This is a genomic window from Mucilaginibacter sp. (genome assembly GCF_036568825.1).
In the GTDB taxonomy this organism is placed as follows: Bacteria; Bacteroidota; Bacteroidia; order Sphingobacteriales; family Sphingobacteriaceae; genus Mucilaginibacter.
The window spans coordinates 1-57671 of sequence record NZ_DATCRU010000059.1; the positions used below are offsets into that span (position 1 = coordinate 1).

Here is a 57671-nt window from a genome sequence, read left to right on the forward strand (position 1 = left end):
GAGTTACGTGAGTAACGTTTATTCGGGCATTTTACAGGCCAGCATCAAGGATTTGGATCAGATCCTGGTGGTCGTTCATGCGAACAAAACACAGATGCCGGATGCCAGGCGACTGGAACTCGTCAACAAGGCTGCCGATCACATGGATACCAATTACAACGATTTGCAGGAGTTCACCACCCAAAACCAGATGCTCAGTATCCAGCGGGCTGAGGATGAAAACGAAGTGCTCACTTTAAAACAATATTATGGGATCAATTAAGCATAAAGCAGAAAGGTTAAGGCGGAAAGCTTTCCTCTGCATGGCGTTTTGCTTTGGTCTTTGTGCTTTCAGCTTTCACCGTGCAAAAGCGCAAACCTTCGCCGAATGGTTCGAGCAGGGCAAGACACAGATCAAATACCTGGTATTGCAGATCGAAGCGCTTAACGCTTTCCAGAATTCGGTCAGGCAGGGTTATAATGAGTTGCATAACGATTGGTGGGCGATCAAAGACTGGAAGAATGGCGAATACGCCTTGCATACCGGCTACTATAACTCCCTTAACCTGGTCAACCCGGTCGTAGCGCAATACGCGGACAAAAGTGGCATACAGACAGAGCAGCAAAGCATCATCAGCCAGTTTGTGGCCTTATCCGGCCTGGATGGATTGACCCCGGATGAACAAATTTATATCGGCACGGTGCAGCGGACAGTACTGTCCGATTGCTCCAAAACGATGACCGACCTGCAAAATGCGCTGACGGCCGGGAAACTGGCGATGAGCGATGATGAGCGGATAAAACGCATAGCGAAAGATGATGACGAAATCAAAGACCAATATGAGTTTACCTGCCATTTCTGCAATCAGGTCAGACTGTTAGCCGCGCAGCGAAATGCTGAGCAAAACGAATTCTTAAACTTAAATCCTTTGTATGAAAATCATTAAACTAAAAGCAAAAAGGCGAAAGCTGAAAGGTTTAGTAATCGCTTGTCTTGGTTCTTGTTTCTTGATTCTTGGTTCTGCGCAGCGAAGCAAAGCCCAATCCACCGCGCAGGACATCCAACAATTGGTTTACGATATTGAAAAGCTGACACAGTTCAAGGCGATTTTGTCAGATATGGAAACCGGTTATACCATCCTGACACAGGGTTATAACGAGGTCAAAAATATTTCCGAAGGAAATTTTAACCTGCATTCGGCTTTTTTGAATAGCCTGGAGCAGATCAGCCCGGCGGTCCGGCAATACGGGCGCATTGCGGATATTATGACTTACCAGGCGGATATGGTTTCGGAAGCGAAATCGGCTTATAGCATGGCCGGCAACAGCGGGCATTTCAGCGCTTCGGAACTGATCTACCTGAACGATGTGTTCAGCCATCTGTTGAGCCAAAGCGTAGATAACCTGACAAATTTGGCAAACATCCTGACGGCGGGGACTTTACGGATGAGCGATGCCGAGCGCCTGCAGGCCATCGACCATCTCTATGACGATTCGCAAAGCAAACTGGTTTTCCTGCGACATTTCGATACGGAAGTACAACTGCTCAATATTCAGCGGCAAAAGGAACAGAATGATGTAGGTACCCTTCAAAGACTATTTCCATGAAAAAGAAATTATGGTGCGGCAGTTTTCTATTACTGCTAAGTGCATTTGCTACGCAGGCAAGCGCCCAGGACATTACGAGTAGCCTGCAAGGAATGCAGCCGGTGCTCAATAACGTCTATAACCAGATGATCCCCTTATGCAGCAACCTGATCGATGCGGCCCGTGGTATCGCCGGCTTTGCCGCCCTTTGGTATATCGCTGCGCGGGTATGGCGGCAGATCGCAAAGGCCGAACCGATCGATTTTTATCCTTTGCTGCGGCCATTTGCTTTGGGCATGTGCATCATGCTGTTCCCGATGGTCATTTCGCTGATGAACGGGATCATGCAGCCTATCGTGGCCACCACGCAGGGCATGGTCACCAACAGCAATAACAGTATCGCCTTACTGCTCAAGCAAAAGGAAGACGCGATTAAAAATTCATCGGCTTACCAGATGTATGTGGGTGATGACGGTAATGGCGACCGGTCGAAGTGGTATGCCTATACGCATCCGGATGACCCGAACGATCAGAACGAGGGCACTTTTTCGGCTTTGGGCAATGACGTGAAATTCTGGATGGACAAGGAGGCCTACAATTTTAAAAATAACATTAAAGAGTGGATGAGCGAGATTTTGCAGGTGCTGTACGCGGCCGCTATCCTCTGTATCAATACGATACGGACGTTTTACCTGATCGTGCTGGCAATATTGGGGCCCTTGGTTTTTGGCTTTGCGGTGTTCGACGGGTTGCAGCATACGCTCACGCAATGGATATCCCGTTATATCAATATCTTCCTGTGGCTGCCTATCGCCAATATTTTCGGCTCGATCATCGGGCAGGTGCAGCAGCAGATGATCAAGTTGGATATTAACCAGATTCAAAGCTCCGGCGACACCTTCTTTTCGCCGACGGATACCTGTTACCTCGTGTTTTTATGTATCGGTATTGTCGGCTATTTCTGCGTACCGAGCGTGGCTAACTATGTCATCCATGCGCATGGCGGCAACGGCTTGCTGAACCGCGTAACGCAGGTATCCGCTTCGGTGGTCAATACCACGGTCAGCACAGCCGCATCCGGCGGCGCCGCGTTGGGCGACCGGATGGAGCAGGCCCGAAGCAATATCCTGAATGCACCCGCAGATTTCAGGGAAGGCTATCGCAGCGGCGGCACTAATTATCAAAAAGACAAATTATCGGGAAAATAATCATGTTTCAACACTTCAAAAATATCGACACCGCTTTTAAGCACATTAAACTATTCAGTTACCTGTTCCTGGCGGGGTGCGTATTGCTTAGTGCCTTCATCGCCTGGAAAAGCTACCAGTTGGTTGACCGGGCGCAAAACCGGGTACACATCCTGTACAATGGTAAGGTGCTGCAAGCCGTCTCGTCCGACCGGAAGACCAACCTGCCGGTGGAACTGCGTGACCACATCAAGACTTTCCATGAGGACTTTTTTACGCTGGTGCCTGACGATAAGCAGATACAGGCGACCATCACCAAAGCGCTTTACTTGGCCGATGGCAGCGCCAAGACCGCTTATGATAACTTACGCGAGGCCGGTTATTTCAACAATCTGGTTTCCGGGAATATCAACCAGCAGGTGCAGGTAGATAGTATCCGGCTCGACCTGAACAGTTATCCTTATGGTTTTACCTGTTATGCGACCGAAAAACTGATCAGGAGCACTTCAACTATCACGCGCAGCCTGATCACGCAGGGCAAGGTCAGCGACCTGAAAACGGAAACGGACAATAACCCGCATGGCTTTCTCATCCAGGGATGGGAGATCCTGCAAAATCAGGATGAACAGGTTAAAAACAGTCAGCCATGATGTTATTTAAACGCAAAAAAACCGTGCGCAGACCGGATGCGGAATGGCTGGTCACCTGCCGTAACTGGATGGAGAAGCGGCAGCGAATGGTCGCCAACTACCTGTTTCGCAAAACGCAGTACTGGAACCGCGGTTCCAAGATCATTGCGCTGGCGCTTTTCATCCTGCTGTTCGGCGGCGGCTGTTTGCTGCTGCTCATCCATGCGATTATTCACTTTTAACTCAAAACGATATGACAACATCAGAAAAAAGAAAATTAACGATGCTGCTGGTCATGCCGCTCTTCGTGCTGCTGTTCTCGGCGCTGGGCTTTTACGCGCTCGGCGGTGGCCGCACGGTGGGAACGGAACAGTCGGCGGCTAACCAGGGCATTAATACAACGCTGCCGGGCGCGAAACTTGGGAAGAACGCGCCGCCGGACAAAATGGGTTTATATGACCAGGCGCAGCGGAATAGCGCGGCGGCCCGGTCGCATTCGGCGGCAGGCGCGTTTGCCGCATTGGGCTGGGACACGGCGTCGATGCACAAACAGGCTGGGACAAATCCCAACAGTGCTGCTGCCAGTGAAGCCAGGATCAAGGAAAAACTGGCCGAAATCAACCGGCAGATCAGCCAGCCGCAACCCGCGAAACCACCTGCTGATGCGGCACAGCCCGATCCACAGACCGCGGAACTGGTCAGGCTGGAAGCACTGATCAGGCAGAAACAGCAAACCGCCGGACCTGATCCGCAAATGCAGCAGCTCAATTCCATGCTAGATAAGATACAGCAGATCCAAAACCCCGGCCTGGTGCGTGAAAAACTGAAAAAAGACGAGGCTGCAAAAAAGCCGGACAGCGCTTTCAAAGCGATTCCCGCTCTTATTGACGGCAATCAAAAGATAGCGCCCGGTGGTGTGGTGCGGTTGAAACTGGCGGATAGCGTGACCATTGCAGGTATCCATTATGCAAAGGGACAGGCGCTCTCGGGGGCATGTAACGTGACCAACCAACGGCTTTTGCTGGACATCCGAACGGTGCGCCTGGGAACATCCATCATCCCCGTCAATTTCACCGTTTTCTCGCTGGACGGCTTAGCGGGCATACCGGCCCCGGAAGCGGAATTAAGCGAGGCAGCGGGCGGCGGCACGGCGGATGCGCTGGAGAGTATGCAGTTCCTGTCGGCGGACTATTCGCTCGGCACACAGGCGGCGACAGCGGGCATTTCGGCGGCAAAAGGGCTGCTTGGCAAGAAAGCACGGCGCATACGTGTGAAACTGCATGGCGGGCAGCCGATATTGCTCAGGGTCAACAAATCCTAAGTCATGCGGTTGGAAACAAGCTATGTCGGCGAGATCATCGCCATGCTGGAAGATGCACAAGATATGGGGATGAACCATGTGGTATTTCCGCTGGTGCCGTCCGTCGCGGAATTGAAGCCGCAGCATTTCGTGTTTTTTGACACGTTCGGCTACGCGATGCAATACCTGGGAGCCAAAGCACCCTATTATGAATCACCCGGCCCCGGGCAAAGCTACCAGGTACACTACCGGCACGTCGATGCACTGCTGGAAGAACTTAAAAGGTCAAATTCATTAACCATAAACACCGTTGAAATGAACAGGAACAATCTGCAAAACATCCAGGACGAGATGAAGAAATTAGGCTTTAGCCAAAAAGCCATCGAAGAAGTACAGCAAAAAATGGAACAGGGTAAACCGGATTTTACCCTGCACGAACAGATCAGGGGCAACAAAGGCCTGGTCGATGTGACTTCGCATTTCCGGCAATCCGGCCAGTCGGACAATTACTATCTCAATAAATTCGATGTGGCGCTCAATACCGGCAAGGCGCTGGAAGAAGGCCACCGTTATTTTGTGGTCAGTCCCCACCCGGAAGTGCCGGGCAAGAACCTGACGAAAGGTTTTGATAATGTGACCGAGGCCATCACCTTTTTCAAGGAACAAAAAGGCGACAGCAAACTGACTGCCGGTAAGGATGCCGCCCACTCAACCGAACTGGCGGCAATGAAAGCCGGTAAGGTTGATTACGTGGAAAAAGATTTCCAGAAGACTTTCCGCACACCTGCGCAAACGCAAACCTTTTTTGTGGATCGCGGCAAGGGTTTTACCGTAGAGCAGGCTGCTAACCTTATCCAGGGCCGCGCCGTATTCCGGGACGACTTGTTGAATTTAGGCGGCGATACCTATGCCGCTTGGATCAAGCTGGACTTCGACAGCCCGAAAGACCGCTACCAGAATTATACCACCAATCAGTATCATGTACCTTCTTACAATTTCGATATCAAGGAACAACTGGAACGGTATAACATTAAAGAAATGAGCGATGAGAAAAAAGCTGAAAAGCTCATCCGTAATATGGAAAACGGCAATAGGCCTTTGATTACTACCGAAAAGGACGGCCAGGAAATGAAGCTATACCTCGAAGCCGCGCCACGCTACCGCCAGCTCAATTTCTTCCGCGAGGACCGCAAGCCGGAGAACCGCGAACAGTTCCTCAAAGTGCCGAAGCTTGACCAAAATATCAAGCTCGAAAAAGGCAAAGGCCAGCAGAAGGAACAGGAACAAGGCATGGCCGTATAAACCAAAAGTTTATCTTTGCCGCCTTTTGAAACGAACTCATATTGTTAAACATTAAAAATTAAAGATCATGGACAAAATCAAAGAATTAAAAGCATTAGTAGAAACCGCGGAAAAGGAAGGAACAGCCTTTTATGAGAAAGGTAACAACGCAGCCGGTACCCGTTTCCGCAATGCCTTGCAGCAGATCAAAGTATTGGCGACCGATCTGCGTAAGGACGTGACGGAAAAAAAGAACGTAGCAAAATAAACTGAATTAACCGCTTAACTATTTTGGGAAAGCCCTGCCGCTGGTCGACAGGGCTTTATTGTTGTTTTCGACCAATTTGTTAGTGCTCACAATTTGTTGGTGCTCACAAATTGCTGTATATGCCGGAAAAGCTGCATGGAGGGACTTTGTCCGGAGCGTTGGAAGATTTCCTGTGCACCAAACAGGACGAAAGTCTCCTTTGCTCGGGAAACCGCAACATTGAGCATATTCGGCCCGGCATCAAAAAAGTAGCTTTTACCCTGATCATTAGCGCCATAGGTTGCCGAAAACAGCACGACCGGTCGTTCTGCTCCCTGCAAAGCATGAACCGTACCGATGGTCAGGCCGCTCATGTTGATCCCGGCTTTTCGAAGCGTGTTACGCAGCGTGAATTTCTGCCCGGTAAACGGCGTCACGATGGCCAGAATATCTTTGAGTGGAATGCCGTAATGCTTGATCAAAGTATCCTGATTGGCTGCGATCCATTGAGCGATGGCTTGGGCTTCTTCTTGATTTGCCCGACTGATACCGCTGGTACGGGAATCGCCTTTAACGGGTACAAATTGTAATGGCGGCAACAGTCCGCCTTTTGCCGGGCCTTTCATAGGTTCCAGTAAGCCATCATAAGCTAAATTATTACAATAGCTGATGATCTCGTCAAAACAGCGGCGGTGCTCTGTGAGCAGCATCCCGCGTGCCTGCTTCGGATACAGGTGATAATAAGAGGTTTTTTGTGCCAGCCGCATGATACTGCCCGAACTACACAAGAATCCTTTACCATATAAGTCTTCAATAGCGGCTTGGTCGTTCAAATTGTTGATCACTTCATAACGGTATAAGTTGGCCTGATCTATTTTTTTAGGCACGTTCCATACCGGCTCTATCTGCAAAATATCTCCCACTACCAAAGCCTTTTTGGCCAGGGCAAAGCTTGCCGCGCCGATCTCGGGTGACACCTGCCCGGCCTCATCGACAATGAGCAGATCTATAAAATCCAGTAGCGGCGGTGTTTCCCATGTATTTTGCCCCGGAGCGGCCTGGATAAATTTGGAATAACTAAAGAATCTTGGTGCCATGTAAAAAGTCGATACGAAGCATGGAGTAAGCATGGCAAAACGTTGCCACCGTTCTTTTGCAGCCCCCTCACCATTGCGGCTTAATCGGTCTTCTTGCAGTGCCGAACGGGTAGCAATCAACCAGCGCCCTTCCCAATAATGCACGGCGGTATAGAACATATCATACTTCAGGCCCATTTCCAGTTGTTCATAAAAGACTTCTTCGGCAGGATCATGATTGACATTTGCCTTTCGCTGCCATTCTTCCCAATTTTTTTGTGCCTTTTTAATCTGCTCGATTAAACCGAGCTTCTGGTCAAAGAATTGCTGGATAGATTTGATCTGGTAAAAATCTACCGCGTTATAAGCCATAGGGCAATCACGGAATAACTGTTTAGCGCGCGTAGCACGTTTTTCTTTTACGAAATTTAGAAAGGAAAATAGTTTCAGCCATATCGATTCCGCATCCAGGTAATTGCTGAAACTGATCTCTAACTCCTTAATCGCTTTCTCCAAGTAACTCAAGCTATAAGTACCTAATTCCGGTAATTGAGCTTTGAATTGCCGGTAATCCTGCCAGATAGTTATTCCGTCAACCAGTAATTGCCGGCTTGCTTTCAAAGTTTGTTGTAAGCTCCCGATGATTGTAGTGACCGTGCTGCCGATCTGTCCGCTGTGGGCAATGAAGTACGCTTCGGCTTGATTCAGATAGCTTTCATTTTCTTTTTCGGTATGTGCACCACTTAACCTGCCCTGTACCCGCCTGATTACCGGGATATGTGGTTGCACTTCGCGATTCCCTCCCGGCAGGTACAGGCCAAAGCCGTCTACACCAGGCAGCCAGCGTTCATAAAGCGCCCCCTTTTTCTGTTTAACGTTCGAAAAACTGTCGATGATATTCGTCACAGCTTGGTTATTGGCCGAACAGGCCAGTATTACCGGCGGATCACCACCCGCAATGGCCTTTTGAACTACTTCTGTAGCGACTACACTTTGTAAAAGCGTAGTTTTACCCGTCCCTGGCGGCCCGTTGATCGCCAGGGTATCGCCATGCCCAATCGTTGTATAATGGTATAAGCTGGTACGCTGAGACTTGGACAAGGGAAATTCATAAGCCATCTGGCCTAGATGCGCCCCTGCCGCTTTTTCAAATGCTGCGCCTGAAAGCAAGGATTTCAGTGGTGTTTCCTGGCGTTCCACAAGTGCGTTAAGGATTAACGGGATCTTTTTCTGCTGAATGATATAATCATATAAACTGATAATGCCATCGGCCGGTCCGGTCAAGGTATCATTGATCACGATAGTATACTCCATCGTCACCGCTAAGTTTTCCTGGGAATAGGTCTCCGGTTCCTGTCCCGTTATCGCTTTGAACATGGATAAGATATAATCCCGGTAATTTATCCATCCCGGCTGGCCGTTAAACGGACGGCTAAACGCTTCATCTACGCGGTCAACATCCGAAAAAACAAAGTTTACTTCCTGGTTAACCTGCGGTTCCAGGTAAGCCCGTGGTATATAAGGAAAAGTATCTTCATCCGGTTTGAGCTGCCCTTTCCTGGTTAGTACCGCCCGAAACCAGAAAGGATAAAAAATACCCTTTTCCCCTGTCAGCGTAGTGTATTCAGGCACAGGACTTACCCGGAAAGGAGCAACAAACACCGGCACTTCCTCCGCTTTTTCCCAGGCTGGATCATTGGTGCTAAGCCGGCCTTTATCCTCGTTTGTCCGTTTTTCAAAGGCATCTAGCAAGGCCAGAGTTTGTGCAACATCTACCATGCCGCTGGTCAGGTCAATCTTGGCTTTTTGCTGATTCAGTGTTTTTTCCACCTCAATCACGATGCGCGCCGCGTCGGCCAGCGTATTACGCCAGTAGCGAAGCATATTTAGTTGTGAATTTTTAGACATGGGGTAGCTAAGTTACGAATAAGCAGCAAGGGCTTGTTGAACTATAAAGATAAACAATAGCCAGCGGTTCCAGCCGCTCCGTTTCACTTCGCCGCTTCACCGCATTGGGGCAACATGCACCTCGCATCCTCGTTCTTGCGGTGCTTCGGCCCATATTGCCACTTTCCTGTTTTTTTAAGCTTTATACCCTTTTCCATTCTCTCTGCTGGCTTTTTCCGCAGCGAAGTTCTCATAAGCCGGGCACATCGGACAAGGCCGGAGCCCTTCGGGTTTGCTGCAAAAAAATCTTCCCTGCTCGCTGCGCTCGCGAGGTATTTTTTTCCGCAAAGCCTTGCCGCTGTTGCCCGGCTTATTAGGTGAGTTGCTTAGAAAAAGCCACCCGAGGCTACTGCCGAGGGTGACTGGATTAATAAGCAACACGGATATGAATACGCAGACAGGCAGAGCGCCACCGGGCAGACGGAACAGCACAGACCGCAGAACATCACAGGATTTAAAGTAAAAACAAGCATCAAAAATTTAAAAAATTAAGACAATGGAAACCAAAGTAAAAACCGGTAGCAGTATAGTAAACAAAGTAGGTAACAACATCAATTCAGGCAACGGGCAGAAAATCAATAACTTGCCTGTTAGCACCGCTTTTAATGACAAAAAGGACGAACCGAAAAAAGAGGAAACGAAGCCCGAACCAGTAAAGGAAGAAACTAAACCGCAGCCACCCGCCGAACCTGCAAACCCTGCGGATCAGCCTAAAAAGGAAGAACCTGCAGTACAGCAAGAGCCGAGCAAAAAGGAAATCAAAGAACAGTTTGCAGCGCAGCAAGCCCGTAAGTTGGAAGAGACCGAAAAGATTGTTGAGCAATTGGGCAAGAAGATAGCGCAGAAGAAAAAGCTGCAAAATACGATTGCCAATATTGACAGTTTTGCTATTGCACAGAGCGACGATAAAGACGATATGGCAAGTGACAGCAAGTTTCAGCGTTGCGAGTTGGTAATTTCGGATGATGACGGCAACGAGTTTGTCACTAAGAACCCGTTTATTATCGCTTATGTCGCCCACGAGGTTAGACAGCTTTGCGTGGATAAGTTAGCCGAAGTCGAAAGCACTATCGTAATTCCGTGAGTTATCAATGGCAACGGCCTGTGTACTATCCATACACAGGCCGTTTGGCTAATGGTCAAACCACTAATCACTATAACAATGTTAGAGTTATTTATCGAATTAACCAACCAAATCTTTTGGGTGGGCTATGCGCAGGAATTAGCCACTTCTAACCCTGCATTATTCCAGTTTGAGTTTAACGAATTTTTGGACACTTATAATAATTAGCATCATGGCACATAACATCAATTATAATGAGCAGACAGGAAAACACAGTTTTTTCTCTGTCAAGGAAAAAGCATGGCACGGCTTGGGGCAGATCATTTCGGATTACCCGACCAGTGCCGAAGCCCTGCAATATGCGGGGTTGGATTATCAGGTAAGCAAATGGGCGCTTTATGCCTACGACCCGTCTAATAGGACAAGCAACGAACCGCATGTACCTGACCATTTCGCCACTGTCCGCACCGATACCAATAGCGTATTGGGTGTAGTCGGTAGCGATTATGAAGTGGTGCAAAATGTAGATGTTTTCAGCTTCTTTGATAGCATCGTGGGCGGTAAGGACGGTATTTTTTACGAAACGGCCGGTGCATTAGGCAGAAATGGCGAACGCATTTTTATCACCGCCAAACTGCCGGACTATATCCGTGTCGGGCGAAACGATTGCATCGAGAAGTATTTGTTTTTAACGACTTCGCATGATGGCACGGAAAGCATTACCATTGCTTTTACGCCTATCCGTGTGGTGTGTCAGAACACGTTGAACGCAGCATTGCGTAACCATGTCAACAGCATTAAAATACGCCACACCGCCAGTGCGACCGACAAACTCAAACAGGCGCACAAAATGCTGGGTATCACCAATCAGCTATCGGTAGAACTGGAAGCGGTATTTAACCGATGGTCAAGGGTGCGAATTACTGACCCGCAGTTAAAGCAACTGATACAGTTAGCCATGACGCCAAACCGTGAAACCTATGAACTGGTAAAAACAGGCAAGCAGGAGGAATTGACCAGCCAGTTTAACAACATCGTTTCAAGCGTATTCGACTATGCGATGACCAATCCCACACAGCAGGAAAATACCACCAAAGGCACTTTGTTCGGCATGTACAATGCAGTGACCGGCTATTTTCAAAATGTGCGGAATTTCAGGGATGACCAAAGCAAATTCAAATCCATTATGCAGGGCACGGGTTTACAGAAAAATCAGGCTGCCTTTAATCTATGTACCGACTTTGCGAAGCACGGCAGTAGCATTTTAAACTAATCCATAGGGGCAGAAATGCCCCTTTATCCTTCCACCATTAAATTTAAAAAGGTCATGAAAACGATAGAGCAATTAACCAATGTAGATAAAGCCAAAGTGATGTTTGACTTATTTAGAAACGAGATACCCGAATTTTTAGAATATGTCAAGGATATAGCAGACAAGGTGCTAAAGGACAAAGACGAATTGATAGCCAACTGGAATAATCCGTTTTTAAGTTACCATCAATGGTTAAGCCTTTCTGAACAGGTCAGCGCAACAGTTAAGCGTTATGGTAAGAGCCTTTTAAAAAGCAATAATATGTTTACTGAACAACTTTTCGGCGGTTATTCAGCGATATTCACCAATCACTGTTTGGAGCAGTACGCTTTGCACAGGGCGAAGTCGCCACGTTTTTTACAAGCGATCACCATGTTTTATCTACCCGTAAAACATGCCATGTCACTTAATAGCCAATATTTAGTTTTAGAAATGCACGGCGGACCACAGCATGCCACAATTTGTACTGACACGGAAGGTAATACGCTTGTATTCGATAACCGCACGGATGCGGAAGCCGAAGCAGCAGATTGTCAGGACGGCTTAATAGTCGAAATATAGTCCCAAAGCCCGGGTCGCCCGCTGCCGCTTCGCGGCAGACGGGCGTTGCTGTCGCAATTAAAGCATTTTAAAAGATACGGCAATTTTAACAGTCAGGGTCGGCTAACGATGTTTTTTATCAATTCATTCCCGATCTCTTCAATGCGCTTTTCTATATCGCATTCCCAAACTACAATAACGTTCCAGCCAAGCGCTTTTAAAAGCGTTTGGTTTTTTATATCCCGCTCTATATTTTTTGATAACTTTTCAGACCAAAATTTTGAATTTGTATTTGGTATCCGGCCTTCTGGACATTTTTTGTGATAATGCCAAAAACATCCATGTACAAAAATAACCGTCTTGTATTTGGCTAATATAATATCGGGTTTACCTGGTAAATGCTTACTGTGCAGTCTAAATCTGAATCCGGAATTAAACAAAAATGAACGTAATAAAATTTCCGGCTTGGTATTTTTGCCCCGGATTCTCGACATTACATAGCTACGCTTTTCTTTACTCCAAATGTCCGCCAAGTTGATTATAAATCATTAGAGTTCTTCTTATTTCTTTAGCAACAAGTTCTGCTTTGGCTGTTGGTACGCCATTACTGATCAACTTAAACTTATGAGTTAGCGATACCTCCTTTGGCAATACATATTCATCAGGTACCGTCTGTAACCGTAGCGCTTCCCGAACTGTTAGCCTTCTGGCCTCGGTAGGGTGCAAATGAACTTCATTATTGCCGTATGCCACCGTTGGACTATATTTCAATCTATGAAGTCTTTTAAACGACTTCCTGTTTGTATCACCCTCTTCAATTATCGAAAAACGTGAAGACTTTGGATTGAAGTATTCATTTTGATTCGGTGAATTGTCACGAAGTCCTGAGAAGGCATTTTCTACGCATAAACGATATTGTTCAACAGGTACAGTTAACTCAAGATCTTTTCCGAATTTACTTTTTTGAGGCCACTTCAACATCTTCGGCTCTTTACATGCAGGCTCAGGCCATTTGAAAACAAATTTTTCCGTGCCGTTTGATTTAAGAAGAAAGTTATCTTTTTCCAGCTTATAGCCTGCATTAACCAGCCGTTCGATAATTTCTTTCTTAAACGCTACTAAAGCTATACGCGGACGGTCTTGCGCATAACCGTAGTTCAGTACATTGAGAATATCATGCCAAACTACATACCCGCAATTTTCCAATTCTTCAACAAAAGCATTAAAAGCTTTTCTATGCCTTTTAACTTTATATAAACCTTCAACATTCTCAAAAAAGAGAAATTGCGGAAGTACTTTTTTTACCAGTCCGAGATAGCTATGGATCAATCGCCCTTTTTCACCTTCAATACCTGCATTCTTACCGCCAACCGAATAATCTTGACAAGGCGGCCCACCTATTAATCCCGAAATACCGGCGTACTTTTTTGTTAAATTATTTTGTTCGCTTTCGTTTGATACATCAACTGGACGTTGTATTGTAATGTGTTTGACTAATTTTTGACTGACAAAAGCATTTTTTGAATACTTAAAATAGTTATCCATTCCGAAATTATAAGATTTTATGAAATTAGGTTCAATTTCAACGGCTTCAACTATTTGAAATCCTTGATTTATAAATCCGATATCTAAAAAACCGCCACCTGAAAAAAGGGACAATATCGAAAATGTCGAATTATTCAGTTGTTGCTTGCAGTCTGCCATTACTTATAGTTAATGTCGTATTATTTTGTGTTAACTTAATTCCCCTCTGCAGGTTTGCCAAACTTATTGTCCCAGCCTCGTTTAATTCTCCAACCTCTTGGTTATCAATAAAATGATATTGCCTATTCTCTAACTTTTCTTTAAATAGCCTTGAAAAGCCAACGGACTCGCCCAAAACTTTATTTGCCATATCCTTGTCGGTATACAGCAACTCCAACTCCAGCGTTGAACTACTATTGTTTTCGTCTACCGTTAATTGATACTCTTTAGATTTAGGATCAACTGAGAAAGAACTGTAATGCGCCAACGCAGATTTGTATCGCTCGTCAGCTTTGGTTAAAATATCTTCTATTTCAATAAAGTGCTTTTGGCCTTTAACCCTGTTCAATGTCGTATTGATAACCTGTTCCTCACTTGAAGCTCTAAACTTGATTGTTAATTTAGTTGGGATGTCGGTTGCTATCGCCTGATCGATCAAGTTCAGATCAATCCTAGCTTTATAATTAATTACCTGCTGGTAAAGCGAATCGTAAAACCGCCCCTTTAGCCTGGATACCCGTTTAAAACCAAATATTAATTTTCCTTCGGCTTCTACAAGGTTACCTGCATTAAAAACATTACCGTTTAACTCTAAAATCCCTTTAGAATTAACCAGATTATCTTTTTGTCCAAGCAAGTAGTCGCGCGAAGTTACTAAATATTTTAGTTTTTCATCTGTCATCCAATGATATTTTTTATATTCATCAAAATCATCGATTAGGAGTTGAGAGACTCCTGATGAGTTAAAATGACACAAGTCTAAAACCGCAAAATCCCCGTAGAAAGTATTTTTAGAAGTAATTTCTATTTCGGCTATGCCATAGCTTTGTGTTAATTCATCATAAAAATGATGAATTCTAATAGCCTTTTTACCACTTTTGTCAACTTCGACTTTAAATTTCTCTTCGTCTTTATCTGGGTAGGGTTTAAAGTTGACTTTCAAGAACTCAGCTATCTTAGCCCCCCGGTTACCTGAATCACGAATTAAAAGGTCGCATACTTGCCCCGTTAAAATGTAATATTCGTTCTCTTTAAGAAAAATATCACCCGGGTAAATTGGCAATCCTTTTTCATTAATATAACTATCAAACAATTCAAAAGAATTCAATTTCTCAAGATCAGGACCAAAATCCTTTAAGCCTTCATGATCTAAAAGCGATTGTTGGTCAAAAAACTTCGTAAGCGAAGAATAATAATCAATTGATTCTATTTGTCTCAAATCAATATGATGTTGGACAATTTGGTCAAACCAGGCTTTCAAAGAATCAAATGGTGATATCCCTTCATTTATAGATTTTTTTATGACATGCTTGACATTTTGTTGGTTTTTAAGAGCCATCGCTAAAGCACTGCCGGCACTGGCAACATAATCGTCATGAAAGGATTTGAAAACCGTCGCGTAAGCACTATCCGTCAGATATCCTGCAATAATTTGGATAAGATTTTCATTGCCTTTCAAAACTTCACGTACAAAATAACTTTTATATGTTTCCGGGTGGGTCGGATTGGCCTGAGTAGTGAATAGGAATGCTAAACTTTTAAGGCCATGAGTTTTATTATTAACCAGTAAATCCTGTTCTATAAACGCTTTTCCCGATTCTTCTTGCCCTTCTCCAAGCATCTTGTCAACAACGGCTATATAGTAATTGCTACCGGTCTGGGAAAGGCCATGCTTTATTTCTTCCGTAAATGAAGGCATATCCGCAGGTACGGGCTTAGATTTGTAAAAAGTCATTTCTAAACCTGGCACTTTAGCAAATTCCTCTAACAAAACATCATAGCGTGTATCACCAAGTTTGTAAATGCCATTTCTAAGAAAAGCTTCATTCACGTTCGTTTCCGTAGTGACTAGTGCAAGATTTTTAGATACAGCTTCTGTTAACAGGGCAGTTCCATCAACAGCTTTTAAATACTCTGCTATCTCATCAGGAACCAACGTTACCTTTAATTCATCAACGTGATTAAGTTTTTCAAAGCCAGTCCTGAATTCCTCGATTAATGCCACCGTCTCTTTTTTTTCCAAAGCGGTGAGCGTATTAATTAATCGGTTTCTTTGAAAATCAGAAAGTTGGCAGTATTTGGCCAATATAATGTCGCCGTTCGTCTCATAGTGTAAATCATTTTCAATGAGAACGACATACTTTGCTTTTAAGCCCGTAATAATCTGGAGAAAATCAGCCATTATCTTCGGAATCGTTATTGTTAACTCTTATTTCAAAAATATATCTGTGATTATATTGATTTCTATCAGGTAAAAGCTCAATATCACCGCCAAAAGACTTAAGGAAGTTCTTTACTATATACAGTCCCATGCCCCGTCCATTTTCTTTGCCCGATTCTAGGGAGTTAAACAAAGTATGTTCATAGCGGTCAAGCACCCCAGTGCCCGTATCATAAAAATGTATAACATCCTTATTTACCCCCTTTATAACAATTGAGTCTGATCCGCCTGTTTGATAGGTACTATCATAGGCTGCCCTGCGCTGCTTGTCTTGTATCCAATAAATTGAATTATCTATCAAATTATAAAAAACATGAGTTAGTGACCCTTTTGGAACAACCCACGTTTGATCAACATTATCATAATCAAGTTCGATTTTGTTCTTTTTTAAACGGAAATCGAACCGCTTTTTTAACTCGTCTAAATAAGACTCAACACTTACTTTTTCAAAATCATGACTGTTACCCTTATATAAAAACGTTTTTTCCAGGAATGAGTAAAATCGGTTAAGATCACTCATTTTGGCAAACAACGTGTCAAATTGTTTACGCAGCGGGTTTAGGTGCACCTTATTTAACTCATACTGTTTCATTTCAAATAGGTAGTCTTTCAGAGCCTTAAAATGGTCTTCGTTGTTTTCTTTTGAAATGTCATGTGAAAGCAAAGAGTGGAGCTCGTGCGTAATTACCTCTGTAACAAGACCATTTGCCATGAGCTTATAATTATTATAAGCCTCGACCTCGATCCTTTTTTGTTCGGCTTCAGCTACCTGGAGTAATTTATTGGCGCTTTGAAATGATCTTTGTGCATCGTCAATGTTTTGTTCAAAGTTTACACTTACGCTCTGTAGCTCAGTTAGGACTTTTTTAATTATTTCTTTTTTATCATCGGTATCCAGGTCAATATTTTCGCCGATCACTGACAATGCCTTTTGAATGGCGCGGATATTTTCGTTAGCTGCTTTTAAAACGTCCTCTGATTTTTTTACCTCATTTTTTATTTCGCCAGGATCATTTTTAGGGATTAATTGTTCGCCATCGAGTATGTCTTTGGAAATTTCCACAGCGCGTTTTGTAAACCTTGGCGAAAAGGCCTCAAATATGTATTCCAATACATCTTCTAACGCCTGAACGAAAGGATTATCTGTTAAATGCTCCCTTGAACTGGTCTCATAAATATACCTTTGGAAAAAGTCGTTTATCTTAATATATCCGATTACATTACCTAATTCAAACCTGTAAAATTGTTGTCCACTTGTACGCTTTTGTTGGAGCTTTAACCAGTCGTCATCTTTATTACCAATAGTACCCACACGGAACTTATTGCGGTATAATTTTATCCCGTTATTAGACTCCAGAAACGGTTTAATATCTCTGTTTATACTGGTGGATTTATCGATATAGTTATTCGCTATCGCAGAATTTACCGCGATCCGCATTAAAGTGGCATCTCTTTTAAAGGAATAAATTTTACCCTCTAACGGTGAGATCTTCAATACGTAGTTTAAGTAAGTTTCAGGCAGCTTCCATTTGGTTATAAGCTCACTAAGAGGGATTTCTTCTTTCAGTGAACTGTTAAATTTGTCCTTGTATTTATTTATCAGGTCGTTATAGCCTGAGTGTGTTAACCTGTAACTTTGATATAATATCTTACCTAATTCGGTTTGGTGTATCCGTTCGATAAACCAGGGCCGGATTTCCATCTTCATGGTAATGGCCAGGTCTATTGGCTTTCCCTCTTCGTTTCTAATTATTTCTGTATCAAATGAGTGTATTGATTCGGCGATCTTTAAAGTATCATAATTAAAATCCAGCAGAACCGGATCAGAGTTATAGTAAACTTCAACATCCAGCAAGGTTTTTTTTTGCTCAAAGGGGGAGTATAAAAAACTTAAGGCCGACTGCAAATCATCCTTAATGTAGTATGAACCGCCCTCAAGTTCAATTCTATTTTCAAACAGGTCTATTTGCGCGTTTTTCCTGTACTCAAAATATTTTTCAAAACTTATTGGGTGTGTTTCGGTACTAAAAAACCATAGCCGGGTGTACGAACTTCCGTCCTTTTTGGGAATTAAAATTTCGGGGGCGTCCTCGTTTTGACTGGTTATAAATTTATTCCAGTCAATTTTAACCACGTTGGTGGTTTCATCTTTCGAAGATTTCGTCTCTACAAATAGGATTTGGCTTAATCTTTGGGCGGACAAACGTCCAATTCCTTTATCTCCCAATATAATTTCATCATTTTCTGATTGGTTTATTTTTGCTTTTGCTTTAAAATCAGAACCAATTTCAAAAAAGCCATCCCTTAGCGTTTCCAGGGACATTCCCGAACCGTCGTCTTCCAGGATCATTAATGGCCCGTCACCAACAGCGGCAATTTCGCTGTCAAGTTGTAATGGCAATCTCGTTAAAAGATTATTCTTATCAAGATTTTTAAAGGAAGATAGAAAATGAATTTTAACTTTATTAGCTTTTGCATCATAGGAATTTTTTATTAATTCCGTAATAGCTATTTCGTCAGAAGTGATCAGCTCTGTCCCCAGATGTTTTATTATTCGAGGGTTGTATTTGAATTTCATCGCAAGGCTTAAGTGTTCTCAATGGTCCAAAACTGTCAATATGAACAGACGTACATTTTGTAGTCGAAAACTGTAGAATAAATGTATGGATTTAAAATGATTATATAAATTAAAAGTATTTTTTGCCCGATTTTTATTGTTTAATATGGTTAAAAACAAAGATATTATTTCCCGCCCAAAAGATCTCGAAATATCCATTTTTACTTTATGGTCATTATTTATTCTGATTGATCAGCATTTTAAAGCGCTAGGTAAATACCGGTTGTTGTTAGAGAGCGAATATGACTACGATGAATTTGAGGACGGATTGTATATAGATTCTATCAGAGAAGCTCTGTATTATCAGATACTGTTAAAAACATGCTCTTTTATCGAAGAGTGGGATGAGACGCTCGGCATTAAAACTGAAGGCGAATACAAAAAAGTAATACTAGAAGTAAAGAAAATTGTTAAACCTGCAAGGAAATTGCTCAATACTTTTAAGGATTTAAAACAATTTAGAAACCAGGCTATTGCTCATAACCATAGGGATGAAAAAGGTAACAATATATATTTTAGCAGAAAGTCATTTCATACGCCACAAAATTTGGCAGATCTGGCACTATTAATTTACGGGATTGAAAAGATGGTTAAAGTATTAGCGGGAGTATTGTATGACGAATTTCAAAGAGTGATAACCAAAACGTTCTCTACTGGATTTAAATACAGTTATAGCGGGCACAAATACCTAAGCAAAAAAGAGTTTATTGATCAAGTAAATTTTATCGATGATAAAATAAGGATTTCTCTTAAAGGAAAATATGATTTTGACGACGTATCTAGTGACTACGGAGAATTGCTCCGTACAGCCCCTTAATACATTAATTTTGTTACTCATTTGTAACTCAAAAACAGTTAATTAACTTATTATCAACAATAGTGCTTTGCTTTCTGTATCGATAAGTACATATTGCGGATGTATAAATAAACAAAGAAATAAAACGCAAATTTATTGATACAGTTTGGCGTATCGTTTATTTATCATTAAAAAAACGGTTCGATAAGCACAGGGAAGCGTCATGTAATTCTAGCCAACTTGCGTAGAGCCTACATGAAATGGTTCGATAAGCACAAAGTAAGCGGATCATGTGATTGCAGCCAATTTGCGTAAATCCTCTATAAAATGGTTCGAGAAGCACCCAGTTGCGTGCACAAAGGCCTTGGTGATATCGCCAGGGCTTTTTTATTTTATTGATTGATGGTAATATTCTTTTATATTTTCCTGATCAGTTTTTTAGCTACGCTGGTGCGCTCTACTTTCGGTTTTGGCGAATCCTTAGTCGCAGTACCTCTTTTTAGCCTCTTTATTCCAATTGACGCCGCCGTACCGTTATCTGTCCTGATTTCCATTTTAGTAGCGCTCGTGGTAGTGGTGCAGGATCATCGCCAGATTCATTTCAATAGCGCTAAGTGGCTTATTCTCTTTGCTTTGGTGGGTATTCCTATCGGCACCCTGATATTGATCTATGGCAATGAATTATGGGTCAAGATCGGCCTTGGTGCTATCATTATTTTGTATTCTTTATATGCTTTATTTGGTAAGAACAGTATAGTACTTGAAACGGACAACAAGTATTGGCTTTTTATATGCGGTTTTTTGTCAGGAATACTCGGCGGTGCGTACGGTATTAATGGGCCGCCCCTGGTGGTTTATGGTAATATGCGAAAATGGAACGCGAAAGATTTCCGTGCCACGCTCCAGGCTTATTTCCTGCCGGCAAGCTTCATTGGGGTGGTTGCATACGCAGTTAAAGGGTTGCTAACGATAGCCGTATTTAAATATTTTTTAGTGTCGCTGCCAGCCTCGCTGCCTGCCATTTATTTGGGCAGATATCTAAACCGGAAACTCAAAGATGGCACCTTCTTTTACTATGTTTACTGGGGCTTAATCCTAATTGGATTATTTTTAATGGTCAATTCCGTTTATAGGATTTATCGTTAAATAATTATTGCCTTTTTTGTAAACTTGTCTGTATGGAATACACGCAAAAAAAGAAAAAGCAATGGTCATCTCCCGAGGTCATTATTATTAGTGACTATGCAATAGAATCCAAAGTCAGCAATGCTTATAACGAAAAAACATTGATTAGCTCGGCGCCGTTTACAGCGGCACCTGGGTTTAATGAGTTGCGTTTTATCAAAAACCCAACAGGAATAGTCACTCCCCTCAACGCATCAGCTTTTGGGTCTTAACTGTTTGATTTGCGGTTCAGGAATGGGTTGTCAGGTATTTAACAAAACCCAATGCAATAATAATGGCAAGTATCCCCTCTCCCAGCACTGTAGCCGGTGCGCCTATGTGTTCCGAAATAGCACCCACTATTACACTGCCCAACGGCATCATACCAAAAATGGCCATCAGCAATATGCCGATTGCGCGGCCACGCATTTCCGGTGCTGACTCTGATTGAACCACAATATTACAAACCGTAAACTGCGCTATAGAACCAAACCCGGTAAGCGCCGCAAAGAACATGGCAAGCGGAAAGCTTTTAAGCTCGGAAAAAAAGATCATCCCAATGCCCATCATAACCGTGCTGTAGAATAATATCCGCCGCATGTGTGTGCCCGGCTTGCGCGACGCCAGGAAAATAGTACCTGCTACCGCCCCTACGCTTATAAAGCTGTTGATATAACCAAAAGTTTTCGCGTCGCCTTTGAAAATAACTTTGGCAAATACCGGCAGCACCGTATTGTAAGGCAAAACCAGCAAACTAATGATAGCCAGCATCAAAATGATCAGGCCGACAGACGGGGTTTTCCATATATAGGAGAAGCCATCAACAAAGTCCCTGGTGACTTTCTTCTTGGTCTCTCTGGGATGATAAGCAGGGCGATCCATTAACATGAGAGAGATCATCACCCCGACAAAACTTGCAGCGTTGATAAAGAAACAGGTGGCTGCTCCCCAGGCGGCCAGGATAATACCTGATAACGCGGGAGCAAGCAATTGGGCAAGACTGGCGGTTGCGGTGGAAAGCGATAAAGCGTTAGACAGATTAGCAGGATCGGCTATGATTTCATTAAACAGCGATTGCCGGGCAGGAATGTCAAAGGCATTGATTATACCCAGCACAACACTTAAGAACAGTATGGCCCAGATAGCGGTATGCCCTGTTAATACCAACACTGCCAATAAAACCGCCTGTACGATGGAAGTAGCCTGCGTAATCTGGATCACTTTAAAGCGGTCGTACCGGTCGGCAGCGACACCGCCCCAGAACGAGAATAAAAACGATGGAAATTGCTCGGCGAAAATGGTCACCCCGATCCAAAAGGGGGAATGCGTAATGGTATACATTACCCAGATCACAGCCGTACGCTGCATCCAGGTACCGAACTGCGAAACCGCTCTTCCGGTAAGATAATATATAAAATTGCGGCTGCGGAAAGCCCGGAATAGATTTATTTCACCCAGTTTTTTCATAGAAGATTGCCCGGCAAAAATCGGCTAAAATCCACAGATTAATTGTAAAATATTATACACAGAGCGTTACAAAAGCCTATGTAAACTATAAATCAACCGGTTACAACAGCAGGCTCATGAACTTCTACCCGCATTTTATCCAGTTGTTCAAACGGTATCAAACTGCTTTCCAGGATCAGTGCACTTTTGCAGAACCCAAGTAGTGAAGGGCCTTCCAGCAAACTGTACAGTCCGGCAAGGTCCTTATCCTGACCCGTTTTGCTGATCACCAGGCTATCCTTATCGATACTGCTGAGCGTTGCGCCATACTTATGAAGCAGTTGCCAAAGTGATTCACCAAGCGCATCAATAGACAAGCGATAAAAGCCGGTTTTCTTCAGCCCCACCTCTCCCGGCGTTACTGCCACCGAATGAACCTCGATGATCTTTTTGAGTTTTTCCTGCAGTGTAAATACTTCTGGCGCGGGTAGGGTTGCTTCGATGGTGATCATCACCAGGTCGCTGATGTCCGTGCGGGCTACGTTCAGGCTGTGCACGTCATAATAGCGGCGGTTGAAGAATACCATTAACTGCCCGATAAGGCCCCGTTTGTCTTCGGCATAAACGGTAAAGATGAACTGGCTGGTGGTTTTGGATTGCTTTTTCATAATACTAATAAATAAAAAAAGCCCCCCGGGGATGATCCGGGGGGCCGTTATGTGGTTTGATAATTTACAAAACGTTGCCTTACCCCGGTGATTGAGTAATAATGCTAATAATAATGACAACAACAACCAGCAGTCCGCCAATGCGATCTGTGGTGAGTTTAAGTGTATGTGGTGTTGCTTTCATTATTGTGGCAATATAGGGTTTATTTTGGAAATAGAATGCACTGTTGGACAATTGTTTACAATTAAACAAAATGGAAATTAAATAAGATATTTAAGAAATAAATTCACTATTTTGGAATTTTTTTCTTAAATATAGAATATTTACTTGAAAAAATGGAATTTTATTTCTATATTTGTAATCAACATTTACCCCATGCAATATTTCAATATTATACAAGCTTTATGCAGGTCGGCACTGACAAACCCAACCGATGCTTTAGTACATCAGATTAATCGCCTTAAGAATGCTCTAGAAAAAGATGGGCACCAAACAGAAGCAAATTCGTTAAATGGAATTCTCAATGCTTCTCAAGGCAATATTGAGATGACTCCAAGTAGGATTCAAAAATCCTTTGTTTTGTCAACCGGCGAGACACTTACACGTAAAACCCCACTGCCAGTAGACAAAGAAACATCCACGGTATTGGTCGAAGTTTTTTTTGATGAGGATTTACCTTCTGAACCGCCAATTTTTTCTCCGGAGATACAGATCGCCTTAGAATCAATTATCAATGAATGGACGCAATTCGAGCAGCTAATCCAACTTCAAGCACTTCCCGCCAGCTCTTGCCTAATTTATGGCTTACCCGGTACCGGTAAAACACATCTAGCAAAATGGATTGCAAAACAAACAGGGCTGCCTCTAGTATTAGCTCGATTAGAAGGTCTTATGTCGTCATTTCTTGGAACAACTTCAAGAAACATAGGCAATTTGTTTGCCTTTGCAAATCGTTATAATTGCGTGCTGCTATTGGATGAATTTGATGCGATTGCTAAGCTAAGAAATGATCCACATGAAGTTGGAGAAGTGAAACGTGTAGTGAACACATTGTTACAAAGTTTAGACTCTAGGCATGAAAAAGGATTTACAATTGGCGTAACAAATCATGAAACCCTACTGGACCCTGCTATTTGGCGCAGATTTGATATTCAAATGCAAGTACCTAAACCGTCTATAGATGTTATACTTCATCTTATTGGCAAACTGGCCACACCTCTAGATTTCAATGAGACGGAACTTAAATTTTTGACATGGTGCCTAGAAGGCAGTTCAGGAGCAGACGCCAAAACACTCGTTCAATGGCTTAAAAGAGTATTATTACTGAACAGCAATATTGATCTTGTTTCGATGATGCGACAATTTGTGCTACTTAACGCCGGCCGTATCTCTCAGGAAAAACGTAATGCAATGGTTCATGGCGATGAACAATTGATCCAGGCCCTCCTATCTGACAAATCTTTTTCATTTAAGCAAAAAGATATAGCTCCATTGTTCAAGATGGCACCATCTTCAATAAGTAAATTATTATCACGTACTAAAGAAAATTAAAATGGCTAACAGTCCTATACAGATCATCTTAAACACTAGCGATTTCATTGAGGTATGGGATCGTGTTGGCGGTGGACCGGCAAAAGATTTTTTTGCTGGACATGATGAAGAATTCGTAGAGCATCAACAGCACATTCAAAAACAGCTTCAGGACATCAAAAATATGCAGCTGTCTAACAACTACGCCAGCGTCTCATATGCTAAAATCACATTAAAGCAGGCAGCACTAGCGAAAAGTCATAGGCCAACGAGTCAAATGTTTAAAAGGGACGTCGCCCCAGTAGTTGGAGCGGGTGATTTGGGTGAGTTATATGTTGAGCTTACCCCCAGCAGCATTGACGAAGTAGTGGGAAAAGTCGCTCAAGCAGAAGCAAAAGTCAAATATAAAGATCAGGACGGAAAAAACATACCATATCCATCACGAATTCGTAGTGAGGTCGGTGCTGTAAACGATATTTTACCAGTTCAATCGAGTGATAAAAGAAAATTTTCTATAGCACAAGCAATCGAATGGTTTTCAAACCCTAAGACTGGCGGAGCTTATTTAGTTGAATTGTTTGCATCTCCACCTCCACGACAAGATTGGGATGTTTTGGATCAACCAAAGTTCAATTTATTTAGCAGCTTCTTTAATGGCTTAGAGCAACTTGGTGGTGGACTGGTTGTTTCTAGAGTAACCAGTGGCCGCGGAAGCGCTGTAATGTTTGGTATCAAATTAGAAAACTCTGAAAGCCAGCCTAAAATTCAATTTACTCAATCTGCAACAGCAGCCTCTAAACGGATTGATCAAAATATAACAAATCTCAATCCCGATGCTCATCAAAAACTAATCGCATTTCTTGACCAACATCCTTTGGTTAAAAAAGTCACTTTACCTCCAATTGTAACTCAGAGTGCAGATACTACTAGTTATAAAAAGGACGACATATTTACTATACCCAAACCGGCCGTCGGAGGAACGTATCCACAAATTTGCATTGTGGATGGTGGTGTGTCAACCGTTTATGATGATTGGATTAAAGATCGCTGGGGACTTATTGCTGATACCGATAAAGATGAAAATCATGGCACTTTTATAGCTGGGTTGGCAATTATAGGTCAAACTCTTAATGGCCAAGCAATTTGCAAAGAAGCTGATGGTTGTAAGATTATTGATTTAGACATTTTACCTACAGAAGATAAGTATGGCACATACTTTCAAAAACCACTTGAATTCTTTAATGAACTGGAAATTGCAGTTCAAGAACTTAAGGCAAGAACAGGAGTAAGAATATTTAATTTTAGCTTAAATATAGAAGAGCATGCGACTACAACTGGCTATAGTTTGCCAGCTCAAATCTTAGATAAGATTGCTGAGGATAATGATATTATATTTGTTATCTCAGCAGGAAATACAAAACCACTTGATGTGCGCAAGGAATGGCCAGCGGATAATTTTGAAGCCCTTAAAATCCTTGCTGCTTCTCGAAATGATACAATAAAACGACCAGGAGAAAGCTGCCGCAATATCAGTGTTTCCGCCCTTAATCCACCAGACATGACTGGCATTGTGCCTTATGCTTTAAGTAATTATAGCTGTAGGGGTCCAGGACTACGCATTGGTCTAAAGCCCGACCTCGCACACATTGGTGGAGCAGGGAGCAAACATGCTATAAAAGGACACGGTCTATTATCCATCGATCCAACTGGGCGTGTGGTTGACGGTTGCGGAACAAGTTATGCTGCGCCCAATGTTGCTAAGACGTTAGCCAGCATCGACCACGCAATTGAAGGAATGGTGTCAAGAGAGACATTAATCGGACTAAGTGTTCATCACGCCAGTTTACCCGATTCTTTAAGCGATAAAAAGCTACAGAATATCACTAAGCATCTTATTGGCTTCGGGATACCTGGTGGTTCTGAAGAAATATTAGAAGGGGATCCATCAGCAATTACATTAGTATTTGCTAATCGGGCAATAAATGGGCATAAACTAAGTTTCAAATTTTCGTGGCCACCGAGCTTAGTAAGAGACGGCAAATGTTTTGGCTATGCGAGACTTAGTATTGTTAGCACCCCAGCCTTTGATTACAGATACGGTGCAGAATTTGTAAGGGTGAATATTGACGCTGCATTGCGACAACAACAAGAAGATGGTCACTATAAAGGCAGGTTAAATGCCATCTATACTCCTGATGAAAAAGATGGCAATCTATATGAAAAAGATCAAATCGAACACGCCTTTAAGTGGAGTCCAGTTAAAGTTTATGAAAAATCTTTTCCAAGAGGAGTTGGACCTTCTACCAATTGGACTCTTGATGTAGAATATTTGGCACGAGATGGTGCTGTAATTCCAAAAGAAGGCGTTCCTTTTACTGCAATTTTAACCATCTCTGACCCAGAAAAATCTAGGCCTGTATTTAATGACATGAGACAGTTACTACAATCGCTCGGAGTAAAGGCCGTAGACATTAAGACAGCAGCTCGAGTAACCCAAAGAATTTAATTTTAAATAGATAATTGCCCAAGCAAAGGCAAATAAAATTCTGTTCAACCTCCATTTTTTCAAAAAAATAAAATTTTCTATTGACGGAACGTTTTTTTCGCGTACATTTACGCCACAAACAAAAAGCAATGAAGTTTAACAATGCATATTTTTATGGTTACTACTTTTACTTTACCAGTAAGAGCCGGGACTAATATGCACTAAAACATATAAGAAAAAACTGAAAAGTCCCGGCCGAACAAGCCGGGATTTTTTGCTTTAAGCAGGTTTATGAAGGATAAAAGAACAAGAGTAGCTATCCAGGGGATCAGGGCCTCATTTCACGAAGAAGCCGCATTTCTGCATTTTGGCGAGGACATTCAAACCATTGAGTGCAACTCATTCAAACAAACATTTGAGGCTTTGCAGAACAAAGAGGCCGATTACATTGTAATGGCCATCGAAAACAGTATTGCCGGCAGCATACTGCCCAACTACACGCTGATGATGAGCTATGGCTTCCCTATCGTAGGCGAAGTGTACCTGCCCATCCAGCTGCACCTGATGGCGCTGCCGGGCGTGAAGTTCGAGGACATTAAATATGTAACCTCTCACCCCATTGCCATCCGCCAGTGTATTGACTTTTTTGATGAGTACCCTCAGCTGAAAATTGTTGAAAGCAGTGATACCGCAGCCTGCGCCAAACGCATCCGCGACGAAAACCTGCGCGATACTGTTGCCATCGCCAATACTTTAGCCGCCAAGCTTTACCAGCTGGATGTATTGGAGCGCCGTATCGAATCAAACAAAAAGAACTTCACCCGTTTCCTGATCCTTACCCATCATGATAATGTGGAGCGCAAGGATAATAACAAAGCTTCATTGTGCTTCCAGGTGAGCAACCAGGTAGGCGCTTTGGCAAGGGTGTTGCAAATTTTCGCAGAGCAAAACATCAACATGAGCAAAATACAGTCGATGCCGGTATTGGGTAAGCGTAACGAGTATAACTTTTACGTGGATGTGGAGTGGGAAAACAATAAGCAATACGATACCGCCATCCGCCAGGTATTAAAGTATACCCACAACTTCAATATCCTGGGCGAATATCAACGCCATGAAGATGAAAACACGCAGAACGAGCGTGAGCATAAGCTGAGAGCCCAGGAAACCATCAGCCGCAAATATATCAACGTTAAAAAAATAATAAAGTAAATCAATCAATCACTAATTCACTAATTCACTAATTCACTAAATAAAAATGAAATTAGATCTTAACATACAGCCGCTCGAGTCGTGGATCAAAGCCAAATCCGAGCCACTTTTAATTGCCGGTCCTTGCAGCGCCGAGACCGAGGAGCAATTAGTAGCCACCGCCCATTTGTTGGCTAAAACAGGTAAGGTAACCGCCTTACGTGCCGGAATCTGGAAGCCACGTACCCGTCCGGGTGAATTTGAAGGTATTGGCAGCATCGGTCTAAAATGGCTGAGCCGCGCCAAAGAAGAAACCGGATTACCAACAGCTATCGAGGTTGCAACCGCAAAACACGTTGAAGAAGCTTTAAAATCTGGTGTTGATATCCTTTGGGTAGGTGCACGTTCAACTGTGAACCCATTCACCGTACAGGAAATCGCTGACGCACTTAGAGGTGTTGATGTGCCTGTAATGGTTAAAAACCCGGTAAACCCTGACCTGTCATTATGGATCGGTGCTTTGGAACGCATCAACGGTGCCGGTATTACCAAACTGGCAGCTATTCACCGCGGTTTCTCTTACCACGAAAAGACTGCGTTCCGTAACGAGCCGATGTGGGATATGGCAATCGCTCTTAAAACGCACGTGCCTCACCTGCCAATCATTAACGATCCAAGCCACATTTGTGGTAACCGCGAATTACTAGGCTACGTTGCTCAAAAAGCGCTTGACCTGGATATGCAGGGCCTGATGATGGAATCGCACATCGACCCAAGTGTAGCATGGACCGACGCCAAACAACAGGTTACTCCGGCAGCTTTGGCCGACATCATTGACCGTTTAACACTGCGTCAACCTGAAGTAAAAGGTGCCGACCTGAAAGATAAATTAGCTGAACTGCGCAGCCAGATAGATAAGATCGACGATATCGTTTTCCAAAAAATGGGCGAAAGAATGCAGATCGTTGAGAAAATCGGTAATTACAAAAAAGAAAACGGCATCACCATTTTGCAGGTTAACCGTTGGGAAGAAATTTTGAACAGACGTATTCCTTACGCAAAAGCATTAAAATTGAGCCCTGAGTTTGCTGAAAAATTATTGGAACTGATGCACAGCGAATCTATCCGCAAACAAACTGAGATCATGAACGAAGGACAATCAGGCCAGGCACAGGAAAAACTGACACACGCTTAATTAGATTTGAGACTTGAGATGTGAGATTTGAGACAGAAAAGCTCATTCTCATATCTCTGTAGCAAAATAACTATGAAGGAAAATATAATCCTGACTAAAAAAGGCAAGTCAGTTAGCGGCACCATCCATCTCACCGGTTCAAAAAGCGAGTGCAACCGCGCGCTTATTATCGAGGCGTTGAGCAAGGGTAAAGTGAAGGTGGAAAATATTTCGGATGCAGCAGATACAGTAACGCTTGCTGGTATTTTGAAGTCGGAAGTCAGAAATCAGAAGCTGGAAGTCTTGCATAATTCCGAAATCGAAAATCCGAAATCCGAAATCAATATTGGTCCTGCGGGTACAGCTATGCGTTTCCTGACTGCTTACTTTACTTTACAAGATGAAGAAGTGATCCTAACCGGCAGTGAGCGGATGAAGCAGCGTCCTATCGGCATATTGGTAAATGCGTTGCGCGATCTGGGTGCGCATATTGAATACGTAGAGAATGAAGGCTTCCCTCCTCTTAAAATCAAAGGCGGCTTTGAGCAGATAAGCGAAAAGATCAGTATAAAAGGTGATATCAGCAGTCAGTATATTACTGCACTACTGTTAATTGCGCCTGTTCTGCCTAAAGGACTGGTTCTTCATATTGAAGGTGAATTAACTTCAAGGCCTTATGTTGAAATGACTTTATCGATGCTTCGCCAGGCCGGTATTCAGCATCAATGGGTTGGGAATAATATCCATATCCCTCACCAGGAATTTAAAGAAACATCCTTACCTGTTGAACCGGATTGGAGCGCTGCGTCATACTGGTATTCTATCGCTGCATTAGCTGACGAGGCAGAACTGTTCTTGCCTGGACTAACGGCTTACAGCTTACAAGGCGATAGCGTTATCACCGAGATCATGGCGAATTTTGGTATCACCTCGCAGTTTATAAATGGCGGTGTGCACCTGAAAAAGGAGCCAAAACAATTGGAGCGAAAGATATTCGACTTGAAATCCTGCCCCGATCTTGCACAAACTGTAATTGTGGTATGTGCTGCTCTGGGGCATGATGCTACCTTTACAGGGTTGGAGACCTTAAAGATCAAAGAAACCGACCGCGTTAAAGCATTACAGAATGAGTTAGCAAAAATCGGCGTAAAACTGATTGAAAAAGGACAAGTTTACAAGCTCGATTGCAGCGAAAAGTTCATCCCCGAAAAGATATTTGTCAATACCTACGACGATCACCGTATGGCGATGGCCCTCGCACCGCTGGCGCTGCTAATCCCAGAGATTGAGGTTGAAGATTATATGGTGGTGGAGAAATCGTACCCCGCTTTTTGGGAGGATTTGAAGAAGGTGGGATTTGAGTACGAAGTGATAAAATAATAAACTAAAATAATCCGCACATTTGCACATCAGCAAATCTGCACATCTAAAAAATATGGCCGGCAATTCATTTGGACAATTATTCGGAATAACAACTTTTGGCGAATCGCATGGCGAAGCGATCGGTGTGATCATCGATGGCTGCCCTGCTCAACTGGATGTCGACCTCGAGTATATTCAGTCGGAATTGGATAAACGCCGTCCGGGTCAGTCGAAGATCACGACACAACGTAAGGAAAGCGATACGGTAAAAATACTTTCCGGCGTATTTGAAGGTAAAACTACCGGAACGCCTATTGCCATGCTCATCCCCAATGAGGATCAACGCTCGAAGGATTATTCGCATAATGTGGATGTGTTCCGCCCATCTCATGCAGACTATACTTACCAAACCAAATACGGTATCCGCGACCACCGTGGCGGAGGACGTTCATCTGCCCGCGAAACTGCTGCGCGAGTAGCAGCCGGTGCTTTGGCAAAGCTATTATTAAAATCACAAGGTATAGAGATCGTGGCTCACGTTAGCAGTGTTGGCAAAATCAATGCTCCAAATGTTGAGATCACGAATGCGCAGGAATTTATTGATGCCCGTGAGCAAAACATTGTCCGCTGCGCTGACCCGGCAACTGCTGAGGAAATGATCGAGTTTATCGATTCCATCCGTAAACAAGGAGATACTGTTGGCGGGAAGATCAGTTGTTATATACAGAATTGCCCGGTAGGATTAGGTGAGCCAGTCTTTGATAAACTCCATGCCGAACTAGGCAAGGCTATGCTGAGCATCAATGCTGTTCACGGTTTTGAATATGGTTCAGGCTTTGCAGGCAGCGAAATGCGGGGATCTGAGCACAACGATATCTTCATCAACCAGGGCGATAAAATAAAAACTATCACCAACTTTTCCGGCGGAATACAGGGCGGTATCAGCAATGGTATGCCTATCGAATTCAAAGTGGCCTTCAAACCGGTGGCCACTATCATGCAAAGCCAGCCGACAATTGATAGTCATGGCAATGCTGCCGAAATATCAGGCAAAGGCCGCCATGATCCATGCGTAGTACCACGAGCGGTAGTTATTGTTGAGGCAATGGCGGCTTTGGTTATTGCCGATCATTGGCTGAGGAATAGGAATTCTATTCTAAGCTGAAAGATTGTCTGAACCGCAGATTTAAATGATTAAATGATTTCGCAGATTAAAAACAATCTGCACATCGTCATATTTGCACATCTGCACATCCACCCACCTGCACATTTGCACATCAAAAACTATATTTGGTAAATGCTCTCCCGAACTGTCCAATTATACAAAAAAGCATATAGTGGGTTATCGATAAATAGCTGGTACCTGTGCCTGGTGATGTTCATCAATCGTAGTGGTACCATGGTTATTCCTTTCATGACCATTTACTGCACGCATGAACTGCATTTCACTGTAGAACAGACGGGGATTATCATGGGGTTGTTCGGAATCGGTTCACTTTGTGGTGCTTACATCGGCGGCAGATTGACCGATAAATACGGTTTCTATTATGTCCAGGTGCTTGGCCTGCTGCTTGGCGGATTGTTATTTCTATTGCTAGGGTTTCAAAGAACTTTTTGGTCTGTTGGTATCTGTTCGTTTGTATTGAATATGTGCAATGATGCATTCCGTCCGGCCAATTCTACGGCGGTTGCACATTACAGCACAGATCAGAACCTTACGCGCTCTAACTCTTTAAACCGTCTCGCAGTAAACCTTGGCTGGGCCTTTGGTGGTTTACTGGGTGGAACTTTAGCTCATATCAACTATCACTTATTGTTTTGGGTTGATGGCAGCACCAATATTTTAGCGTCCTTACTGCTATTGAGGCTCCTACCCTTTTCCAAGGTGACCAAATCCATAAAAAAAATAGCTGAACGCGTTAAAGGACCGTCTGCTTACAGAGATAAAGTCTACCTGGCATTTATTGGTATGCTTACACTGTATGCGCTTTGCTTTTTCCAGATATTTACCATGCAGCCGCTGTTTTACAAAAGCCAATGGCATATCAGCGAACAACTGATCGGGTTGCTAATGGGTATCAACGGACTACTGATCGTATGCTTTGAAATGCTGATCGTACATAACCTGGAAGGCAAGAGGCACCCGCTCAGGTATATCTATATCGGCATACTGACTGTTGGGTTTGGCTTTATATTATTGAATTTTCTACCTGCCAGTTATTATTCTGCATTATTTATCTTATTGTTCATTACCGTAGGCGAAATGCTATCTATGCCTTTCATGAATTCGTTTTGGATTATGCGCACTACAGCTCAAAATCGTGGAGAATACGCAGCTTTGTATGCCATGGGCTGGTCGGCAGCTTCCATTATGTCGCCGATCATAGGCGGACAGGTGATCACCTTTGTAAATTACAATCTGTTATGGTGGCTAACCGGCGCAATTTGCCTGGGAGCATCAATGGGGATGCTGTCGCTGTACCATTTTAACATTAAGAAAATGAAACCGGTTCCTCTTGAAGAAACAGTATTTTAACCGAATGAAAAAGGCCCTTATACTCGACCTGGATAATACCATTTACCCGGTAAGTTCTATTTCAGAAAATCTGTTTGGCGATCTATTTGCTATACTCGATCAGCATGCAGAAATAATAAATGCTTATGAGGCGGATAAGGTAGATAAAATCAAAGATGAAATGACACGTAGGCCTTTTCAGCATATTGCTGATGATCATAACCTGGATCAGGAAGTAAGAGATAAAATGACTGATAAGCTTCGCAACATGGCTTATTCACAACCGATGAAGCCTTTTGACGATTATCAGCATGTGCGAACCATTCCTTTAGACAAATTTCTAGTAACTACTGGCTTTTCAAAACTGCAATGGAGTAAAGTAAAGATGCTGGGCATCGAGGATGATTTTAAGCATATCCATATCGTCGATCCTGATGTAAGCCAGCAAACCAAGAAGGACGTTTTTGCGGAAATTATGCAAACTCACCATTTCACTCCTGGCGACCTTCTGGTAATCGGCGATGACCCTGAATCGGAGATAAAAGCTGCGAAAGCTTTAGGTATCGATACTTTTCTTTATGATCCTACAAATAAACATCCTCATGTGGAGATCACCTATCGTTCAGCCAGTTTACGCGATGTATCAAAGCTAATCTGATTTATTTAAACTTAATTAGCCGGATTAAACGCTTTAGAAGGTGTTTGTAAGGTACCCGCCTGTCCCACCGCAACTGAACTGACTTCAGGTTCATAATCATAAGGCAAAAGTTCAGCCACGCGGTTTCTGGCCCATACGCCACTCAGTGATATGCTGTTTATATTCAATACTATACCATTATTGTCAAAAAAGGCATAAGGTTTACTAAAGCTAATAACTGAGGACTCCCTATTGCTGGCTTCGTCCAAATGATATATCAATCCTTTTTTGGAAAAATGCAGATCCTTGTTATAGGTAATGTGCAGGTTATCCATATCACATCCAAGTGCATACATATCTTTCTGATCAGTCAGCTTAACAATCTCCTCCTCGCTCAAAGGATAATCCATTAATGTTTCGAGTACTTTTTTCAGGTCTTTTTTCTTTTCCCAAAACTTTAACGAGTCATTATATTTTTTACTATCGGTATTTTTGAGCTTCGTAAATGACTTTATTTTTGAATTGATAATACTATCCGGTGGCCGTTCAGGATTCTGATATATCGCCCACTGCAATACCCTGAAACCTTCTTCATTTAGCCTGTTACTTACTACAGAGCGAAAAAAATGCATTTCAGAACCTTCATATGCATTTTGCCTGTTTCGTTTCCAACGTCTTTCCTGCCCGGCAGTCCCCTTCATTTCCTCAAAAAGGACAAAGCCCTGGTAATGAAGAGGACGTTTCAGTGTCGGATTGGCACAATAACTAAAATCTTTAACCAGGTATTTTAGCCGGTAACCCAAGTCTTTATTCTCGATCTTCAGGAAATCATATGAGGAGGCAGTAAGTGTGTATTTACTTTTGTCATAGTCAAGATCAAGCACCTCCGGGTTTATTAAAACACAATCGGATGCCAGCTCAGATGTGCCTATAAATTGGTCCTTAAACAATTTTAAGTATAATTCCCTGTCAGGATCAGCCTTGTAACGAATGCTTACTTCCTTTAATGTCTTTACTTCGGGCACTAACTCAATATCATGCAGGTCAATCGGATTATCGTTAGCGACAATATTTTCATTATAAGTTTTGAACCCTACCACGGACACAATGATTTGATACTTCCCCGATTTAATGCCCTTAAGTATAAAATTGCCATCCTTCGCAGATTCATTACCAATGGTAGTATTGCTTAAAAATATGCTTGCATTGGCAATAGGCTTCTTATCATTATGATTAACAACACGACCTGTAATTGTCGTTTGTGCAAATAATAATGCATGACAAAAAATAAGAAAAATGCAAATAAGCGATAGTCGCACACAGAATATTCTGATGCATTCAGGTACTGTTGGCATAGTAAGGTTTATAGGTATTAGGGGTATAACTAAAGTAAAAAATTAAATTCAATTTATTAATATCCTCGTAGTCACCAATAATTGCCCCGTATGGCGCATCATATGCTCGGCTGCATGGAATAATAAACCTTGTACAGTTGAAGGTATCTGTGCCCTACCCACTCCTCTCACTTCGGTTAAAGTTGCTTCGTCTGTATTGCTTAGTTGCTGAATGGCCTTGTCAACCTGTTTATTTAATACGTCAAGTAAATCGCCGACACTTCCGTTCCGTTCAGGTTCATTACCCTCATTTGATAGATAAGTAAATTGTTGTTCATTTAAGCCTTCGCCCCTGGCATAAGTAAAAAGGCGGTCGAGTATGCCCGTAATATGCTGCAAATGGAATCCGGGAGAGGCCATTCCGCCAGGCTTTACCCAAAGAAATATTTCGGGGAAATCGGTCATGTAGCGGTTTACCTCGTCCCTGGCTTGTAATATGGTGTGCGCTACGGGTTGTAGCAAAGGCGGTATACCAGCCATTGGGCCGCGCAACCAAAATTCTCTTTTATTATTATCACTTTCAGTCATAGGTATTTACTTACAAACAAAACTTGGTTTTTTAATGCATTATAAGTGATTTATAATGTTCAACTTTGCGACCGGAAAAAACAGGCTACAACGTTTGCTCAAATTTATAGTAAAATAAGTATATTAGTTTGGTATAGTGATTGCTTTACTCATGCTGTGTAACTAAAATTTTTATATGATAATATCTGCAGGTACTAAAAGAAACGCCTGTTTTGCTTTAGTATTAATACTTTTCTCCCTTATCACCATCGTTCAGAGCTGTAAGAAAAAACGCTCTGAAATGGCTTCTATCCTCTATAAAAGAACACATAACAGTGTTTTTAAAGATATCGATCCTGATGAATTCGCAGCTTATTTTAAAAGAGAGCTCAGAAGGGAACGCGATGGCATGACCAATCCGGATTGGGTAGTTGCTCATTATGCGGAAAATGATTATGAACCCGATTTTGTTTTATATCATCTTTGGGATGGCGGATTGGATGCGATGGTTGCCAAATTCAGAAAAGCCAATGAGCATGGCCTTGATCCAAAGCTATTCAAACCGGATCAGATAACAGCATTGATGGACAAGTTTTATAGCAAAACTGCCATCAAGACGCCACATGACGCTTATAAGTATATTTCACAACTGGAAATACTAGCCGCCAATTCGCTGATCGATTATTCTAATGATCTGCAATTTGGAGTGATCAGTCCAAAGAAATTATACTCGCGCTATTTCATTAAAACGGCACGGCCGGATAGTGCATCAATCAATAAGGTATTCTCAGTAGAAAATATGCAGGCTTACCTGGACAGCATCCAGCCAAAAGACCCGCAATACCTGGCTTTGCAGAAAGCTTATTTAGAGGGATACGAGGCTCCAAAACTATCGAAAGAAGAGACCAAACGCCTTTTGCTGGTGAATATGGAACGGCTACGCTGGAAAAATAAGCCAACCGATAATGAATATGTTTATGTAAATATTCCGGATTTTCATTTGGATGTGATCGATAGTGGCAAATCTATTTTGGGAATGAAAGTCTGTGTAGGCGAAGGTCGTAATAAAAAATACCTGAACAGCCTGGAAAATTATAACGATACCTGCAAAGTGGACAATCCTAACTCCCACGAAACGCCTCTTTTAAGCAGTCTGATACACAGCGTACAGGTGAACCCGATATGGAACATTCCAAGGAGTATTGCCACCAAAGAAATTATTAAAGAAGCGGCAGACGATCCGTATTACCTGGCAAACAAGAACATCAATGTTTATCTGAATGATAAATTGATTAAAGATCCGGAAACGATTGACTGGTCAAAAGTCACCAAAGAAAACAACGAGTACGAGTTTAAACAACAGCCGGGGGCAGATAATTCATTAGGCAAAATCAAATTCCTGTTCGAAAACAGAAGCAGTGTTTATCTGCACGATACTCCCGCCAAAGACGCTTTCCATTATTCCATGCGTGCAGTTAGCCACGGCTGCGTGCGGCTGGAAAAACCGCTCGACCTTGCTCATACCTTATTCCGCGATACGGTAAAATATAACCGGATAGTGAAGGATATGGACGAAGACGACAGCACATCTCAGGACATCGCGTTACGTCCAAGAGTTCCGGTTTATATTACTTACGTTACTTGCTGGTCTGATCCGGAAGGGCAATTGCAATTCAGGGGCGATATATACGGACTGGATATTGTCCTGTACGAACACCTGAAAAAGTACCTTCCGACTGAGTAATAGGAAATTAAAGACTTGCTGTTACAGGGTAAACGTAGTTGGTAGCCACGTTAGCATCCAGATACTTCGAGTTATAGCTGCTGTCGTTTCCGTTGATAAATAATACCGAACCGCCTTTAATGGTATTGATCACCTTTTTGGCAACCTTTGGCGAAACAGCAGGGCAACCTTCGCTGCGTCCCAGCCGACCTAACTGATTGATCGAGCTCTGTGAAACATAAGGCGCTGCGTGTACAACTATTGAACGGGCACGGGCATTATCATTAAAACCAGCATCCATGCCATTTAGCTTAAGCGAGCGGCCATGCTTGCCATTGTAGATACCTTCGGTCACATAAAAACCAAGACTGCTGGCATGTGAATCGCTGGCATTTGAAAAATACTCAGGCACATCGCCACCGCTGCCGTTGCCATGAGCAACCCAGGTATTCAATAAAAGATCTTTGTTGATCAGGTCGACAATCCACATGCGTTTGGTGCAACTTGATTTAGACAGGTCGACTATTGTAATGATCGAACTATATTGAGGCACTTTATTAGCTGCCTTTAGATTAAAATACCCAGTTACTGCTTTTTGGAAAACAGCCATATCCAGGCCGGTTTCACTTAACTGGGCCGTATTATAAATATCCTCCATGTAATGAGCAAAGTGCTCCTTTGCTGAGAAGGCTTTTGTAGTTTTGGTAGTAGCTTTTTTTGATTTTTCTTTGGTATCAGGTTTCCAGCTGATACTAACAATAGCAATAGCGAAGATCAATAATACACACAATGTTCCCCAGAAGCGTCTCTTCATACTCCGTTGATTTGTTTTTAAGTTTAATCAATAAAAAATTCAACTGGCTAAGGCTAAATCAATTAGGTTTATTGCTGTGATTTACAAATGTATAAACTAAATCATTTAAAGCTAATAACGCAATTAAATCTGAATTATTTTATACTAATAATTAAATAAATTACAACAAGATTAAAACCAGAACCAATCGATTGACTATTTGTACGTTAAAAACTAGTCTCAGGTTAGGGTGCAATTATCGTACCCAAGTTATTTTTTCTTCAAGCGGAATAGAGCGGTTGCCTTCAGGATTATTATCCGCATAACCTAAGTATAAAACACCAATCACGTGGTCATCCTCGCCCAATTTCAAAAATTCTCTCATCGGCGGGCGTAGAGCCATTCCACCGGTACTCCAAAATGAAGCTATTCCAAGTGCTGTTGCTCCCAGCAGAATATTTTGCACAGCACAAGAAACCGCCTCAACTTCCTCAATAACAGGTATTTTAGGCAGATTACCACGTTTCATAACAGCCAGGATCACATGTGAGGCCTTATCTCCTTGCTGATATAATCTGTTGTATTCCGCCTCCTGAAAGTTTTCAGGTACGATGCTGCATTTATATAATTCGGCATGTTGATGGGAAAAGTCGGAAGCCGTGCCATAGACTACAAAACGCCATGGTTCTGTAAAGCCATGAGTTGGTGCCCAATCGGCCAGCTCAAGCAATGATTCGACTTGATAATCGGGGATTTTTTTCCCATTCATTGCCACAGGCTTAATACTGCGACGGGTTTTAATGATAGTTGATATAGTAGAAAATGCGATATCCATAATAAAACAATAATGCCCGCAAAAATACGGGCACTATTATTATAATATTCAACTAAATGTAATAATTAATATAAGTTGGGATATTTTGACGGATTTGCCTCGTTCATCATATTATAAACTACTTCTACCACATCATCCATTGAAGGTTTGCTGAAGTAGTCACCGTCTGTTCCATATGGCGGACGGTGTTCACGGGCAGGCAGTGTTTTAGGCTGAGAATCCAGGTGATAATAGCCGTTTTGAGCTTCCAGTATCTTTTGCAGGATATAAGCTGTTCCGCCTCCCGGCATATCTTCATCTACAACCAGTAACTTATTGGTTTTCTTTAACGAATCACCACAAACATTCTCTGTATCAAAAGGATATAATGTTTGAGGATCGATCACCTCAATATGGATGCCCATCTTTTCCAGTTCTTCAGCAGCTTCCATTACAATGCGTAAAGTCGAGCCATAAGAAACAATGGTCATGTCCGTGCCTTCTCTCAAAACTTCAGCTTTTCCCAAAGGAACAGTGAATTCTCCGACATTCGATGGCAAACGCTCTTTTAAACGATAACCATTCAGGCATTCGATAACCAAAGCAGGCTCATCGCCACGCAACAAGGTATTGTACATTCCGGCTGCTTGTGTCATATCACGGGGCACACAGATGTGCAGGCCACGCATAGCGTTCAGTATCAAACCCAACGGAGAACCTGAATGCCAGATGCCTTCCAGCCTATGCCCGCGTGTACGAACTATCACTGGGGCCTTTTGCCCGCCGCGTGTGCGGTAGCTTAAAGATGCCAGGTCATCACTTAAAACGGTAGTTGCATAGATCAGGTAATCCAGGTATTGTATCTCAGCAATCGGTCTGATACCGCGCATAGATAACCCCATACCCTGCCCTATAATAGTAGCTTCACGAATACCTGTATCTGAAATGCGCAGATCAGAATATTTATTTTGCAAACCGGCAAAGCCCTGGTTTACGTCGCCAATTGCGCCAACATCTTCACCAAAAGCCACGATTGATTTATCACGCTCAAAATTGGCGTCGAAGCAGGCATTTAATATCTCGCGACCATCGAGCATTTTGGTGTCATCGTCATAAGTCGCTTTAACAACAGGCACATTTAACGGCGATGCAGCAGTGTCAGTAAATAATTTTGAGCTGAAACGCTCGTCATTTTTTACTCTTTCTGCATTCAACCAGTTAATTAAGTCTTGCCTGCTGCTTAGTTTTTCTTTTACGGTAATACGCAAAGTTTTTCGACCAGCGGAAATAGCGTCTTTACGCCCAGGGTCTACAGTTGCCTTTAATTCAGAAACGACATCTTTAAGCTTTGCACTATTTTGACTTTGTGCAGCAACTTGTTCGATCAGAGCTGAAACCTGCCTGATCTCTTCATTGATCTCACCGGCAAAATCGTTCCAGGCTTCTTTTTGAATATTGCGGACATATTTTTTAGCTGTTGCTTCCAGCTCATCTATCTCTTCTTCAGTAGCAATAGCCGATTCGATCATCCATTTACGCATCTGCAACAGGCAATCGTGTTCATTCTCCCAAGCCAGGCGTTCTTTTGATTTATAACGCTCATGAGAGCCTGAGGTAGAATGCCCCTGTGGCTGGGTCATCTCCGTTACATGGATCAGCACAGGCACATGCTCGCGGCGGCAAACATCAATAGCCTTTTCATAGGTTTCGCATAGGGCTACATAATCCCATCCGCGTACTTTAAATATCTCATAGCCGTTGGTGCCGTCCTCGCGCTGGAAGCCTTTAAGTATTTCAGAAATATCTTCTTTGGTGGTTTGCAGATTAGCCGGAACTGAAATGGCATAAGCATCGTCCCAAATAGAAATAGCCATTGGCACCTGCAATACACCTGCTGCATTAAAGGTCTCAAAAAACAGTCCTTCTGATGTGGAGCCGTTACCTATCGTGCCAAAAGCTACCTCGTTACCATTAACAGAAAACTGTTTCAGGTATTCCAGCTCTTTATTTTGACGGTATAATTTAGATGCATAAGCTAAACCCAACAAACGCGGCATATGGCCTCCCGTGGTAGAAATATCCGATGCACAATTCAACGATTCGGCTTGATTAGCCCATGTACCATCAGCATTTACATAACGGGTAGCAAAGTGGCAATTCATTTGCCTGCCTGCTGATGCAGGATCTTTTTCTATATCAGGGTTTGCATATAACTGTGCAAAAAATTCCTTCAGGTTAGTAATACCTGTAGCGAACATAAAAGTCTGATCACGGTAGTAGCCTGCGCGCCAGTCGCCCGCCCTGAATGCCTTCGCCATAGCCAGTTGCGCCACTTCCTTACCATCGCCAAAAATTCCGAACTTGGCCTTCCCTGTCAGTACCTCACGCCTGCCAATCAAGCTGGCCTGGCGACTCTCGAAGCCAATCCGATAGTCGTTTATAACTATCTTTTGGAAGTCTTCAAAACTGAGTTCAGATGCACTGAATTTACTTGTAGCACTTATTATGGTTTCAGGCATAATAATATTTTGTTTAAGGGACAAAAGTATAAAATTCTATTTTGTATTCGTCATATGTAACACACAAAACACATTGTACGTTTAATAGTTTTTTATTGATGTTAAACCTTTTATATTTGTATTAATCAAAACGAAAATATGAAACGATTACTGTTAGTTTGTGCGGTTATTATAGGCTTCGCCTTTACCGCTTCGGCGCAAGATAGTGAAAAAGCCGAATTTAAGTTTAACGAGGAAAAACACGACTTCGGCAAAATTCCGCAAGGCATTCCTGTTACAACTATTTTTGAATTCACAAACATCGGCAAAGAGCCATTGATCCTAACAGAAGTTAAACCTACATGTGGCTGTACCATTGCCGATTACACTAAGACGCCTGTAAAAAGCGGCGAAAAAGGTGTTATTAAGATCACTTATAACGCTCAGGCTGTAATGCCATTTAATAAAACCATTGTGGTTACCTCAAACGCTAAAACCCCTACCAAGTATTTAAATATCGTGGGCGAAGTAGTAGCTAAGGCGCCGCCAAGTAGTAGTAAGTAAGAGCTTTACAAAACATAAACCGAAAGCCTTCTGATAATTCAGGAGGCTTTCTTATTTTCAGCCACTTTTTACTTTAACGAAAATTTAATCAAATTATTTATTTGAATTCGTTACACTATCTTTTACTAATTTTGCATCATGCCAAAAATATCAGAAAAGGGACAGCTGATGCCGGCTTCTCCCATACGTAAACTTACTCCTTTTGCAGACAAGGCGAAGCTGGATGGTAAGAAAGTTTATCACCTTAATATCGGTCAGCCGGACATAGAGACGCCTGAGGGGATGCTGAACGCCATTAAAAACATCGACTTTAAGGTGTGGGCGTATACTGCATCTGAGGGGACTTTATCCTACCGCAAAAAACTTACAGAATATTATAACAACCTGGGTTATAACATCACACCGGATAACATACTGGTTACCACCGGCGGGTCAGAAGCCATCACTATTGCGATGATGACCTGCCTGAATCCAGGCGACGAGGTAATTATCCCCGAACCATTTTACGCCAATTACAACGGTTTTGCCTGCCAGAGTGATATTGTGGTGAAACCTATTTTATCTTACATCGATAATGGATTCGCCTTGCCTGCTATCAGTGAGTTTGAAAAGCTGATCACCGAAAAAACCAAAGCGATCATCATTTGCAATCCGAATAACCCGACAGGCTACCTCTATTCAAGAGAAGAGATGGAAGCGTTGAAGGAACTGGCATTGAAATATGACCTGTACCTATTCTCAGATGAAGCTTATCGTGAATTCTGCTATGACGGCCGCATATTCCTGTCACCAATGCATTTAAGCGGATTGGATCAGAATGTGATCGTGATGGATACCGTAAGCAAACGTTACAGTGCCTGTGGCGCACGTTTAGGCTGCCTGATCACCAAAAACAAGGAGGTATGGTCGACAGGATTAAAATTTGCACAGGCACGTTTGAGTCCGGGTATGGTCGAGCAGATTGCCGGTGAAGCTGCTGTGGATACGCCTGACAGCTATTTTGAAGCCGTTAATAAAGAATATACCCATCGCCGCGATACTTTGGTAAATGCCCTGAACAATATGGAAGGCGTTTACTGCCCTAATCCGGGTGGTGCATTTTATGTGGTGGCCCGTTTACCAATTGATAATGCTGACAAATTCTGCCAGTGGATATTGGAAAAATTTAGCCACGAAAACCAGACGGTAATGATGGCTCCTGCAACAGGCTTTTATAGTACACCAGGCACTGGAGAAAACGAAGTACGTTTAGCTTATGTACTAAATAGCCAGGACATTGAAAAAGCAATGATCTGCTTAGAAGAGGCCCTAAAAGTCTATCCGGGACGCACAGTTGACAGTTCGCAATTAGCAGTCAGCACTAAATAATTGTCTTAAGATAAATAAAAAGACCAGCCGATCGGGTTGGTCTTTTTTTATTTGTAGTTCCACATAGTTATTGCCCTTTTTGCAAAACACCCTGCCCTTCGTTCATAAACTTGGTCAGACTTCTGTTGATGTAGTGGTTCCAGCCAGCCTGACAGTTTTCAAAACATTCCACCTCAGGGGTTAAACCAACATGCGTCATGTCAATTTTAGTGGAATTGTTTTCTGTCGAAATTTCAAATACCACTTCGGTGTCCGTCCACTCTGTTTTGTCATTCTGCCATGGCAGGTAACTGTCGGTAACCAGCCAGGTGACCTTTTTGCCTGGGATAGCTTCGGTAATTTTAAAGGTGACATAGGTTTCACCAAAGGTTACAGTAAATTCATCGCCTAAAGTTTTGGCGTTACCTTTGAAGTTGGCGGCCCACCATTCGTTTACACGGCTGATCTTGTCGTAGGCTTCCATAGCGCTTTCATTTACCACAATACTGCTGCAGTAGCTTTGTTCTGTTAATGTTGCTGTTTTCATTACTTCTTAATTTTATTGTTTAATAATGTTCCCAAATCTTTCAGTTTTGTCTTCCAGAAGTTATCGAAGTAATTGATCCATTTTTGCAGTTCGTCGAAACCATCCTTTTTCAGGGTGCAGTAGCGTTCCCTGCCAACGTCCTCTATCGAAATAAAGCCCGCATTGTACATGATCTTCACATGCTTTGATACTGCCGGCCGGCTCATATCAAAATGCTCCGCAAGCGAATTAATAGGCAGACTTTTTTCAGATAGCATCCTCATCATCTCCCTCCTGCTCGGATCAGCTATTACCTGGAATACGTCAAGCGCCGGTACTGCCATTTTTTGCTTCGTTTAGTATCTTGTTAATCTTATTCATGTTGGCCAACCATCCCTGCTCCATTGCATTGAAGATCACGACGTTGAAATTGGCTTCCTTAAAGCCGCTGTTTTCCAGCAAAAGCTCTGTTCCGTTGTCCTTTGCCTCAAGCGTCCAGTAAACAATGGAGTCGATAGTAATCTTCCCATTTCCAGGACCACATTTCCACGAGTAAGTCAACTTCTTAAGCGGTTCTATCTCCAGCACCTTGCAATAAACAATGCCGTCAAAATCAAGGCTTGGCACCGGGCCGGTGTTGAACTGGAAATCGTGGCCCAGTTTCAACTCGAAATTATTCTTCATCAGCCATTGCTCCATCAGTTCGGCTTTGGTGAGGTAATCCCACACTACTTCGGGTGGGTGTGGGTAAAATACTTTGTGATTTATGCTTCTTTTCATAATGGGTAACTTTTAAGTTACTCAAATATATAGGTAACTTCCGAGTTACGCAAATTTATTTGAAAATAATTTTTTCGGTTCCTGAAATTGAAAAAGCGTCCCGGATCTTATCCCGGAACGCTTTTTGAGTCTTCGCTTTAGAAAAAAATCCCTCTCCGGTGGAGAGGGATGCAGAACAATCCTATATACGCCTACACTAAGCAACAACCCGATTATTCATCACAGACAGCTTAGCTAACACAAATGCACCAATAGCCATCACAATATCGCGCACAGCCACGTCAAGGTAGTGACCGCTAAAAATTAAGGTAAGCGCTATCAGCACCAGCCATGCACTTACTATCCATGCTCCTATTTGTGGTTTGGCTAATACAATAATACCGGCAACAATTTCTATTACGCCTACTATCATCATAAAAGTATTCGCACTAAACGGCAGCATATGTTCAATTCCAGGGTTAAGGTATTGTTGCCAGTTGGTCAGGATATTGGTAAATTTATCGGCACCCGTGACAATGGGTACCAATCCGTAGGTGAATTTCAGCAAGGTTTGTAATTGTTTAATTGTAGTTTCCATGATCTTTCTATTTACCCATTAGAGTTTTCCAATAAAAAAAGGTCACAAAAAATACTTTTATACATTTTGTGACCTTTTTAAGCGGCGATACTCCAATAGAGTAACATTCCGTTCAAAGTATGGTTCCATTAAGTGACGAAGAAATAGTAGACAAAATATTACATGGCGAAACCGCTTTGTTTGAGGTCCTGATGCGTAAATATAACGAGCGGCTATACCGCATCAGCCTGTCGATAGTTGGCGATGGCGACGCGGCTGAAGATATTATGCAAACCGCTTATATAAATGCCTATCGTCAACTGAGCAATTTTGAGGGGCGGTCGGGTTTTGGAACATGGCTTACTCGTATACTGATCAACGAGAGTTTATTGTACAAAAAAAGGGAACAGAGAAAACAGCAATTAGTGATGGAAACAGCATTTACAGAAAAGCATGACGAAACGCCATTAAGCGGGCTATTGAATAAGGAACTCAAGGGTATTTTGGAAAAAGCCGTCGCCAGTCTGCCCGAAAAGTACCGGGTTGTGTTTGTAATGCGCGAAGTGCAGGGCATGAGCACCGATGAAACGATGGAAGCACTGGACCTCGGCGAATCAAACGTGAAAATGCGTTTGATCCGTGCAAAAGAAATGCTGCGCGATAATCTTCAGCATTTGTGGAGCCCACGCGACATATATGAATTTAATCTTATTCGATGCGACCGTATAGTGGAGAAGGTGATGCAGAACATAACGGCTGCAGATCGGTAATCACAGAATAAAGTCACTAACCCCCGACATTATCATAGACAATGTAAACCAAAGAGTGCTTACTGCACCAGTCAGGGCAAGATATTTTTATCTTGTTAAATGGAAGACAGGTGGGACACCAAATGGGGTATCGAAATTTTAATTAATTCTTACTCATACTTATTAGCTCCGCCACTGCCACAGATTCATAGAAGCAAAAACTTCATTTGTTTTTCCATCGATGGCGACATGTAACCTTGCATCCATTTTGGGTCTTTGGTCAACCCTTTAAAATTGGTCTTTTTATTGGCGACACTGTAACGCCAGCGGTAATGAGCATAAACAGACATGATATTCACAGCATATTCTTTAGCCAAAGCAGCGTCATTGACGATCACAAAATTGTCGTCGTTCTTACCACTTGCTTTGGGACCAAGATTGTTTGATCCGGTAATAGCAATTGGATTATCTCCAAAAGGATCGATTACGATACTTTTGCTGTGTATAGTCACCAAACCGTCGCTTGGATCGGTATACCAGAATGCGAACTGCGGATCGATATGGTCTGGCAGCGCGACATCCCAGTCAGTTCCTTTCTGCCCGTTCTGATCAAAAAAGATCAACGGGTTGGAGCCTTTTACTTTTCCGGGGTCCTGGTTCATCACGCCATGGATAAACAGTTCAGGACGGTTTTGCAGAAGATCGAGCACTTTATTAAATACCGTATTTTTAGGGCCCGGGTTGAACATTAGGAACAATATCCCGTTTTGGGCCTTATCCATAAGAGATTCAATATCAGTCAGATCTTTTAACCCCTTCAATGGATTGCACCACGCCCTTAAATTATCCCCCGATACTTTTGCGCTCTCATTGAGATTATATAGATCGTCGGGCGAATCATCTCCTGACGCTTTTAACTCTTTCCATTCTTCCAGATAAGCTCCGGCAAGAACTGCATCATCAATCAGGATGCTATTATTAACCTGGGCAAACACTCCATCCGGCGTCCAGTTTGTCGTACCTGTCAGGACTTTTACAGGCTGGTCGTTATCACAAATAACCACAAATTTATTATGAGCGAAACGCGTTTTTGTATTCACCATCCGGTCGTAAAGGTTGATCTTGCCGTCGAGCTTCTTTCGGGCTAATATATTTTCGTCCTTTTTATCTGCATTTTCACCCTTGGGGCTTTTTCCGGTGCCATTAGCCAGGATAAGATTCACCTGTTTGCCAAGGTCAGACAGGGCATCCGTAAAGTCATCAAGTTTCAGTTCATACAATGCAGCATAGAGCGAAAGATTCTTATTGTCTTTCACCGCTTTTAACAATCCGGTGAGGCCCAGGTAAAGGTCGCCACCCAAAAAATCCCGTAGTTCTGACGGGCCACCGTCGATTACCTTTTTAAAAGCATCGCTGTAAGGGTTTTTCGATTTAGATTTTATGGGCGATTTAGCTGCAGCCTTACTAACAGCGCTATTGATATTGGTATTGGTTCTCGAAAAAAACTGCGAAGCGACCAGTCCCCTGTTAAAATAAGCCTGGTATTTTGTACCGGTCGCAACGGTCACTTCGTCCGACCAATCAGATACGTTTGATGCATCCTTAACCAACTGACCGTTATTGATCAAAATGGGTACGATCATATATTGTACCTTGTCTCCCGCTTTAACCGTATAATCGCTCCATACCAAACGCTGGAAAGGCCATTCGGTGCTCGGCTTTTCTTGTCCGAGTGTATATGTCTCATCAGCAAAGCCTACGCGGTTATTCAGAGGCTGGGCCATTGCATCAGTTTCCCCTTTTAATTTCTTATAAATTGCAAAACCGATACAATTATCAATAGGGTTGGCATAATTCCATGCAATGAGCGTTTCGTTGGAATTAGCATAAACAGATAAGTTTGGTTTCATAATAAGAAGGTTTTGGTAGCAGGTTTGGTAATCAGGAAGATAACCCAAAGTTAAACAGTAAAAACAAGATTATATTAACTAAATATTATATTTAATTTTTCGGGAAGAGCAAAATCCTTAGGATTAATTTAGCGGAGCAGTGTGGAATTTTTTAGTTTCTGCGATATTCATTTGACTGCAAATTTTTTGAGCGTCCAGACTCAAGAAAAAAACTCTAAATTAATTTAGTGGTTTGCAGGGTCCCTGCGGAGGTCCTGCAAAGACAGAAAAGCCATAAAGATTTTCAAACGCTATTCTACTTTATTCTCCCGGTTTCCAGAACGAAAGATCATTCTCAGCGCCTGATCGCGTGTTAAATAGGCCACAGCCCAATTATATAAGGTCTTAATAATATTATTGTAATTAACCAGTGAAACGATATGAATGAACAACCAGCTGAACAGGCCGAGAAATCCACCTAAATGCAACTTGTGTTTAAACAGGTCTGCAACGGCTGTGCGGCGGCCAATTATTGCCATCTCTCCTCTGTCAAAATAACTAAATGGTTTCATTGGTTGCCCTTTTGCCATGCGGGCGAAATTGCGGGCCAATTGCTTTCCTTGTTGAATAGCAGGTTGTGCAAGTTGCGGGTGCCCGTTTGGATAATCAGGGTCATTGAATTGGACACTTAAATCGCCTATAGCATAAATATTTTCGTACCCGTTAACCTTATTGTTTATATCGGTAAGTATCCTTCCGCCTCTGCCAAGGTGTTCTGGCGCTATACCATCGAAAATATTTGAAGTAACACCGGCAGACCAGATTAAGGTATGCGACTCAATGGAAGTGTCGTCCGAAAGTTCTACTTTCCCGTCCTTGAACTGCTTCACCTGGGTATTTAAAATAATGTTCACCCCTAATTTTTTAAGCGCATTATAAGCGGCTTCGTGTGTTTTATCACTCATGGGCTGCAGTAAATATGGGGAACCTTCTACGATATAGATATCCTGTTCTTTAGCGTCCAGGTTAGGGTAATCCTTTTGCAGAATAAATTTCCTCATTTCGGCAAGCATGCCGGCCACTTCAACTCCAGTAGGTCCGCCACCAGCAATTACTATGGTCATCAAACGTTTTCGTTCAACCGGGTTATCCTCGATAGCGGCGCTTTCAAGTTTTTTTACCAACTCGTTTCTGATATGCAGTGCATCATCAATGCCTTTCAATGAAAAACTATTAGTCTGGATACTTTCGTTACCAAAAAAGTTTGTTTTGGTGCCGGCCGCAATAACGAGATAATCATAAGTCAAAGTTCCCCCGTCGCTCAGATAAATTGTATTTTCAGCCGGGTTTATCCGCTGCAAAGAAGCCAGCCTGAACGAGACATTCTTATTTTTCAATATCTTACGGAATGGGTAGCTGATACTTGATGGTTCTAAAAAACCAGTGGCCACCTGGTAAACCAGCGGCGTAAAATAATTGTAATTATTTTTATCAACCAAAGTAATATGGTAGGCTTTGGTTTTGTAAAGTCCGGTCACAAAGTTTAAGCCTGCAAACCCACCGCCGACAACGACAATGTGTTTTTTATTTTTTATAACATGATCCATGACGGAATAATTTATAACAAATTGAAATATAATACTTAGCAAAAAACATCACAGGATATTTATTGTCGTTCTAATCGCCGGTTTTAAAACCGCAAAGCTCCTGATTGCTCTCTGAAACAATACTGCTTTTAGCCTCACGAATCTGGACATGGAACGGTCACTATTTATTATTAAATTTTTGATAAAACAAAGTTCGCCAATGTGGAGAAATAAAAAGTTAAAGTAGTTGAAGAAAGGCGCCCGGTGAATAATTAAATTTATCTATTAAAAAATTTACATCACAGGACTCAAGCACTATAGGGCTACAGCTATTATGAATCCACATGAAGAATTATTTAAGCATATCAGAAGGTTTACGAATCTTGCGCCCGAAAAGGAAAAATTATTGATCTCAAAATTAAAATACAGAAAAATCAACCGTAAAGATTTTCTGCTCAGAGAGTTTCAAGTTTGTGACGGTTATTATTTTGTATTAACGGGCTGCTTGCGTTTTTACCGTAATACCGAAAGTGGATTCGAACAAATTCTACAATTTGCTATCCCTAATTGGTGGTTAAGTGATTATCGGAGTTTCGAAACTCAACAAATCTCTGAATACAATATCCAGGCCGTACATGATACGGGATTTTTAACATTGCTCAGGCCTGATTATGAAGAGTTGTTTAATACTGTGCCAGAATTAAATGTTTATTTCAGACTGATGATGCAGAGAGCCTACACCGCTTCATTAAAAAAACGGAGCTTATACTCTGTGAATCTGCCGAAGACAGATATAAACAATTTCTTAGTTCCTTCCCGGATTTTGTACAAATGATCCCTCAGTACATGCTGGCATCATTTCTTGGATTTACTCCACAATTTTTGAGCATGATACGCGCCAGGAAAGGTCTTTGATCTGTGATGCAAATCAACATTAAAGGTATAACAGCCAATGTGGCCATTCTGTATATGAAAAAGCAAAAATCCACGAAATATTTGATATTTCGTGGATTTCATGAGAAGTTTGTGGAGCCGGAGGGATTCGTATCACCCTCTTATCGGTCTTATATTCAATATTTTATGTGGGGTACCCGTAAAAAAACGCGCAATCTAACCCGAACTTCCCCTGTTTGCTTTCAGCTTGCCTATAAAGCTTAGCGTCTGATTTCAAATCGTTTAAGTTTCATTTAGTCGTCATACAATTTAAAAGCCGTTACCATAGGTTAGCCTATGGTAATGAATGCTTTTGCCCTGCCCACACCTTTGTTTCCAAATCCAATAAATATGGAAACGACAATATCAATACCAATTAACAAAGGAGGGCATGATGCAATTAGGTGAATTAATGACTAAAGACGATTTACAGCAGTTTTAAAAGCGAATTGCTAATTGAACTCAAACAATTGATCGGGCGCGGCAGCGGCGAAGCACGGCAATGGTTAAAGAGTAACCAGGTGAGAAAGATGCTGAATATTTCGCCCGGCACTTTGCAGAACCTGCGTATCAACGGCACCCTGCGCTATACAAAGGTAGGCAGTATTCTGTACTACAAAGCCGAAGACATCGATAAACTAATGAACGGAGGCTTGAAATGATTACCACACAAATTAATTGTGAGGCTTCAAGTTTTGCCAGTCTCATACGGCGCATGGCGTCCGATAAACGGTTGGGCGCTGGCCATATTAGTTTATGCGCGGCTCTTTTTGTCGCATGGCAGCGAGACCATTTTCAAAACCCATTTTCTATTTCGCGGAAGTGTTTTGATGGACTATTCCCGCATAGCATCAAAGGCAACTTACCACAAATGCATCCGGGATTTAGACGGCTACGGCTATATCCGTTACCAGCCGTCTTATCATCCAAAGAAAGGAAGCTTAGTGTATTGGCCGGATGGTTTAAAGTAGGTAAAGAGTGATCACCGGGAGTATAGCTGTATATCCATATATAAGGCAGCCCATTCTATGGGCGCAGAAGAAGCAAGTTTGTGTTTTTGGTACCCAAAAACTCCCGGATGCCTACGGCACCGGGCAAACTTGCTTTTTGCTCCTGGTAGTCGCAAAAAGGGAATTAGGCATTTAAGATGGTTTGAGTGTATGGAGACTATAGAAAAAACGACGACAAAAACAGCCAAGCCGAAACACAAAGGCGGCAGGCCAAAAGCAAAAGTGAAGCGCGAGTCACACGTTAAAGTTCGGATGACAGCTACAGATAGGTTCATGGTAAACGCCAAAGCCAAAGACGCGGGAATGCGTTTAAGCGACTGGATAAGAGCAGCGGCACGTACTGCGAAAGTGATCGCGAGACTCACGCCGGAGGACGCGCAGATCATGCGGATGCTTGCAGGTTTAGCGAATAACCTGAACCAATTAACCAAGTTGGCCCACCGGGATGGGCTTCTAAGTGTGGCCCGTAAATGCGGTGAAGTTCTGATAGAGATCGACCAGGCTCTTAAATATTTTAACAAGGATGATCGCCAAAATACCTAAGCCCGGCAAAAGCTTCGGCGGCTGTATCCAGTACAATGTATTGAAAAAACATGCTACCATTCTGTATGCCGACGGAGTGCGTACCGGGCAGGTCAATCATACCATCGCCGATTTTAACGTGCAGCGTAAAATGAACCCCGGTTTGGGTCAGGCAGTTGGACACATTGCCCTAAGTTGGAGCCCGAACGACCGGCACAAATTAACCGATGAAAAAATGGTGAGTATCGCCCAGGCGTATTTGCAAAGTATGAAAATACAGGACACGCAGGTTTTAATAGTGCGCCATCAGGATAAACAACACCCGCATTTACATATCATTTACAATCGTGTCAACAATGACGGCAAAACCATAGCTGATAATTTCCAATGGCAGAAGAGTATAAGGATATGCAAAGACCTAACCTTAAAGCATAGTTTGCACATAGCGCAGGATAAGCGGCATGTCAACCGACAACAACTCAAAGGCAGCGACCAACAGAAATATGAATTACACGATGCGATAAGGGCAGTAAGTCAAAAAGTATTCAGCATGAGTGAACTCAAACGGGAACTAACAAAGCAGGGCATTGGTATGCAATACAAGTACAAAAGCGGCACGCTAGAAATACAGGGGATTAGTTTCAGCAAAGGCCAATATAAATTCAAAGGATCGGAGATCGACCGTAGCTTAAGTTATGGCAAATTAAGCAAACAGATAAAACAGCAGGCCAAGCAGAAGCAGATCAAGGCCCAAGAACCATCATTGGCAGATCAGCTAAGAGCAGTAATCAATAAAGGCCCGGCTAACGAGCAATCCCATCACCAACAGATATTGAACCCCTTTGGCCATTTTCCCACAATCGCTCCCGAACCGGATGAACCATACAGGAGAAAGAAGAAAAAGGGGCACGATCAAAATCAAAATCAGGGGATCGGCAGGTAGCGAAGAATATTAACCAACAAAAAGAAATGCACTATGGAAAGCAATAAAAAAAACATACAGGACGAAATCGTAGACAGTTTGGCTAAGAAACTTACTGAACTTGAAAAAAGGCAAGATAAGGTTGAGGAAATAGGTTTACCAAACCTGCCATCCAAAATAGCTGAACTCGAAAAAAACGTAGCGGAGACATCAAAAATGAATTTTCAACAATACCAAGAGAACATTGACCGATTCGATAAACAGCTTAACCAGTTCGACGGAAAAATAGCCGCAATACCGAAGGAAATACCCATTAAGAATACTGTACAATTTGATACCCGATCAAAATTTGTAATCAGAATCATTGTCGGGCTTACCCTTACGGTAGCGATTTTAATTGATATGACCGTAAGCGTATTGTTCGAGAATAGCCGCAGGGCCGATGAAACCAATAAATTCCTTATTCTAAGGGGTTTTTATCCTGATGTTGCAAAAGACATTGATACCTCTTATGCCAACAACAAGGATTTTTTGATTAAAAAGGCCGAGGCCAATATCGATGAACAGAAAACGATGTCAGAGGCCGCTTTTGCTGCTGAGCAAGCCGCAGAGAAAAGTAGATTGGCAAATGAAAAGCTACAAAAGCTAAATGGAAAGATTAAAGGTGGCAAACACAATAAGAATAACCGTCAAAAGGTTCGTAATTAACTAAAAATGAGCAGGCAGAATTGCGTAAATCAAAAGAAAAAAGATTATTTCTAGGTAAGAAATCTTTCGGATAAGTAGGCGCAATTATCATCCTGATGTCAGATAAAAAAATAAAATCTAACTGCTCTTGTTTTTATTGAACACTGTTCAATATTTTTGTGGTGTTCAAAATATTAATCAACAGGTCATGAAAAAGGTATTAATCACAGGCGCAAGCGGCGGCATCGGACTGGAAACAGCCAGGCAACTCGCTGCGAAAGGTTATCAGCTGACGCTGGTAGCCCGTAATGAGGAAAAGTTAAATAAAGCAGTAAAAAATTTAAACGGAACTGGTCATTCAATCTTAGTGGCCGACCTTACAAGTAAAGAAGACCTGCAAAAAGTAATGGCGCACCTGAAAGCTGAAAGGTATGATATCCTTATCAATAATGCAGGTTCAGGCATTTATGGAAAGTTTATCGAGATTCCATTGGCAGAGCAATTGGCAATCATGCATCTAAACATGGACGCATTGGTAACCCTGTCTTATGGCTTTTTGCAAAATGCATCAACCGGAGACTCTTTAGTAAATATTGGCTCCATGCTTGCTCATTCTTCTCTCCCGGGCGGTTCGGTTTATGCGGCTACCAAAAGCTTTGTCGCCAATTTCTCGGAATCACTCTGGTATGAGTTTAAGAAAAAAGGTGCTTTTGTAATGGGTTTTAACCCTGGTGCTGCCGCTTCAGACTTCCATGCAAACGCAGGCGGACATACCAGCGATTTTCCAAAATTTGTCATGTCTTCCGTTGAAGATGTCGCCAGGGAGCTGGTTAACGCGCTGGAAAAGAGGCGGAAGCCAAGAGTTGTACAGGGTTGGAAAAATAGGTTCATGCTGTTTGGATTCAAATTATTGAGCCGGAAATCAGCAGTAAACATTATGGGACAAATTAGCCCTGGCATGAAAAACTAAAGGCTGTATCCTGGTGCGAAATTTCGCCACCCGGCCGGCACTATTATATTTGTATCTTATTATTAATAAAAAATGAGCATAGCAGAAAGAAAATTGGAAGAGAAGCAGGAAATGCATAAACGCATTTTAAATGGTGCGCGCAAGGTGTTCCTTGAAAAAGGCTATGAACAAGCGAGCATGCGCAGTATTGCCAACGAGATTAACTACAGCCCCGGATCGCTTTATTTTTATTTCAAGGATAAAAGTGAGATTTTTCAGGAACTACATAAGGAAGGGTTTCAATTACTGCTCAATCAGATCAAAGTTTTAGACAAGGTGGGTGATCCTTTTGAGCGCCTGAAAGCGTTGGGCCGCATCTTTATCCAGTTTGCACAGGAAAACAAGGATTATTATAACCTGATGTTCCTGGTGGAAGAACCGGCAAAAACAGCTAACGATGAGGGTGGCTTTAAGATTGCACAGGAAGCGATCGATCGCGTGGCTTCTGTTATCAAAGACTGCCAGAAAACGGGAAGATTCAAAGATCTGGATACGGAGGATCTAACTTTTATGATCCTTTCTGCGATGCATGGCATTTGTGCCCTCTTCTGTAAAGACCGCACTACCAGTTTTATAGGCAGAACGAACGAGGAACTGATGCATAGCGGCTACGAGTGCTTTGTTGCGCTTCTTGAAAAAAGCTAATCCTTTTTTTTGACAATTTATTGAACAATGTTTAAAATTATAACAGTGATTAAAAAATGAAATCTAAAAGACACAAGGGATATGGTTTTATCCTCGTGGCGGTAGCCCTAATGGCTGCCCCATCAGCCAAAGCCCAGAGCCGGCTGGATGAATACATCCACGAGGGGCTCAGCTCTAACCAGAGCATTAAGCAACAGGATTTTGTGCTCGAAAAAAATATCTATGCGCTCAAGGAAGCAAAAAGTATGTTCGGGCCCGACATCACCTTTTCAACCACCTATACAAAAGCCGACGGCGGACGTACGATAGACTTTCCAACTGGCGACCTGTTTAACGGGGTTTATTCCACGCTGAACAAATTGACCGCCAGCAACGCTTTTCCACAGCTGCAAAATCAGCACATTCTGCTCAACCCGGACAATTTTTATGACGCAAAATTCCGCACAACCCTTCCAATTTTAAATGCGGAGCTCATCTACAACAAGAGGATTAAGCAGCAGCAAGTCGACCTGCAAAGAGCTGAGGTATTGCTGTATAAACGCGAACTTGTCAAAGAGATCAAGACGGCTTACTACAATTATCTGAAAGCTATCAATGCCACCAGTATCTACGAATCGTCTTTGCGGCTTGTTGAAGAAGGGCAGCGGATCAACACCAAGCTATATGAAAATAGCAAAGTGAACCGGACAGCCGTTATCCGAAGCGAGAACGAAGTTTCCAGGATCAATGCTTCATTAATTTCGGCAAAGAAAACAGCAGAGTCTGCCCGGTATTATTTTAACTTTTTGCTAAACCGCCCACTTACAGACAGTATACTAATTGATTCTATCAGCGTTTTGCCCGCTCAGGACCAACTGTTGAGTACTAATATCGGCGGCCGGGAGGAATTAGCCAAACTGCGGATAGCAAAAGACATTAACGGCAACCTGAATGGCCTTGCCAAATCATATCTTATTCCGAAAGTAGGTACCTCTATTGACCTGGGTTCGCAAGCATTTGATTGGAAGTTCAATACACAAAGCCGATATTATTTATTTGGCATTTCTCTCGAATGGAACCTGTTCTCATCCGGTAAAAACAGTTACCGGATTAAACAAACAATTGCAGACCGCGAGGCTATCGCTTCGCAAACCGATTACGTGCAACAGCAATTACTTACCGAACTTAAAGTGCGCCAAGCTGATATGCAAAGCGCAATCGCTCAATATAACGCCGCACAATTCCAATTAAAAGCCAGCCAGACTTATTACAGTGATATGCTGAAATTATATAAAGAGGGGATGGCTATTTATATAGAACTGCTGGATGCCCAGAATCAATTGATCGACGCCCAACTGCATGCCAATATTGACCTGTTCGACACCTGGATCGCAAATACAGCCATCGAGCGGGCCAATGCCAGTTTCACTATTCAATAACCACAACATCATGAAAAAAATTCAATTACTATCCGGTTTGGTCGCCACCGTGCTTCTGTTAGCGTCCTGCAAACATGAGCAAAAGGCCAAAAATGCACTTGGGGAACCAGATATCATTCCTGTTAAGGTTTCCTCTGTATCCATGTTGGAAATACCTGGCCACATCAGTGCTACAGGTTTGGTAAGTACAGAAGATGAAGCCAAATACTCATTTAAAATAGGCGGTGTCATCAGCCGCATCTTCATAGAAGAAGGCCAGTTCTTTAAAAAGGGCCAGTTGTTGGCTACATTGAATTCCACCGAAATATCCGCCGGCCTAGCCCAGTCCAGTTTGGGTGTCGAGAAGGCGGAGCGTGACTATGCGCGTGCCGTCAATCTTTATAAAGACAGCGTTTTCACGTTGGAGCAATTACAGAATACCAAAACCGCTCTGGATGTCGCCCGCAAAGGCCGGGAGGCCACTGCGTTCAACGAGCGTTATTCAAAGATATACGCCGCAACCGACGGTTTTGTCACTAAAAAAATTGCGAATGAAGGAGAGGTTATAGCTCCCGGAATGCCGGTGTTGCTCATTAACTCAACCGAACAACATAATAGTTACACCCTGAAAGTCGGAGTCACTGACCGTGAATGGGCCATAATAAAAACCGGCCAAACGGCAAAGATAACGCTGGATGGTTATACAGGCAGACAATTTGATGCAGTGGTATTCCGCAAATCGCAGGCCGCCGACCAGGCGCTTGGCTCTTTCCAGGTCGAACTGAAGCTGAAATTAAACGATGTAAAACCTGCAGTAGGCATGTTTGGCAAGGCCGAAATAGCGACCAGTCAGGGCGAAAACGTAATGGCCATCCCTTATGGTTCTCTGGTGGAAGCCGATGGCAACAAGGGATTTGTGTTTACGACAATAGGTACGAATAGAGTCAAAAAAGTTCCAGTGACCATTTCGAGATTCAATAACCAGGAAGTTTACCTTAAAGATAAACTTGAAGGAATCGGCCAGATCGTGATCTCGAATAGCGCCTACCTCAATGAACAGTCCATCATTAAAATTATCAGGTAAGGCCATGAAGATCACAAATTTTGCGGTTAAGAACTATC

Annotated in this window: 57 protein-coding genes and 1 pseudogene (1 of these 58 running past the window's edge); 39 read left to right on the top strand and 19 right to left on the bottom strand. The window is 42.7% G+C overall.

Features of this window, described 5'->3' with window-relative positions; translation table 11 throughout:
- The 9 genes and pseudogenes from VIM89_RS11870 to VIM89_RS11910 all read left to right on the top strand — a co-directional run.
- Positions 1–262, top strand: a pseudogene (locus VIM89_RS11870) (conjugal transfer protein TraI); the annotation flags it as partial.
- Positions 249–926 carry a hypothetical protein gene (locus VIM89_RS11875; protein WP_488156370.1) on the top strand — a complete coding sequence of 226 codons (678 nt, stop codon included), beginning with the start codon at positions 249–251 and terminating at the stop codon, positions 924–926. The pseudogene VIM89_RS11870 and the gene VIM89_RS11875, both read left to right, overlap by 14 nt.
- On the top strand, positions 913–1587 hold the full coding sequence (locus VIM89_RS11880) for a TerB family tellurite resistance protein (protein ID WP_488156371.1): 675 nt from the start codon (positions 913–915) through the stop codon (positions 1585–1587). The genes VIM89_RS11875 and VIM89_RS11880 overlap by 14 nt, the downstream gene beginning before the upstream one ends.
- Complete coding sequence (gene traJ, locus VIM89_RS11885; protein ID WP_488156372.1) at positions 1584–2774, top strand: conjugative transposon protein TraJ; 1191 nt, start codon at positions 1584–1586, stop codon at positions 2772–2774. Before VIM89_RS11880 ends, traJ begins: the two co-directional genes overlap by 4 nt.
- Before the next feature lie 2 nt (positions 2775–2776).
- Positions 2777–3403 carry a conjugative transposon protein TraK gene (gene traK, locus VIM89_RS11890; protein WP_488156373.1) on the top strand — a complete coding sequence of 209 codons (627 nt, stop codon included), beginning with the start codon at positions 2777–2779 and terminating at the stop codon, positions 3401–3403.
- Positions 3400–3624, top strand: coding sequence for a hypothetical protein (locus VIM89_RS11895; protein WP_488156374.1), 225 nt, complete (start codon positions 3400–3402; stop codon positions 3622–3624). The genes traK and VIM89_RS11895 overlap by 4 nt, the downstream gene beginning before the upstream one ends.
- 11 nt (positions 3625–3635) lie before the next feature.
- Entirely contained in the window at positions 3636–4703 is a 1068-nt protein-coding gene (gene traM, locus VIM89_RS11900) for a conjugative transposon protein TraM (protein ID WP_488156375.1), read from the top strand.
- Between the two features lie 3 nt (positions 4704–4706).
- Positions 4707–5984, top strand: a complete 1278-nt coding sequence (locus VIM89_RS11905; protein WP_488156376.1) for a hypothetical protein — start codon at positions 4707–4709, stop codon at positions 5982–5984.
- 67 nt (positions 5985–6051) lie between these two features.
- The gene (locus VIM89_RS11910) at positions 6052–6231 is read left to right on the top strand and encodes a histone H1 (protein WP_488156377.1); all 180 of its coding nucleotides are present in this window, start codon (positions 6052–6054) and stop codon (positions 6229–6231) included.
- Between the two features lie 86 nt (positions 6232–6317).
- Here the strand turns inward: VIM89_RS11910 and VIM89_RS11915 are convergent, their stop codons facing one another.
- Together VIM89_RS11915 and VIM89_RS11920 are read right to left on the bottom strand one after the other, a co-directional pair.
- A complete protein-coding gene (locus tag VIM89_RS11915) occupies positions 6318–9194 on the bottom strand; it encodes a DEAD/DEAH box helicase (protein ID WP_488156378.1) in 2877 nt (958 codons plus the stop codon).
- A 174-nt stretch (positions 9195–9368) separates the two neighbouring features.
- Entirely contained in the window at positions 9369–9665 is a 297-nt protein-coding gene (locus VIM89_RS11920) for a hypothetical protein (RefSeq protein WP_488156379.1), read from the bottom strand.
- 64 nt (positions 9666–9729) lie between these two features.
- On the opposite strand from VIM89_RS11920, the gene VIM89_RS11925 reads away from it, so the two are divergent.
- The 4 genes from VIM89_RS11925 to VIM89_RS11940 all read left to right on the top strand — a co-directional run bounded on the left by VIM89_RS11925 (position 9730) and on the right by VIM89_RS11940 (position 12169).
- The gene (locus VIM89_RS11925; protein ID WP_488156380.1) at positions 9730–10317 is read left to right on the top strand and encodes a hypothetical protein; all 588 of its coding nucleotides are present in this window, start codon (positions 9730–9732) and stop codon (positions 10315–10317) included.
- 78 nt (positions 10318–10395) lie between these two features.
- Positions 10396–10524, top strand: a complete 129-nt coding sequence (locus VIM89_RS11930; protein WP_488156381.1) for a hypothetical protein — start codon at positions 10396–10398, stop codon at positions 10522–10524.
- A gap of 4 nt (positions 10525–10528) precedes the next feature.
- Positions 10529–11569, top strand: a complete 1041-nt coding sequence (locus tag VIM89_RS11935) for a DUF932 domain-containing protein (protein WP_488156382.1) — start codon at positions 10529–10531, stop codon at positions 11567–11569.
- A 54-nt stretch (positions 11570–11623) separates the two neighbouring features.
- Positions 11624–12169, top strand: coding sequence for a hypothetical protein (locus VIM89_RS11940; protein WP_488156383.1), 546 nt, complete (start codon positions 11624–11626; stop codon positions 12167–12169).
- A 92-nt stretch (positions 12170–12261) separates the two neighbouring features.
- Here the strand turns inward: VIM89_RS11940 and VIM89_RS11945 are convergent, their stop codons facing one another.
- The 4 genes from VIM89_RS11945 to VIM89_RS11960 are packed head-to-tail and all read right to left on the bottom strand — an operon-like array spanning position 12262 to position 18690.
- Positions 12262–12681 carry a very short patch repair endonuclease gene (locus VIM89_RS11945; protein WP_488156384.1) on the bottom strand — a complete coding sequence of 140 codons (420 nt, stop codon included), beginning with the start codon at positions 12679–12681 and terminating at the stop codon, positions 12262–12264.
- Positions 12662–13852, bottom strand: a complete 1191-nt coding sequence (locus tag VIM89_RS11950) for a DNA cytosine methyltransferase (RefSeq protein ID WP_488156385.1) — start codon at positions 13850–13852, stop codon at positions 12662–12664. Before VIM89_RS11950 ends, VIM89_RS11945 begins: the two co-directional genes overlap by 20 nt.
- Positions 13824–16073: a hypothetical protein gene (locus VIM89_RS11955; RefSeq protein WP_488156386.1), complete on the bottom strand. Its 2250-nt coding sequence runs from the start codon at positions 16071–16073 to the stop codon at positions 13824–13826. The genes VIM89_RS11950 and VIM89_RS11955 overlap by 29 nt, the downstream gene beginning before the upstream one ends.
- On the bottom strand, positions 16066–18690 hold the full coding sequence (locus VIM89_RS11960; protein ID WP_488156387.1) for an ATP-binding protein: 2625 nt from the start codon (positions 18688–18690) through the stop codon (positions 16066–16068). Before VIM89_RS11960 ends, VIM89_RS11955 begins: the two co-directional genes overlap by 8 nt.
- Positions 18691–18835: 145 nt before the next feature.
- On the opposite strand from VIM89_RS11960, the gene VIM89_RS11965 reads away from it, so the two are divergent.
- The 3 genes from VIM89_RS11965 to VIM89_RS11975 all read left to right on the top strand — a co-directional run bounded on the left by VIM89_RS11965 (position 18836) and on the right by VIM89_RS11975 (position 20922).
- Positions 18836–19546 (top strand): hypothetical protein, encoded by a 711-nt coding sequence (locus VIM89_RS11965; protein ID WP_488156388.1) that lies wholly within the window; start codon positions 18836–18838, stop codon positions 19544–19546.
- Between the two features lie 381 nt (positions 19547–19927).
- Positions 19928–20671, top strand: a complete 744-nt coding sequence (locus tag VIM89_RS11970; protein ID WP_488156389.1) for a sulfite exporter TauE/SafE family protein — start codon at positions 19928–19930, stop codon at positions 20669–20671.
- 32 nt (positions 20672–20703) lie between these two features.
- Positions 20704–20922 carry a hypothetical protein gene (locus VIM89_RS11975; RefSeq protein WP_488156390.1) on the top strand — a complete coding sequence of 73 codons (219 nt, stop codon included), beginning with the start codon at positions 20704–20706 and terminating at the stop codon, positions 20920–20922.
- 16 nt (positions 20923–20938) lie between these two features.
- Here the strand turns inward: VIM89_RS11975 and VIM89_RS11980 are convergent, their stop codons facing one another.
- Complete coding sequence (locus tag VIM89_RS11980; protein WP_488156391.1) at positions 20939–22156, bottom strand: MFS transporter; 1218 nt, start codon at positions 22154–22156, stop codon at positions 20939–20941.
- A 92-nt stretch (positions 22157–22248) separates the two neighbouring features.
- Entirely contained in the window at positions 22249–22803 is a 555-nt protein-coding gene (locus VIM89_RS11985) for an ACT domain-containing protein (protein WP_488156392.1), read from the bottom strand.
- Between the two features lie 328 nt (positions 22804–23131).
- Between VIM89_RS11985 and VIM89_RS11990 the strand changes: the two genes are divergently transcribed.
- The 8 genes from VIM89_RS11990 to VIM89_RS12025 all read left to right on the top strand — a co-directional run bounded on the left by VIM89_RS11990 (position 23132) and on the right by VIM89_RS12025 (position 33719).
- Positions 23132–24355, top strand: a complete 1224-nt coding sequence (locus VIM89_RS11990) for an AAA family ATPase (protein WP_488156393.1) — start codon at positions 23132–23134, stop codon at positions 24353–24355.
- Position 24356: 1 nt separating this feature from the next.
- Positions 24357–26840 carry a S8 family serine peptidase gene (locus VIM89_RS11995; protein ID WP_488156394.1) on the top strand — a complete coding sequence of 828 codons (2484 nt, stop codon included), beginning with the start codon at positions 24357–24359 and terminating at the stop codon, positions 26838–26840.
- Between the two features lie 270 nt (positions 26841–27110).
- Positions 27111–28031: a prephenate dehydratase gene (locus tag VIM89_RS12000; RefSeq protein ID WP_488156395.1), complete on the top strand. Its 921-nt coding sequence runs from the start codon at positions 27111–27113 to the stop codon at positions 28029–28031.
- 46 nt (positions 28032–28077) lie between these two features.
- Complete coding sequence (locus VIM89_RS12005; protein ID WP_488156396.1) at positions 28078–29205, top strand: chorismate mutase; 1128 nt, start codon at positions 28078–28080, stop codon at positions 29203–29205.
- 72 nt (positions 29206–29277) lie between these two features.
- A complete protein-coding gene (gene aroA / locus VIM89_RS12010; RefSeq protein ID WP_488156397.1) occupies positions 29278–30564 on the top strand; it encodes a 3-phosphoshikimate 1-carboxyvinyltransferase in 1287 nt (428 codons plus the stop codon).
- Positions 30565–30619: 55 nt separating this feature from the next.
- Positions 30620–31711, top strand: coding sequence for a chorismate synthase (aroC, locus tag VIM89_RS12015; protein WP_488156398.1), 1092 nt, complete (start codon positions 30620–30622; stop codon positions 31709–31711).
- 132 nt (positions 31712–31843) lie between these two features.
- Positions 31844–33082: an MFS transporter gene (locus VIM89_RS12020; RefSeq protein WP_488156399.1), complete on the top strand. Its 1239-nt coding sequence runs from the start codon at positions 31844–31846 to the stop codon at positions 33080–33082.
- A gap of 4 nt (positions 33083–33086) precedes the next feature.
- Positions 33087–33719 carry an HAD family hydrolase gene (locus tag VIM89_RS12025; protein WP_488156400.1) on the top strand — a complete coding sequence of 211 codons (633 nt, stop codon included), beginning with the start codon at positions 33087–33089 and terminating at the stop codon, positions 33717–33719.
- 11 nt (positions 33720–33730) lie between these two features.
- On the opposite strand, the gene VIM89_RS12030 is transcribed toward VIM89_RS12025, so the two are convergent.
- Positions 33731–35053, bottom strand: a complete 1323-nt coding sequence (locus tag VIM89_RS12030; protein WP_488156401.1) for a carboxypeptidase-like regulatory domain-containing protein — start codon at positions 35051–35053, stop codon at positions 33731–33733.
- 48 nt (positions 35054–35101) lie between these two features.
- Positions 35102–35620, bottom strand: a complete 519-nt coding sequence (locus VIM89_RS12035; protein WP_488156402.1) for a DinB family protein — start codon at positions 35618–35620, stop codon at positions 35102–35104.
- Positions 35621–35795: 175 nt separating this feature from the next.
- On the opposite strand from VIM89_RS12035, the gene VIM89_RS12040 reads away from it, so the two are divergent.
- On the top strand, positions 35796–37343 hold the full coding sequence (locus VIM89_RS12040) for a L,D-transpeptidase family protein (protein ID WP_488156403.1): 1548 nt from the start codon (positions 35796–35798) through the stop codon (positions 37341–37343).
- A 7-nt stretch (positions 37344–37350) separates the two neighbouring features.
- On the opposite strand, the gene VIM89_RS12045 is transcribed toward VIM89_RS12040, so the two are convergent.
- The 3 genes from VIM89_RS12045 to VIM89_RS12055 form a co-directional block, all read right to left on the bottom strand.
- Positions 37351–38136, bottom strand: coding sequence for a murein L,D-transpeptidase catalytic domain family protein (locus tag VIM89_RS12045; RefSeq protein ID WP_488156404.1), 786 nt, complete (start codon positions 38134–38136; stop codon positions 37351–37353).
- 235 nt (positions 38137–38371) lie between these two features.
- The gene (locus VIM89_RS12050) at positions 38372–38950 is read right to left on the bottom strand and encodes a nitroreductase family protein (RefSeq protein ID WP_488156405.1); all 579 of its coding nucleotides are present in this window, start codon (positions 38948–38950) and stop codon (positions 38372–38374) included.
- Positions 38951–39015: 65 nt separating this feature from the next.
- Positions 39016–41448, bottom strand: a complete 2433-nt coding sequence (locus VIM89_RS12055) for an alpha-ketoacid dehydrogenase subunit alpha/beta (protein ID WP_488156406.1) — start codon at positions 41446–41448, stop codon at positions 39016–39018.
- 138 nt (positions 41449–41586) lie between these two features.
- On the opposite strand from VIM89_RS12055, the gene VIM89_RS12060 reads away from it, so the two are divergent.
- Both VIM89_RS12060 and VIM89_RS12065 read left to right on the top strand, forming a co-directional pair.
- Positions 41587–41991 (top strand): DUF1573 domain-containing protein, encoded by a 405-nt coding sequence (locus VIM89_RS12060; RefSeq protein WP_488156407.1) that lies wholly within the window; start codon positions 41587–41589, stop codon positions 41989–41991.
- A gap of 138 nt (positions 41992–42129) precedes the next feature.
- A complete protein-coding gene (locus tag VIM89_RS12065) occupies positions 42130–43359 on the top strand; it encodes a pyridoxal phosphate-dependent aminotransferase (RefSeq protein ID WP_488156408.1) in 1230 nt (409 codons plus the stop codon).
- A gap of 67 nt (positions 43360–43426) precedes the next feature.
- Here VIM89_RS12065 and VIM89_RS12070 read toward each other — a convergent pair whose 3' ends face one another.
- The 4 genes from VIM89_RS12070 to VIM89_RS12085 all read right to left on the bottom strand — a co-directional run bounded on the left by VIM89_RS12070 (position 43427) and on the right by VIM89_RS12085 (position 45221).
- Positions 43427–43885 carry an SRPBCC family protein gene (locus tag VIM89_RS12070; RefSeq protein WP_488156409.1) on the bottom strand — a complete coding sequence of 153 codons (459 nt, stop codon included), beginning with the start codon at positions 43883–43885 and terminating at the stop codon, positions 43427–43429.
- The gene (locus VIM89_RS12075) at positions 43885–44208 is read right to left on the bottom strand and encodes an ArsR/SmtB family transcription factor (protein WP_488156410.1); all 324 of its coding nucleotides are present in this window, start codon (positions 44206–44208) and stop codon (positions 43885–43887) included. Before VIM89_RS12075 ends, VIM89_RS12070 begins: the two co-directional genes overlap by 1 nt.
- Complete coding sequence (locus VIM89_RS12080) at positions 44189–44644, bottom strand: SRPBCC family protein (protein WP_488156411.1); 456 nt, start codon at positions 44642–44644, stop codon at positions 44189–44191. Before VIM89_RS12080 ends, VIM89_RS12075 begins: the two co-directional genes overlap by 20 nt.
- A gap of 196 nt (positions 44645–44840) precedes the next feature.
- On the bottom strand, positions 44841–45221 hold the full coding sequence (locus VIM89_RS12085) for a hypothetical protein (RefSeq protein WP_488156412.1): 381 nt from the start codon (positions 45219–45221) through the stop codon (positions 44841–44843).
- Positions 45222–45340: 119 nt separating this feature from the next.
- Between VIM89_RS12085 and VIM89_RS12090 the strand changes: the two genes are divergently transcribed.
- Positions 45341–45970, top strand: coding sequence for an RNA polymerase sigma factor (locus tag VIM89_RS12090; protein WP_488156413.1), 630 nt, complete (start codon positions 45341–45343; stop codon positions 45968–45970).
- 185 nt (positions 45971–46155) lie between these two features.
- Here VIM89_RS12090 and VIM89_RS12095 read toward each other — a convergent pair whose 3' ends face one another.
- Positions 46156–47859 carry a phospholipase D-like domain-containing protein gene (locus tag VIM89_RS12095; RefSeq protein ID WP_488156414.1) on the bottom strand — a complete coding sequence of 568 codons (1704 nt, stop codon included), beginning with the start codon at positions 47857–47859 and terminating at the stop codon, positions 46156–46158.
- 290 nt (positions 47860–48149) lie between these two features.
- A complete protein-coding gene (locus VIM89_RS12100; protein ID WP_488156415.1) occupies positions 48150–49445 on the bottom strand; it encodes an NAD(P)/FAD-dependent oxidoreductase in 1296 nt (431 codons plus the stop codon).
- Between the two features lie 313 nt (positions 49446–49758).
- Here VIM89_RS12100 and VIM89_RS12105 point away from each other — a divergent pair, with 313 nt between their 5' ends.
- The 11 genes from VIM89_RS12105 to VIM89_RS12155 form a co-directional block, all read left to right on the top strand.
- Entirely contained in the window at positions 49759–50259 is a 501-nt protein-coding gene (locus VIM89_RS12105) for a Crp/Fnr family transcriptional regulator (RefSeq protein ID WP_488156416.1), read from the top strand.
- Positions 50260–50806: 547 nt separating this feature from the next.
- Positions 50807–51019, top strand: coding sequence for a helix-turn-helix domain-containing protein (locus VIM89_RS12110; protein ID WP_488156417.1), 213 nt, complete (start codon positions 50807–50809; stop codon positions 51017–51019).
- Between the two features lie 33 nt (positions 51020–51052).
- A complete protein-coding gene (locus tag VIM89_RS12115) occupies positions 51053–51328 on the top strand; it encodes a hypothetical protein (RefSeq protein ID WP_488156418.1) in 276 nt (91 codons plus the stop codon).
- A gap of 189 nt (positions 51329–51517) precedes the next feature.
- The gene (locus tag VIM89_RS12120; RefSeq protein WP_488156419.1) at positions 51518–51910 is read left to right on the top strand and encodes a plasmid mobilization protein; all 393 of its coding nucleotides are present in this window, start codon (positions 51518–51520) and stop codon (positions 51908–51910) included.
- Positions 51891–52832 carry a relaxase/mobilization nuclease domain-containing protein gene (locus tag VIM89_RS12125; RefSeq protein WP_488156420.1) on the top strand — a complete coding sequence of 314 codons (942 nt, stop codon included), beginning with the start codon at positions 51891–51893 and terminating at the stop codon, positions 52830–52832. Before VIM89_RS12120 ends, VIM89_RS12125 begins: the two co-directional genes overlap by 20 nt.
- Before the next feature lie 33 nt (positions 52833–52865).
- The gene (locus VIM89_RS12130) at positions 52866–53519 is read left to right on the top strand and encodes a hypothetical protein (RefSeq protein WP_488156421.1); all 654 of its coding nucleotides are present in this window, start codon (positions 52866–52868) and stop codon (positions 53517–53519) included.
- A gap of 187 nt (positions 53520–53706) precedes the next feature.
- A complete protein-coding gene (locus VIM89_RS12135; protein ID WP_488156422.1) occupies positions 53707–54468 on the top strand; it encodes an SDR family NAD(P)-dependent oxidoreductase in 762 nt (253 codons plus the stop codon).
- Between the two features lie 72 nt (positions 54469–54540).
- The gene (locus VIM89_RS12140; protein ID WP_488156423.1) at positions 54541–55152 is read left to right on the top strand and encodes a TetR/AcrR family transcriptional regulator; all 612 of its coding nucleotides are present in this window, start codon (positions 54541–54543) and stop codon (positions 55150–55152) included.
- A 56-nt stretch (positions 55153–55208) separates the two neighbouring features.
- The gene (locus tag VIM89_RS12145; protein WP_488156424.1) at positions 55209–56570 is read left to right on the top strand and encodes a TolC family protein; all 1362 of its coding nucleotides are present in this window, start codon (positions 55209–55211) and stop codon (positions 56568–56570) included.
- A gap of 10 nt (positions 56571–56580) precedes the next feature.
- Positions 56581–57633 carry an efflux RND transporter periplasmic adaptor subunit gene (locus VIM89_RS12150; protein WP_488156425.1) on the top strand — a complete coding sequence of 351 codons (1053 nt, stop codon included), beginning with the start codon at positions 56581–56583 and terminating at the stop codon, positions 57631–57633.
- Positions 57634–57637: 4 nt separating this feature from the next.
- Positions 57638–57671 carry the start of an efflux RND transporter permease subunit gene (locus VIM89_RS12155; protein WP_488156426.1) on the top strand. 3035 nt of this gene lie beyond the right edge of the window, so only the first 34 of its 3069 coding nucleotides appear in the window; it begins with the start codon at positions 57638–57640; its stop codon lies off the right edge, out of view.

Bases quoted from the DNA above. Each gene is read 5' to 3' on its own strand.
- VIM89_RS11875 (WP_488156370.1), top strand. From the start codon at position 249: ATGGGATCAATTAAGCATAAAGCAGAAAGGTTAAGGCGGAAAGCTTTC.
- VIM89_RS11880 (WP_488156371.1), top strand. From the start codon at position 913: ATGAAAATCATTAAACTAAAAGCAAAAAGGCGAAAGCTGAAAGGTTTA.
- traJ (WP_488156372.1), top strand. From the start codon at position 1,584: ATGAAAAAGAAATTATGGTGCGGCAGTTTTCTATTACTGCTAAGTGCA.
- traK (WP_488156373.1), top strand. From the start codon at position 2,777: ATGTTTCAACACTTCAAAAATATCGACACCGCTTTTAAGCACATTAAA.
- VIM89_RS11895 (WP_488156374.1), top strand. From the start codon at position 3,400: ATGATGTTATTTAAACGCAAAAAAACCGTGCGCAGACCGGATGCGGAA.
- traM (WP_488156375.1), top strand. From the start codon at position 3,636: ATGACAACATCAGAAAAAAGAAAATTAACGATGCTGCTGGTCATGCCG.
- VIM89_RS11905 (WP_488156376.1), top strand. From the start codon at position 4,707: ATGCGGTTGGAAACAAGCTATGTCGGCGAGATCATCGCCATGCTGGAA.
- VIM89_RS11910 (WP_488156377.1), top strand. From the start codon at position 6,052: ATGGACAAAATCAAAGAATTAAAAGCATTAGTAGAAACCGCGGAAAAG.
- VIM89_RS11915 (WP_488156378.1), bottom strand. From the start codon at position 9,194: ATGTCTAAAAATTCACAACTAAATATGCTTCGCTACTGGCGTAATACG.
- VIM89_RS11925 (WP_488156380.1), top strand. From the start codon at position 9,730: ATGGAAACCAAAGTAAAAACCGGTAGCAGTATAGTAAACAAAGTAGGT.
- VIM89_RS11930 (WP_488156381.1), top strand. From the start codon at position 10,396: ATGTTAGAGTTATTTATCGAATTAACCAACCAAATCTTTTGGGTGGGC.
- VIM89_RS11935 (WP_488156382.1), top strand. From the start codon at position 10,529: ATGGCACATAACATCAATTATAATGAGCAGACAGGAAAACACAGTTTT.
- VIM89_RS11940 (WP_488156383.1), top strand. From the start codon at position 11,624: ATGAAAACGATAGAGCAATTAACCAATGTAGATAAAGCCAAAGTGATG.
- VIM89_RS11950 (WP_488156385.1), bottom strand. From the start codon at position 13,852: ATGGCAGACTGCAAGCAACAACTGAATAATTCGACATTTTCGATATTG.
- VIM89_RS11955 (WP_488156386.1), bottom strand. From the start codon at position 16,073: ATGGCTGATTTTCTCCAGATTATTACGGGCTTAAAAGCAAAGTATGTC.
- VIM89_RS11960 (WP_488156387.1), bottom strand. From the start codon at position 18,690: ATGAAATTCAAATACAACCCTCGAATAATAAAACATCTGGGGACAGAG.
- VIM89_RS11965 (WP_488156388.1), top strand. From the start codon at position 18,836: ATGGTTAAAAACAAAGATATTATTTCCCGCCCAAAAGATCTCGAAATA.
- VIM89_RS11970 (WP_488156389.1), top strand. From the start codon at position 19,928: ATGGTAATATTCTTTTATATTTTCCTGATCAGTTTTTTAGCTACGCTG.
- VIM89_RS11975 (WP_488156390.1), top strand. From the start codon at position 20,704: ATGGAATACACGCAAAAAAAGAAAAAGCAATGGTCATCTCCCGAGGTC.
- VIM89_RS11980 (WP_488156391.1), bottom strand. From the start codon at position 22,156: ATGAAAAAACTGGGTGAAATAAATCTATTCCGGGCTTTCCGCAGCCGC.
- VIM89_RS11985 (WP_488156392.1), bottom strand. From the start codon at position 22,803: ATGAAAAAGCAATCCAAAACCACCAGCCAGTTCATCTTTACCGTTTAT.
- VIM89_RS11995 (WP_488156394.1), top strand. From the start codon at position 24,357: ATGGCTAACAGTCCTATACAGATCATCTTAAACACTAGCGATTTCATT.
- VIM89_RS12000 (WP_488156395.1), top strand. From the start codon at position 27,111: ATGAAGGATAAAAGAACAAGAGTAGCTATCCAGGGGATCAGGGCCTCA.
- VIM89_RS12005 (WP_488156396.1), top strand. From the start codon at position 28,078: ATGAAATTAGATCTTAACATACAGCCGCTCGAGTCGTGGATCAAAGCC.
- aroA (WP_488156397.1), top strand. From the start codon at position 29,278: ATGAAGGAAAATATAATCCTGACTAAAAAAGGCAAGTCAGTTAGCGGC.
- aroC (WP_488156398.1), top strand. From the start codon at position 30,620: ATGGCCGGCAATTCATTTGGACAATTATTCGGAATAACAACTTTTGGC.
- VIM89_RS12020 (WP_488156399.1), top strand. From the start codon at position 31,844: ATGCTCTCCCGAACTGTCCAATTATACAAAAAAGCATATAGTGGGTTA.
- VIM89_RS12025 (WP_488156400.1), top strand. From the start codon at position 33,087: ATGAAAAAGGCCCTTATACTCGACCTGGATAATACCATTTACCCGGTA.
- VIM89_RS12030 (WP_488156401.1), bottom strand. From the start codon at position 35,053: ATGCCAACAGTACCTGAATGCATCAGAATATTCTGTGTGCGACTATCG.
- VIM89_RS12035 (WP_488156402.1), bottom strand. From the start codon at position 35,620: ATGACTGAAAGTGATAATAATAAAAGAGAATTTTGGTTGCGCGGCCCA.
- VIM89_RS12040 (WP_488156403.1), top strand. From the start codon at position 35,796: ATGATAATATCTGCAGGTACTAAAAGAAACGCCTGTTTTGCTTTAGTA.
- VIM89_RS12045 (WP_488156404.1), bottom strand. From the start codon at position 38,136: ATGAAGAGACGCTTCTGGGGAACATTGTGTGTATTATTGATCTTCGCT.
- VIM89_RS12050 (WP_488156405.1), bottom strand. From the start codon at position 38,950: ATGGATATCGCATTTTCTACTATATCAACTATCATTAAAACCCGTCGC.
- VIM89_RS12055 (WP_488156406.1), bottom strand. From the start codon at position 41,448: ATGCCTGAAACCATAATAAGTGCTACAAGTAAATTCAGTGCATCTGAA.
- VIM89_RS12060 (WP_488156407.1), top strand. From the start codon at position 41,587: ATGAAACGATTACTGTTAGTTTGTGCGGTTATTATAGGCTTCGCCTTT.
- VIM89_RS12065 (WP_488156408.1), top strand. From the start codon at position 42,130: ATGCCAAAAATATCAGAAAAGGGACAGCTGATGCCGGCTTCTCCCATA.
- VIM89_RS12070 (WP_488156409.1), bottom strand. From the start codon at position 43,885: ATGAAAACAGCAACATTAACAGAACAAAGCTACTGCAGCAGTATTGTG.
- VIM89_RS12075 (WP_488156410.1), bottom strand. From the start codon at position 44,208: ATGGCAGTACCGGCGCTTGACGTATTCCAGGTAATAGCTGATCCGAGC.
- VIM89_RS12080 (WP_488156411.1), bottom strand. From the start codon at position 44,644: ATGAAAAGAAGCATAAATCACAAAGTATTTTACCCACACCCACCCGAA.
- VIM89_RS12085 (WP_488156412.1), bottom strand. From the start codon at position 45,221: ATGGAAACTACAATTAAACAATTACAAACCTTGCTGAAATTCACCTAC.
- VIM89_RS12090 (WP_488156413.1), top strand. From the start codon at position 45,341: ATGGTTCCATTAAGTGACGAAGAAATAGTAGACAAAATATTACATGGC.
- VIM89_RS12095 (WP_488156414.1), bottom strand. From the start codon at position 47,859: ATGAAACCAAACTTATCTGTTTATGCTAATTCCAACGAAACGCTCATT.
- VIM89_RS12100 (WP_488156415.1), bottom strand. From the start codon at position 49,445: ATGGATCATGTTATAAAAAATAAAAAACACATTGTCGTTGTCGGCGGT.
- VIM89_RS12105 (WP_488156416.1), top strand. From the start codon at position 49,759: ATGAATCCACATGAAGAATTATTTAAGCATATCAGAAGGTTTACGAAT.
- VIM89_RS12120 (WP_488156419.1), top strand. From the start codon at position 51,518: ATGGAGACTATAGAAAAAACGACGACAAAAACAGCCAAGCCGAAACAC.
- VIM89_RS12125 (WP_488156420.1), top strand. From the start codon at position 51,891: ATGATCGCCAAAATACCTAAGCCCGGCAAAAGCTTCGGCGGCTGTATC.
- VIM89_RS12130 (WP_488156421.1), top strand. From the start codon at position 52,866: ATGGAAAGCAATAAAAAAAACATACAGGACGAAATCGTAGACAGTTTG.
- VIM89_RS12135 (WP_488156422.1), top strand. From the start codon at position 53,707: ATGAAAAAGGTATTAATCACAGGCGCAAGCGGCGGCATCGGACTGGAA.
- VIM89_RS12140 (WP_488156423.1), top strand. From the start codon at position 54,541: ATGAGCATAGCAGAAAGAAAATTGGAAGAGAAGCAGGAAATGCATAAA.
- VIM89_RS12145 (WP_488156424.1), top strand. From the start codon at position 55,209: ATGAAATCTAAAAGACACAAGGGATATGGTTTTATCCTCGTGGCGGTA.
- VIM89_RS12150 (WP_488156425.1), top strand. From the start codon at position 56,581: ATGAAAAAAATTCAATTACTATCCGGTTTGGTCGCCACCGTGCTTCTG.